The organism is Psychromonas sp. (genome assembly GCF_047632995.1).
Classification (GTDB): Bacteria; Pseudomonadota; Gammaproteobacteria; order Enterobacterales; family Psychromonadaceae; genus Psychromonas.
In genome coordinates this window covers 1-57671 of sequence record NZ_JBLIEK010000007.1, presented here as the reverse complement: position 1 = coordinate 57671, position 57671 = coordinate 1, and the positions used below count along the sequence as shown (strand labels likewise).

Sequence of the window (57671 nt, the reverse complement as noted above, 5' to 3'; positions counted from 1 at the left end):
ATGAAAATAAAATTCGCTATGTAGTGAAGTTTTACCGCCCGCAGCGTTGGAGTGAAGCACAGTTACTCGAAGAGCATCAATTTACCCTGTCATTACACAAACAGGGGTGCCATGTCGCGCCGCCAATTGAAATCAACAAGCAGACTCTATTTAAATTTAACGGTTACTATTTTGCACTGTTCCACAGTTTATCGGCACGTACACTGCAGCTTGATAATATTGACCAGCTATTTGAAATAGGCAGCGCCTTGGGCAAGCTGCACCGCATTGGCGCCCAGAGTGCATTTAAACATAGAGAGCAACTGGATATAGAGACGATGCTGTCTAACCCAATACAAACATTACAAAGCAGCAAACGGATCCCCAAACTTATTCGCGAACCCTTGTTTGCAACATTAAGGAGTATTGAACAGCAAGTGAGCCAAGAATTAAGCAAACACAAGTATAAAGTAATACGTTTACATGGTGATTGCCATGCGAGTAATATCTTAATTAACGCTGATATGCCCTCTTTTGTAGATTTTGATGATTGCAAAATGGGTCCCGCTATCCAAGATTTATGGATGCTGCTAAATGGCTCCCGACAAGAAAAACAACTGCAACTATCCATGCTATTGGAAGGTTATGAAGAAGAATACAGTTTTGACTCACAAGAATTGAGCTTAATTGAACCACTTCGCAGCATGCGCATGGTAAATTACGTGCACTGGCTTAATAAACGCTGGACAGATCCGGCATTTCCCATGAACTTTCCATGGTTTACAACTGACCAATACTGGAAAGAGTTGTTACAATCGCTGCAGCAGCAGATAACAGCAATGAAGGAACAACCTCTTTCTTTGCAGCCTAATTATTAATTAGGTTGATTATAAAAAATAACGATATACTGGCAAAAACATAATAAATTTAATAAGGGAACATACAATGAAAAAAGTCTTAGCACTTTTCGCCGCTTTAATACTACTTCCACTGGCAAGCAATGCAGCCCAGTTCGAGGAAGGAACTCACTATCAAACCGTTAAGCAAACAGCAACCGAATCCCCTGAAATAATGGAGTTTTTCTCTTTCTACTGCGGACATTGTTTTAAATTCGAACCACTAATGACCACACTCAAAGCAAGCTTGCCTGATGATGTAAAAATCAAAAAAAACCACGTAAATTTTTTAGGTAAAACGATGGGCCCTGAGCTGACCAATGCGTATGCAGCCGCCGAGATACTGCAAGTTGAAGATAAAGTAGCAAACATTATTTTTGACAAAATTCATACTCAGCGCAAAGCGATTAATGGTGAAAAAGATATTCTGGAAATATTTGTACAAGCAGGCGTATCTGAAAAAGAGGCCAAAAGTGCATTAGTAAGTTTTCCGGTAAAAGGGTTAGCCTCACAAATGAAACGTGATACGGAAACATTTCAAATCACTGGCGTGCCTACGATCATAGTTAATGGTAAATACAAGGTAAATACCGGATCGGTAAGCAGTACAGACGAGTTTATTGCATTAGTTGATTTCCTCACTAAAAAGAATAATTAGATAACAATAACGAATTACTTTTGTTTTTATAGCATCTTCAAGTAGTTTGGGTAGAGAGGTCACCGAGGTGGCCATTTTTTGTACCTAATTCTTTTTATGAGATAAGAGCAACCATATAAATTAAGGAGTGTTATCGTTGAAAACAGTGTTTAACAATGCAGCACAAATAAAATCTGTTTTACGTGATCTGCACAATAAAAAAGAATCTAGAAAAGCATTGATCGTTGCAATTAGCGGCATTGAAGGTGGAGGAAAACGAGCGCTAACTGAAAAAGTTGCTTCAGCATTAACCCTTGAAGGACTCTCTGTTGCAGTTGTCCATGCAGATGATTGGGAAGCATCTGAAAGTGTCCGGTTTAACGTAATGAGCAGCCCTGAAGAGTATTATCTGAATGCTTATCGTTTTGATGAAATGTTTGAGGAGCTAATTTTACCTCTAAAATTGTTTGGCAGCATCAAAACATCGGTCACGCTTGATGATGTGATGAACCCGCGTACCGTTGAATATGATTTTAGTGATATAGATATCATTCTTATTGAAGGGGTGTACCTACTGCAGGAAGCCTATTTAGATCTTTATGATTACACTTGCTGGATAGATAGTGATTTTGATGCGGCTTTAGCGCGCCTGGCAAAGCAGTCAAATATCGAACAATCCCAAGAAGCGCTGCTAAAAACCTTTGAACTATTAATAAAACCTGCGGGTCAATATCATATCTATACAGATGATCCTCAAGGACATGCTAATTCGATGTATATTGAACAAGAAAAAAATGACAACTAAAATAAAACAACCCAGTAATCAGCAAAATATTCATAGTGCGTATATGCACTTTGAGCGCCTGCAATGGGCTAATCTACGAGATAATGTTGAACTTACTCTCTCGGAAGAACATCTAAAACAATTACAAGGGATCAACGAATCACTTTCGACTCAGGAGGTGATTGATATTTACTTGCCACTTTCCCGTTTACTCAATTTATACGTTAAAGCACAGCAATATAGACATACTGTACGCGATAAATTCTTAAACAGTAAAAATGACTCTGTACCTTACATCATTGGCATTGCAGGCAGTGTGGCTGTCGGTAAAAGTACCACAGCACGTATTTTACAAGCCTTATTATCGCATTGGCCTGAGCATCCGAAGGTCGCTCTCGTTACAACCGATGGTTTTTTACGCTCTAACCAAGATTTAGTTACACGCAATCTGATGCATAAGAAGGGCTTCCCAGAGAGTTTCGACATTAAAGCCTTAGTAGACTTTGTTGCAGCCATAAAATCGGGTGAGGAGCATGTTTCGGCTCCTATATACTCTCATCTTACCTATGATATTTTACCAGATCAGTCAATCTGTGTAGAAAAACCCGATATAGTTATTTTAGAGGGGTTAAATGTACTGCAAACAGCCATTAACTATCCGAATCTCCCAGATCGTGTTTTTGTATCGGATTTTGTCGATTTTTCTATCTTCGTTGACGCTGAGGCTCACTTATTAAAACAGTGGTATATCCAACGTTTTTTGAAATTCAGAAAGGGAGCATTTACCGATCCCAATGCTTATTTTCACAGCTACTCAAAAATGAGTGAAGATCAAGCGACGGCTATCGCAGGAAAGATTTGGGATGAAATTAACGGCGTAAATTTAGAAGAGAACATTCGCCCAACGCGCAATCGCGCCAACTTGATACTTAGAAAAGCAACCAATCACCAGATATCAAGCGTTCAGTTACGTAAATAAGAAGAGATAAAAAAGGCGCAGAAAGCGCCTTTTTTATTAACGGTTAGAAATTAAAAGATAATTTCTTTTAATTTTGGATCTTTACGATCCAGATAATGTGTTGAATGAATACGGCGTACTGTGCGTGATTTACCACGCACCAATAAGGTTTCAGTTGTTGCAAAACGACCATCTACCGCAACACCATCCAGCAAATCTCCCTTAGTAATGCCTGTCGCAGAAAAGATAACATTGTCATTTTTCACTAAATCTTCAAGTTTTAAGACTTTATTAACTTCAATACCCGCCGCTTCACAGCGTGCAACTTCATCCTTACCGATACGAATATTCTCTTCTGTTGGACCTTTAACCATTGGACGGGGAATTAATCGTGCCTGCATATTGCCGTCTAATGCGCGTACCACAGCGGCTGAAATAACACCTTCAGGTGCACCGCCAATACAGTAAAGTACATCTACTTGGCTGTTAGGCATACAGGCAAGTACAGAGATAGCCACATCACCATCTGGAATAGCGAAAACACGTACCCCCAGACCTTGCATATCTTTGATAACACGGTCATGGCGCGGTTTGGCAAGTGTTGCAACGGTTAATTCAGACAACGACTTACCTAATGCAACTGCAATTGCTTTTAAGTTCTGCTCTAAAGAGCGCTCCAAATCAATTGCATCTTTTGCATTAGGGCCCACGATCAATTTTTCCATATACATATCAGGAGCGCGTAAAAAACTGCCTTTTTCGCCAACAGCAAGTACAGCTAAGGCATTGGATTGGCCCATCGCCGTCATGCGCGTACCTTCAATGGGATCGACCGCGATATCTACCGCACCTCCCTTGCCCGTACCAACATGCTCACCGATATACAACATCGGCGCTTCATCTATTTCACCTTCACCGATAACGATTTCACCGTCAATATCAATCTGATTAAAAATCAATCGCATCGCTTCTACCGCGGCGCCATCGGCGGTGTTTTTATCGCCTCTTCCTAACCATTTATAACCCGCTAATGCAGCGGCTTCTGTTACTCGAGAAAATTCAATTGCTAATTCGCGTCTCATTTTTGAGCTCCCAATTCTAAATACTATTTTATAGCAAGCCTTATGATATGCAGAGGGCTTGGCTATATATTAAAATTCTGTGCTAACTTTACGCCTCTATTTATAGAAGCCATAAACTAACCATTATTTGTTTTTTATAACATTATTCTGACTTTAGCGTTACCGCTTTAACGGCCTCTCTAAATTTTACCATTGCTTGTTGTATCTGTTTGTTATGAATGTTTAATGCCGGAGCAAAACGAATAACATTTGCCCCCGCAATTAACACTAATAAACCTTGTTCTGCACTTGCCAATAAAAATTCTTTGGCGCGGCCTTGATACTGCTCATTTAACGCAGCACCTAATAACAGCCCTGCTCCACGTATCTCACTGAAAACTGAAAATTCGTTGTTAATTTCAGTTAATAGCGCTCGGAATAAGGCTTCCTTCTCTTTTACTCCCTGTAACATCGCAGGGGCATTGATCAGATCAAATGCTTTATTGGCGACCGCACAACCTAGAGGGTTTCCTCCGAACGTAGTGCCATGCGTACCAGCTGTAAGACTGCTGGCAAACTTTGTCAACGTTAGCATTGCGGCAATAGGAAAGCCTGCACCTAATGATTTTGCAGATGTTAACACATCTGGGGTTACACCTAAGCCCATATAAGCAAATAACTCACCTGTACGCCCCATCCCTGTTTGCACTTCATCAAAGATCATCAGTGCATTGTGTTTGTCACACAAAGCACGCACGCCTTGCGCAAATTCTTTATCTATAAGCAGCACACCACCCTCACCTTGTAATGGCTCTAAAATAACCGCACAGGTTTTATCCGAAATGGCTTTTTCTAATGCATCTAAATTATTATATTCAAGGTGTGTAATATCAGAAGGTTTGGGTCCAAAACCATCTGAATAGCTTGCTTGCCCGCCCACGGTCACGGTAAAAAATGTGCGACCATGAAAGCCCTGATAAAATGCAATAATTTCACTTTTATCTTTTGAATAATTATCAAAAGCAAAACGACGCGCAAGTTTTAATGCGGCTTCATTGGCTTCAGCCCCCGAGTTGGCAAAAAACACTTTTTCGGCAAAGGTGTTGTCCACTAACTTTTGCGCTAATATTAACGCGGGTTCATTGGTGAAGATATTACTGATATGCCATAGTTTTTTTGCTTGTTCAGTTAATACTTCAACCAGTTCGGGATGCGCATGCCCGAGCGCATTTACCGCAATTCCACCGGTTAAATCTATATATTCGTTATTTTCCTGATCCCAAACACGCGATCCTTCACCGCGCACAGGGATCATATTTAAAGGCGCATAGTTTGGCACCATTACCTGATCAAAAAGCGGACGAGTTATCTGTGTGTTTGACATAAGGTAATCCTTTAACGCTGTTAAATACAAATAGGCAGATTAGAAATCTGAAGCCACTAATATACGCACTTATTTTTCGAAGCCAAGACCTTGCACAAGAAAATTACGCAGCAATTGCAAACCTTGTTCAGACATTATGCTTTCGGGATGAAATTGCACCCCTTCAACGGCCATTGTTTTGTGGCGAATAGCCATTATCTCATTACGGTTAATGACGGTTGCCGAAACAGTAAGGCACTCTGGTAAGCTTGTAGGTTCAAGCACTAAGCTGTGGTAGCGGGTAATATCTAATGGATTATTTAAACCTCTGAAAACCCCCTTACCGTCATGTTCGATCAGTGAATTTTTACCATGCATCACTTTATTTGCACGCACCACTTGTGCGCCAAAGACTTGGCCTATACTTTGATGTCCTAAACAAACGCCCAGCAGAGGAATTTGCCCTGCAAAACGCTCTATTGCCGCCAAAGAAATGCCTGCTTCATTGGGGGTACATGGACCGGGAGAAATAACCAGATAGTCGGGATTTAAATCAGCAATCTCCTGCAAACTGATTTGATCATTTCGTTTTACAATAACCTCTTGTTTTAATTCACCAAAATATTGGACTAAGTTATATGTAAAGGAATCGTAATTATCGATCATCAAAAGCATGAATGGTCTAACCTATCTATTAAGTCGTAAACAATCATTTTAACATCCGTAAACAGCTAACGTAATTTTTTTTAGGAGTTCATATGAACAAGGTAAAAATACTAATAACGGGCTCTTCCGGTCTAATTGGCAGTGCACTCGTGCCGTTTTTACAGGCGCAAGGTTTTATGGTTGGGCGCTTGCTACGCAGACCTCATGATACAGAGCCATTTTGGAATATTAATGATAACTCATTAGTTTTAAAGGAATTTAAAAATCCAGATGTGATCATAAACTTAGCAGGTGAAAGTATCGCAAGCGGCCGCTGGACAGAGCAAAAAAAACAACAGCTTATAGACAGCCGAATTTTATCCACGCGATTACTGGTGAAGCACTTTCAAAAAGCGCCCCCAAAGCTGCTTATTAACGCCTCCGCCATCGGTTTTTATGGTAACAGAGGTCAACAGAAGTTAGATGAAGACGATAGTGCAGGTGATGATTTTGTTAGCCGATTAGCCGTGCAATGGGAAAAAAGTAGCCAGTCAATTAAAGCGTTGGGTACGCGACTGGTTAATCTGCGTACGGGTATAGTGATCAGCCAAAAGGGTGGCGCGCTGGCAAAAATGTTACCCGTTTTTAAATTCGGCTTAGGAGGAAAAATTGGATCGGGTAATCAGATAATGAGTTGGATTGATATTAATGATCTGCTTACGGCTATTCTATTTATTATCAAGAACCAGTATGTAGAAGGTCCCGTCAATATGGTTTCACCTAACTCGGTCTCAAATCAACAATTTACTCGCTTACTGGCAAAACAATTACAGCGCCCTACTTTACTGCCTTTGCCGGCATTTGTGATTAAATTATTGTTTGCCGAAATGGGTGAAGAATTATTGCTTGCCAGCACCAATGTTTTTCCGAAAAAGTTAATTGATGCGGGATTTCAGTTTGAATATGCAACACTAGAAAAGAGTTTATTGAAGCAGTTAGATTGACCATTGCTGGGTTATTAAAAGCAGAAAAAGGAAAGGGCAGCCGAAGCTGCCCTAAGTTTAGTCACTCTATCTAAATCCGTGATAGTTGATGCTCCCTGCTGTACATCCTTTTGACTAATGCCCACCTAGGCGCCCACTTCCCATTCCTTTGGGTACATCCCTTTTACATCCATATCAGATAAACATCCTGCTTATCAATCATCTCCCTTTCCTTAGGAGGTGTCCATATTTCGTCATCCTGACTTAATAATAACAAATCCGGTTATTATTAACCTTCAATCCGAGAAGGTGTTCCTTAACTACATCCTGTAGTTTGTTCCTTTATCATCCTGATATATAAAGCAATCCTGCTCTATAAGCTCTTATCCCAAGAGTGTCCTTACATCTTCCTGATTAGATAAACAATCCTAGCTTATCTTTCACAACATCCTGTTGCTGTCCTGCATCAATCACTGATTGTTTTACTTCCTGTAAAACTTTCCGTCCTTGCGAAAGAGATAATACGCGTTTAAAAAATAAAGAGGAAAAAAACTACGGTAACTTTCTACTGCTAGAACACAAAAACAAACAAAACCACTTTAAATCAATAGCTTATAAATAAACCTCATTGTAAAAACAATAAACTCACGGGTTAATAACAACAATCTCCCCTGGCTGCAATGGTCGATCTCTTACAAGCAGAATTTGAAACAAGAAAATCCCAGCAATTAGCTGGGGTTTTCTTTTTAAATCAGAGAGTAAAGTGCACTCTAGAAGTCGTAACGCGCCGCAAAAGTAAGTGCGTCTTCGTTGCCTTCAACTTGGTCGGCAACATACTCGCTGACAATGCGGAAGTTTTTATTAAATTTGTAAGCACCGCCAAAAGTAAATTGCTCAACAGCGTAATCAGCTTCGCCATCAATATCCTGCATTAGGTAACGGCCAACAACAGAGAATTTACCAAATTTGTATGCCAGTGAACTTTCCACAGCAAAGCTATCTTCGCTATTATCTTTAGATGTCATATCTGCAACAATAGCCGCTGTTAATGCATTACGCTTATATTGAGCTCCGAGTAAAACAGTATCTGTATCAACATCATCTTTTGTTTCAATGCCGTAAGTTGCGCCTAAATCTAAACCAAAATCAAAGGCATAAACAACGCCTGCACCAAAACCAGATTTATCCGTTCCATCTTGGTCACTTTCTAGCTGCGCATGCGCACCCACCGTTAATGCTTTAATATAGGTTCCTTCAAATTTTAATACATTTGATTCACGACCAAATGCATTGATAGCATCATTACCTGGAACGTTTGAAACTGCTGAATCTGTCCAGTCTGCTACTAACTCATCAGTTACATATTGACGACCAAAAGTGATTGTTCCCCAGTCCGCTTGCGTACCAGCATAAGCTAAACGTGTTTTAGTTGTATTTTGCTTTCCGCCATCATCGATAGCCCATTGCATTTCCAGTTGAGAGATAGCTTTTAGGGTTTCCGTTAATTGTGATTTTGTTTTAAAACCCAAACGGAAATAAGCATCTGAACTGCCGTTGCTTGTATCAGAATCATTATTCTCTTGGTTTACATAACCAGCGTAAACACGCCCTTTAAGATCGACCTGGTTAGTATCGTCTTTAAATACAGTTACGCCAGCTTGCGCGCCAGAAACAAAGCTTGTTAGTACTGCTGCTGCTAATAATGTCTTTTTCATAATTCTTCCATATTTAATGAGTTAAAGTATTTAGTTTTTCAGCTCTGTGGCTGTTCACGAGATAAAGCTTAACTTTTCACTGTGACATAATTGTGACAAACAAAAAGTAATATAGAAAAAAATGGAAAAGTTCAATTTTAGACAGAAAAAATATAACGAGTGTTATTTATTCCTAGCCAAATAGGCAGTAAAAAGCCGCAAATAATCGGCTTTATTGTTTAAAGTGGAGGCCGTTATTTTCTATTTTCCAATACAGAAACTGGAAAATATCCGCCCCAACAGATCATCTGAGCTGAATTCTCCGGTTATTTCACTGAGATGCTGCTGCGTTAAGCGCAACTCTTCGGCTAACAGTTCACCCGCTTTAAACTCTTCAAGCTGAATTTTACCTTCAAGAAGATGCCTTTGTGCGTTATCAATAGCTTCTAAATGACGACGACGCGCCATAAATCCACCTTCGGTATTGCTTTTGTAACCCATAATATCTTTCAGATGTTCTTTTAAAGCATCAACACCTAAGCCTGTTTTAGCTGATATAGGGTATACAGGATGGGAATTTTCTGCACTTACAGACAAGGTTTCACCGGTTAAGTCCGCTTTATTACGAACAACCGTCAAGCCAATGTTATCAGGTAACCGATCAATAAAATCAGGCCATATTTCACGGGGATCTTGCGCGTCTGTAGTGGTGGCATCAAGCATAAAGAGCACTCGATCTGCACTGTTTATTTCAGCCCAAGCGCGTTCAATACCTATTTTTTCAACTTCGTCAGCACTCTCCCGCAATCCCGCAGTATCGATAATATGCAGCGGCATACCATCAATATGAATATGCTCACGCATGACATCGCGCGTCGTCCCGGCAATATCGGTAACAATGGCGCGATCGATACCAACCAGGTTATTTAATAAGCTCGATTTACCCGCATTTGGACGACCGGCAATCACCACTTTCATCCCTTCACGTAAAATAGCACCTTGCTTCGCTTGTTTTTGTACCGCATCTAAATTATCAATAATCTGATATAAATCATTGGCTATTTTGCCATCACTTAAGAAGTCGACCTCCTCTTCGGGGAAATCGATGGATGCTTCAACATAAATACGTAAATGGATCAGGCTTTCAACCAGTTGGTAAATTTTATCAGAGAACTCACCTTGCAGTGAGTGCAGTGCACTTTTCGCTGCCTGCTCTGAAGTCGCTTCAATAAGATCGGCAATCGCTTCTGCTTGTGCTAAATCGAGTTTATCATTCATAAATGCGCGTTCAGAGAACTCACCCGGATTGGCGCTGCGGATATTGTTGATGGTCAAGATTGCTTTGATAAGCATATCCATTACCACCGGACCACCGTGACCTTGAAGTTCCAGAACATCTTCACCGGTAAAAGAGTTAGGCGCCTTAAACAGCAGTGCAATGCCCTGATCGAGGACCTCGTTATTTTGATCCTTAAAAGGTAAATATTCGGCATAACGAACTTTCGGCAGTTTGCCTAAAATCACTTTTGCTACCGCTTCTACATCTGGCCCTGAAACACGAATAATACCGACTCCGCCACGACCCGGTGCAGTCGCTTGAGCAACAATTGTATCGCTAGCTTTGATCATGATCTGTTCCCATTTATTAAATATTTAACCTATAAAAAAGGCGACTTAAATAAGTCGCCTTTTATTTTAACTGTGCATTATCGACAAAGCTATTTCTTATCGCTTAAACCTTTCTTTTCAAAGCTGCGGTAGATTAGCGTTTGCTGAATCAAGGTAACGATATTACTCATTAACCAATATAAAACCAAACCAGCAGGGAACATAACAAAGAAAGCGGTAAAGATGATTGGCATAAATTTCATCACTTTCTGCTGCATCGGATCCTGCACCGTGGTTGGAGACATTTTCTGAATAAAGAACATGCTCACACCCATTAGAATTGGCATGATAAACAGAGGATCTTTTACCGATAAATCAGTAATCCAGAATATAAAGGGTGCATGACGCAGTTCAACCGCCTCCATCAATGACCAGTACAATGCAATAAAGATAGGCATCTGCAGCAAGATAGGGAAACAGCCACCAAGTGGGTTAACTTTCTCTTTTTTGTACAACTCCATCATCGCTTTTGATACTTTCTGACGATCTTCACCGAAACGGTCACGTAACTCTTTAATCTTAGGCTGTAGCAAACGCATTTTAGCCATTGATGTGTACTGAGCTTTAGTAAGCGGGTAAAGTGCACCTTTGACCGTAAAAGTAATAAGGATAATAGCCAGTCCCCAGTTGCCAACGATACCTTGGAAGAACAGTAGTAACTTGAACATAGGCTGAGCAATAAACCATAACCAGCCGTAATCAACAGTCAGATCCAGATGGGCTGCATTTTCAGCCATTTCACTTTGTAATTTAGGACCAACCCAAAGGTTTGTTTGTATTTCAGCAACACTATTTGCATCAATCACTTTAGCAGGGGCTTTAAAGCCGATATTAGCTTCTTTACCATTTGCCGAGATAGAACTGTAAAGTTCATTTTCCTCTGTCGCTGATGGAATCCACGCAGAAACAAAGTAGTGTTGCAACATGGCAACCCAACCACCGACAGTGGTTTTTTTCAATGGCGTATCTTGCATATCATCAAAACTATATTTGCTGTAGCGTGTTTCTGAACTTGAGAAGGCACCACCACGATATACTGGCATAATCATGTTTGAACTTGATTCTTGAATGCTTTCTTTTAACTGAGCATATAGCTGCACATTTAATGGGCTGTCACTGTTGTTTTCAATCTGGTAAGAAACATTAACCACATATTCGCCACGTTTAAGGGTAAAGGTTTTAATAAACAGATTACCTTTTTCATCGGTAAAGGTTAATGATGTAGAAACTGCGGTTTGGCCATTAGTTAATACTGATTCATTGCTCTTTGCCGTATAAACTGGGCGGCCTTTTTTACTGGAATCCGGACCATCTCCAATCAAACCGCTTTGGGCGATATAAGTGAATTTTTTACTGCTATCTAGCAAACGAAAGGGTATTTCTGAATTAAGTTCCTTGTCGTGTTCTAATAAATCAGCCGATATAACATCACCACCGGTCAAAGAGATAGCCAAACGTAATAGGTCATTTTTTAAAATAACAGATTGACCAGCAGTCTTGTCAGCAGGAACCTCACTGATAGTCGCTGTTTCTGATGAAACAGGCACATCTGCACTAAAGTTACTGCTTGACGATACCGTAGAGGCCACATTTTGCGTCTCTTCTGTAGTTTGCGCTTGCACAACTGGTTCAGGATTGTGATCAACAATCCATGCTTGATAAAGCAAATAGCTAACAAACATTAGTGCGAGTAAAAGTAAATTGCGTTGGGATTCCATAGCGTTTTTTAGTCTCTTTTATTTAGGTTTATTTTTATTAGCGCAACAAGCAGGCACAGGATCGTAACCACCTTCACTTAAAGGCTGGCATTTTATAAGACGCGAGCCCGCTAGCCAAGATCCTTTTACTATTCCATGTGATTTTATCGCTTGGATCGCATATTGAGAACAAGTTGGCGTAAAACGACAACGAGGACCAATCATTGGGCTAATGAATATCTGGTAACCCCGAATTAATTTAATTATTAACCATTGCAGCGTTGCACTAATTTTCGCCATAATTTATCCAAAATTTTATTAATTTCTTGGTTTGATAAATCAGCAATACCCGCTTTAGCAATAACAACAATATCAATTGCAGGGAGTTGGTGTTGTTGAAGACGGAATTGTTCTCTTACAATGCGACGAATACGATTACGCCCAACAGCACGTTTAATATGCTTTTTAGGAATAGCCATTCCTATACGGGGGTGATCTAAGTTATTTTTTCGAGCAAGAAGTGTAAGGTGCGGTGAAACTGCTGGAACAGCATTTTTAAATACGGGTTGAAAATCATCGGGAGTTAACAGACGTAACTCCCGAGAAAACGAATAATTCACCACGTCTGGTAGATTATGCGCTTAAGCTTGCGCGGCCTTTGGCACGACGACGAGCTAGTACGTTACGACCATTTTTAGTCGCCATACGAGTTCGGAAACCGTGTGAACGCTTACGCTTAATGTTGCTAGGTTGAAAAGTACGTTTCATGCTCTTTTCCACTTATAGTTAAGTACTGTACAGTAGCTAATGTTTTTAGCTCATTATTGGTAAATCACTCACTGAGTAAATCACAAATAATAAAGAAAAAGAGTTAGCCGATTAAAAAGAGAGCGAATTCTATGTATTGATCGACCAAAAGTCAATCAGAGATGCTTCTTTCGGCAGATTAAATTATTATATTAAAAAATATGAACTTGAAATAATGCAAATTTAAACTGCGATCCAGACTCAAAAGCCAGGGTGAGTGGGATTATATAGAAGCGCTATTAATAAGCAAGGATCTATCGGCGATCTTTCTCTATTTGTTTACAATTAAACAGGGCCATAGCGATAGCCCAAGCGCCGTCATTTAATGACTTTAGCCTAAGTGGCTAAAATCAAGTCAGCACTGCACCTAATAACAACAAATACAAGGATCTTTTTTATTTATTTATTAACAGATCTTCTAGCGAAATGTGGATCTTATCGGTAGAATTATTGGTCCTAAATTAATAACTGGAGTTAGTCATGTCCCTCGCAATTTGGCAAGAGTGCTTAGCACAATTAAAAGATGAACTGTCAGTGGGAGACTTCAGCACTTGGTTACGCCCTTTACAAGCGGACTTTAATGACTCAACGCTTTCTCTTTACTCACCAAACAAATATACGAGTGAGTGGGTTCGTAACAAATATATGGATAATATTGAAAGCAAAATCCAACAAATTTCCAATCACGAAAGCCCGAATCAATCAATTAAAATTAGATTATTGGTCGGTAATGCCAGCTCAGCAGAAAAAAAACCAGTAAATAATAAACAGGCAGCACCAGTAAAAAATGTAAATCAGCCTTGGGAAGGTGAAAGTAAAGCTAATAGTGTGGCGCATAAAAGTAACTTAATACAAAAATATACTTTTGATAATTTTGTTGAGGGTAAATCAAATAATTTTGCGATTGCAACCACTCAACAGATAGCAGAAAATCCGGGTGATGTTTATAACCCACTTTTCTTATACGCTCACCCGGGGTTAGGAAAGACTCACTTACTGCATGCAGTTGGTAACGCTATTATTGCCGCCAATCCAAGCAGTAAAGTGGTGTATATTCGTTCTGAACGTTTTGTTCAGGATATGATCAATTCAATTCGTAATAATACCATCGAGCAATTTAAAGAATATTATGCGTCACTTGATGCACTGCTTATTGATGATATCCACTTCTTTGCGGGTAAAGATCGCTCCCAGGAAGTGCTTTTTCAAACATTTAACTCCATGTTGGATGCGCATCAGCAAGTCATTTTAACCAGTGATCGCTTTCCAAAAGAGATTGAAGGTATTGATGAACGTTTACGCACACGCTTTGGTTGGGGATTATCAATACCAATTGATCCGCCTGAGCTGGAAACTCGTGTTGCTATTTTAATTACCAAAGCGGAAGAACGGGGCTTAGAGCTGCCTGATGATGTTGCCTTTTTTATCGCAAAACGGCTGACGATTACCGATGTACGCGTTTTAGAAGGGGCAATTGCTAATATCTCAGCGAAAGCACAGTTTACAGGACAGGATATTACCATCTCGTTAGTGCAAGATGCGCTGCGCGATATGCTCGCGGTTCATACCAAACAAACCACCATAGACAATATTCAAAAAGTGGTCGCGGAACATTACCGCATCAAAACCTCTGATATGTCCTCAAAACGTCGCACACGAACGATTGCTCGTCCTCGGCAAATAGCGATGGCATTAGCTAAAGAGCTCACTCAGCACAGCTTGCCGGAGATTGGAGAGGCATTTGGAGGGCGAGATCACACCACAGTTTTACATGCTTGCCGTAAAGTGGCTGAATTACGTCGTGAAAATAACGATATTCAAGAAGATTATAAAATCCTAATTCGTACACTTTCAATGTAATTGTTACAAGGTTATTTATATTATGCAGTTTTCAATTTCTCGGGAAGCATTTCTTCGCCCATTACAGCTCGTTGTCAGTGCCGTTGCAGGTGGTCGCCCGGCATTACCCATTATGGGCAATATTTTAATTGAAGTTAAAGATAATTTATTAAGCCTTACCGGCACGGATCTTGAAGTTGAATTAATTACCCAAATAAACTTAACGCAACCATCCCAAGATGGCCAAATTACAGTCCCGGCACGCAAACTTTTGGATATTTGCCGCGGTTTATCTGAACCCTGCGAAATCACTTTTGAAGTGAAGAATGATCGCGTAACAGTACGCTCTGGCAGAAGTCGTTACATACTCTCATCATTACCTGCCGTTGATTTCCCGAATATAGAATCCTGGCAAAGTCTGGTTGAATTTAATGTCGCGCAGAAAGAGTTCAAAAAACTGATCGAATTTACGCAATTTGCCATGGCCAGCCAAGATGTGCGTTATTACTTAAATGGGATGTACTTTGAAGCTTCCGGACAAACACTGCGCAGCGTCGCAACAGATGGTCATCGTCTTGCCTCATGTGCGATTGCTTTAACACAAACAATCGAAGAACAATCGGTTATCGTGCCCAGAAAGGGAGTTATCGAATTAGTAAAACTGCTTGATAACGATCAGGCTAATGTCACGATTCAAATAGGGCAGAACAACTTGCGCGCTATTATTGATGGCTTTATTTTCACCACCAAACTGGTTGACGGCCGCTTTCCTGATTACCGCAGAGTTATCCCGCGCAACGGTGATAAAGAGTTAGTTTCAGACAGAGAGGGGCTTAAGCAGGCATTTTCTCGTGCCGCAATTCTATCTAATGAGAAATTTCGCGGTGTGCGTTTAACACTTTCAGAAAACTTATTACAAATCACAGCAAACAATCCAGAACGCGAAGAAGCAGAAGAGTATATTGATGTGAATTACCAATCTGCTAATCTGGAAATTGGTTTTAACGTAAGTTACGTTTTGGATGTATTAAATACACTCAAGAGCGATCAAGTTAAAATAACATTTAGCAGTTCAGATCACAGTGCTTTAATTGAGTCTATTGATAGCGATGACTCACTTTATGTTTTAATGCCGATGCGTTTGTAGCCTAGTTGAAGCCCTTAAAATATACAGATCCAAATTTAAGGTTTTTCAGACAATGTCTTTGACAAGATTGGTCATTCATCAATTGCGTAATATTAGCTCTGCTGATCTGACCTTTAACCCCAAAATAAATATGATTGTCGGTGCTAACGGGAGCGGTAAAACATCAATCCTTGAGGCGATCTATTTTTTAGGATTGGGACGCTCATTTCGCTCTCACTTAACCAACCGGGTGATTAGCTATGACCACAAAGCATTCACGCTTTACGCTGAAATTAACAAGCGCAATATTAATATCCCGATCGGATTACAAAAATCCCAAAATGGCGAGACCTTACTTAAAATAAATGGCTCACACGCCAATAAGTTAGCCGTGTTGACACAACATTTACCCTTACAGTTACTCACTCCGGAAAGTTACACATTAGTGTCAGGAGCACCTAAAAATAGGCGCGCTTTTCTTGATTGGGGGGTTTTTTATCATGACCCGCTCTTTTATCACAACTGGACCCGTATAAAACGACTATTAAAGCAACGTAATGCCGCTTTAAAGCAATGTAAAACTTACAATGAGCTTCAAGTATGGGATAATGAACTGTGTCTTTTAAGTGATGAAATCAGCGCACAACGGCAAGCTTATTTTGATCTGTTAATACCCTTGATAAATATAACGATTGCCGATTTTTTGCCTGAGTTTTCAATCACTAGCAAATTCTTTTGTGGCTGGGATAAAAAAAACAAATCACTGCAAGATTACTTGACAGATAATTTCTATCGGGATAAACAACTTGGTTATACAAGCGCCGGCCCTCAGAAAGCTGATGTTCGCTTCAAAATCAATGGGTTGCCTGTTGCAGATGTATTATCTAGAGGGCAGTTAAAGCTCTTTGTTTATGCCTTACGGCTAGCACAGGGGTTATTTTTAAACTCTTTTAATAATAAACAGTGTGTTTTCTTAATTGATGATTTTAGCTCTGAGTTAGATCAGGTCAAACAACAGTTATTAGCAAAACACATTTTAAAATCCGATGCTCAAGTGTTTATCACTGTTATTGAAAAAGACAGTATCGAAACATTATTTGGGCAGGAACGCACTGTGTTTCACGTGGAACACGGCAAGATCACAGTAGAATAGGTGAAAGTTTTATGGCTGAAAATAGTTATGATTCGTCAAATATCAAAGTACTAAAAGGGCTAGATGCTGTACGTAAGCGCCCGGGTATGTATATCGGCGATACCGATGACGGCACAGGTCTGCACCACATGGTGTTTGAGATCCTCGACAACTCAATCGATGAAGCATTAGCAGGTCACTGTAGTGATATTGTAACCACTATCCATACCGACGGCAGCGTTTCCGTACGCGATAATGGCCGCGGCATCCCTGTTGATATCCATGAAGAAGAGGGGGTTTCAGCAGCTGAAGTTATCATGACCGTTTTACATGCAGGCGGTAAGTTCGATGATAACTCTTATAAAGTATCCGGCGGACTTCACGGAGTAGGTGTTTCTGTTGTAAACGCACTTTCTCATAAGTTACGCTTAACGGTTAAACGTAACGGTAAAATATATCAGCAGATTTACATTCACGGTGTACCTGAAGCGCCGATCGCTGTCGTTGGCGAATCCGAAAACACAGGAACAGAAATTCGTTTCTGGCCAAGTAAAGAAACCTTTACTGATACATTATTCCATTATGATATTTTAGCCAAACGGTTACGTGAACTGTCATTCTTAAACTCGGGTGTTTCAATCAAACTGATTGATAAACGAGAAGAAGATAAATCTGATCACTTTTGTTATGAGGGTGGCATTCAATCATTTGTTGAATATTTAAACCAGAATAAAACACCGGTTCATCAGAAAGTATTTCATTTTGTAGTTGATAATGCGGATGGCACAAGTGTTGAAGTGGCAATGCAGTGGAATGATGGTTTCCAAGAAAACATCTACTGCTTCACTAACAATATTCCACAACGTGATGGTGGCTCACACTTAACAGGTTTTCGTGGTGCATTGACTCGTACGTTAAACACCTACATCGAAAAAGAGTTTGCCAAAGTTAAAAACAACAAGAACAAAGCATCGACTGAAGGTGGTGATGCCCGTGAAGGTTTAACCGCCGTTATTTCGGTTAAAATCCCCGATCCAAAATTTTCATCGCAAACTAAAGACCGATTGGTTTCATCTGAAGTTCGTCCTATTGTAGAAAGTGCAATGGGGGAAAATCTTCAGTATTTCTTATTAGAAAACCCATCAGAAGCAAAAATCATCACATCAAAAATTATTGATGCTGCACGCGCACGTGACGCTGCACGTAAAGCACGTGATATGACACGCCGTAAAGGTGTTTTAGATTTAGCAGGTTTGCCAGGTAAATTAGCTGATTGCCAAGAAAAAGATCCCGCACTTTCTGAACTCTATATTGTGGAAGGGGACTCTGCTGGCGGTAGTGCTAAGCAGGGCCGTAATCGTAAAAATCAGGCAATATTACCGCTTAAAGGTAAAATTCTAAATGTTGAAAAAGCACGTTTTGATAAAATGCTTTCTTCACAAGAAGTTGCCACACTAATAACCGCATTAGGTTGTGGTATTGGCCGAGACGAATACAATCCGGAAAAAACCCGTTATCACCGCATCATCATAATGACCGATGCCGATGTCGATGGTTCACATATCCGAACTTTATTACTAACTTTCTTCTATCGCCAAATGCCCGAGTTGATTGAGAATGGTTATATCTATATCGCACAGCCGCCTCTATACAAAATAAAAAAAGGCAAACAAGAAACCTATGTTAAAGATGAGCCTGGATTGCAGGCCTATCTAACAAGCTTAGCAATGGAAAATTCATCGTTACATGTAAACCCAGAAGCACCCGGTATTTCCGGTATCGCACTGGAAGGGTTAATTCAACGTTACCGCGCAGTACAAGAGACAATTAATCGTTTAAAACGTCGCTTTCCACCTGCAATTTTAGATAAACTTATCTACAAACCGGAATTAACAGTTGAAGCACTTACCGATAAATCGGTAGCAGCAGATTGGGCAGTTGATGTGGCCGACACATTAAACAGAGAAGATCTGCACGCTACAATTTACACCACTGAAGTGGTTAAATCTGAGGATGAATTAAGCCATAAAGTTATCTTTACCGTGCGTAAACATGGTGTAAACAGTGACTTTGTACTCGATGAAGAGTTCTTCGGATCAGAGGGATACAAGTCACTTGTTTCTATCGGTTCTGAGATTAATGATATTTTGGAAGAGGGTGCATATGTTAAACGCGGAGAGCGCTTTAAAGAGGTAACCAACTTTATTGATGCTATCGAATGGTTAATGCATGAATCAAAACGAGGCCTTTACATACAGCGTTATAAAGGACTTGGAGAGATGAACCCGGATCAACTATGTGATACTACAATGGATCCAGAGAGTCGCCATATGCTTCAAGTAACAGTTGAAGATGCTGTTGGTGCCGATCTCTTGTTCACCACATTAATGGGTGACCATGTTGAACCACGCCGTAAGTTTATTGAAGAAAATGCATTACGTGTTGAAAACTTAGATATCTAATTATTCTAACGTTACTTCATCTGAATAAAAAGCCAGCTTTCAAAGCTGGCTTTTTTGTATCTATAGATCTTAGATATGATTTCCTCGCAGCTGTAGCTGTGTGGCTTAACTTTTATCGTTAGTATTCCAGTTTTGATGACTCGTGAAGGATATTAAACGCAATTTCGCATGGTAATGTTGATGCCGTTTGTGAGTGCTTTGTATATCTTTCATTGCTGGTCTTACGCCTTTGACGGCGTGTCACTTTTTTTGAATGGTTAATATTCAATTCATTAACCTACATCGCCCCTAGCCCTTTTTTAATATTGCACTGCCCAACCACTTTTTTACGAAGCACCTCAGACATTACGTCCCTGTACTGACTGAGATTAGAAAAATATAGGCCTAGCGTTTGTAATGTACCTTGCAGAGTCGCACTACGCATTGCCCCTTCATTATCATTGTGCAACACACGCTCCACTTGTGACGACAGCCTTTTCTATTGCTACCGCTTGCTTGTGAGTATTGAGGCGTTATCTGCGCTCTCCGACAACAAGACTTCTGCTAATACTATTTTTATGCTGTATAAATCAAGAGTAATAAAAGCGGAAAAGCGGGGACATGCAAACTTATTTGGATAAATCAAACCAATGCGGATACAGAAATTTAGGTTTACGTTTTCTTTTTTGCTCGATGACTTTAGCAAAATAAATCATGGGGCGAATTAAACGACCGTTTAGGTTCACGAGAAGAGTCTACACGCCGTCAAGGGCGGAACTCCAACAATGAAAGTTACAGCAATAACTCACAAGCAAGGCTTACACAGAACCAACACGCCTGCGAGAATATCCTTCTATTTATCTTCTGCTGAGCGAACGCTTTAACAAGTTAAATTTGTTCCACGTGAAACAAAATAGAGAAAACAGTTACTATCCGGAACTAAACAGATCCCATTACTAGCCAGCCAGTACTGAAGACTGATAGAGGAACATATACAGCCCCGTGCCAGCCATAATACTGAGCAGAGCATTACCACGCCAGAGATGCAAAGCGACTACCAAGAGAAGCGCCATAAGCTCTGCAGGGCCATCGTTAAAACTGCCAAAACGCAGATCTCGAAAACAGTAAATCAGCAATAATACCATCATGACCGGCGGCAGGTAGCGCCCCAAGTAGATAAGCATCGGATGGTCGCTTACCTTGTAGAGGAGAATAAACGGCAGTACTCGGGTTATAAAAGTGGCAACTGCCATCACAGCGATAAACAGCAACAGATAGTGTGTCTCTTGCATCTATACCGACTCCTGTTGGCTAGCTTCGGTCGGCTTTTGTTTTAGGCGCAAAAACAGCAAGGCGATAATGGATAATAGAATAGACATCAGCAGCATATTGTCGCGGCTGAATACCCAAATAGAGAGGAAAGCCACAACGCTAGCCATCACAAACGGCCAGGACTCACGCACCGATTTATACTGTTCAATAGCCAGTACCGTAAATAGTGCAGGAAGGGTAAAACCGAGCCCTGTGGTATTAAAGCTCATATTTGCACCGAGAATGGCACCTAAGGTAGAGCCAATCACCCAATAGCTATGATTCAATGCGGTGATCAGCAGATAGAAATCGGTCTGCTCTTTATCTTCGGGCGCAATGGTCCCGGTCAGCAATGAATAAGTCTCATCGGTCAATCCAAAGATCAGGTAAAATTTGCGCAACCAGTGGCTCTTGAACTTATTGATCAGGGAGATACCATAAAACAGATGGCGTGAATTCAATAGCAAGGTGGTGATTGCCACTTCCATAAAACCGGCGTGATTCGCTAGCAGGCCGACAGCCATAAACTGCCCAGCCCCCGCGTAGATAACCGTCGACATCAGTGTGGCGTAGAGCCAATGAAAGCCAAGCTCGTTGAATAGAATGCCAAAGGCCATTCCCATGGGAATATAGCCAAACAGCACGGGGGCGGTCGTTTTGAAAGCGCTAAGAAAAAGTGACTTATTCATTAAAATTAATATCTTCTATACTTTATCGGCCATAAGACCATACGCAAAAACGGTCGTTACAATGGTTGACGTTAAACCATTTCCGCTGCACTGCTGGTAAAAAACAGTAACTTGTTTGTTCCACGTGAAACATAATTAACTATTAAGCGTACAATTCGTTAATAGTATCAGCCAAAATAGTAATACCGCGCTCCACGACAAGATCATCTTGTGCGTAATTAAGGCGAATACATTCCTGAGTATGCTGCCACTCCTGATCTAAACCCGGGAAAAAATAGTGGCCAGAGACAATTAGCAATCCTTTTTTCTTCAGTAATTTATATAACTCATTTGATGATATCGGTAACTCTTTAAACCATAACCAGAGAAACAGCGCACCTTCCGATTTATGTATTTTAAAGTTTGGTGTACTGATCTTAGCTTGTAATAAGGCAATCGCTTTTTCTGATTTTCCTTGGTAAAAGGGCTTGATCACCTCGTCACTGAGTTTAATAATTTCTTTTGTTTTAACTAAAGGCAGGGCGATCTCAGGACCAATCCCCCCGGGAGAGAGCGCCATAATACCGGACAGATTGGACATCGCTTTGATAATATCTGGATTAGCGATAACAATACCGCAGCGCGCGCCGGGTAATCCAAGTTTGGATAAACTTAAACACAATATAGTGTTTTCGTTCCAAAATGGCGTAGCCTCTGCAAAGATCATATTTGGAAAAGGTGTGCCATAAGCATTATCGATAATCAGCGGTATATTATTTTCTCTCGCTAATCTGTCAAGATGGGCTATCTCCTGATCCGTTAAAACGTTACCGGTTGGATTGGTTGGCCGAGAGACACAGATAGCGCCAATATTTTGATCAACTTTTAAGGCATCAAAATCGATATTATATTTAAAAAAGCCATTTTCTAGCTCTGTTATTTTCGGGCGAACAGCAACAAATGCGTCTTCAGAAACACTCGCATCTGCATAACCTATATACTCAGGTGCAAGAGGGAAGAGAATTTTTTTCTTTTTATCATCACTGAAATTACCACCCAGCAGGTTAAACAGGTAGAAGAATGCATTCTGACTGCCATTGGTTAACATGATATTTTCAGACGTTAACTGCCAATCATAGATATCATTAAAGAGATCAACTAAGGCTTCGATAAAACTGTTTTTACCCTGCGGGCCATCGTAATTTGCTAATGTATCTATTAACTTTCCTTCATTTAATAGCGCTTGCATCAGCTGTGTCAGTCGCGTCTGAATTTGTGGAATTGCAGCCGGATTTCCTCCACCCAACATTAAAATATCATCCCCGCCCTTAACGCCTTCATTAAGATCATCCATTAATTCATTAATACCTGAATGTTGGGTAAATTTATTTCCGAATATTGAGTAAGGCATCTGATTTCCTATCCTAGGTTTTTTAGAGGAGTGTTTCACATGAAACATCTGAAACTATAATTTGTTTAAGAAGTGCTTTGCAAGTTAATAACAATAAAGAGAAGCTTTCATCTGCAACAAAAAAGCTCAGTTTATACTGAGCTTTTTTAATAGATAATTAACTTAGCTACACAACGAAGGGGATCTTTTATAAAACAGAAACATCCGCAATTTGCAAAAACAGATTACGTAAACGGTTTAATATGGCTAAACGGTTCTGTTTTACGGCTTCATTTTCGGCCATAACCATTACATTATCAAAGAAAGCGTCTACAGGCGTCTGTAAGCTCGCAAGCTCGAACAGTGCAGCTTCATACTCACCAGCAGCAAATAAAGGGCTTAGCTTGCTTTCTAGGCTGGCTAGAATTTCAGCCAATGCCTTTTCTGCCTCTTCTTCAAGCAATAATTGGTCAACATCTGCATTAATGTCGCCTTTTACTTTCGCTAAAATATTGCTGATACGTTTATTTGCAGCAGCAATAGGTGCAGCTTCCGGTAATGCCTGAAACTTAGCAACTGCTTGAATACGTTTTTCAAAATCAACGGGCTTAGTTGGACGACGATCAAGTACAGATTGAATAAGCTCAACCGAGAAACCGTTCGCCTGGTAAGTTGCGCGGAAACGTGCAAATAGGAAATCTACCACATCACTAACCACATTTTTATTGGTTAATTTCTCACCGTATTGTACTTTAGCAATTTCAACTAATTCAACAATATCCAGATCTAAGTTTTTATCCGTAATAATACGTAACAGACCAATCGCGGCACGACGCAGAGCAAAGGGGTCTTTATCACCCTTCGGCGCTTGACCGATACCAAAGATGCCCACTAATGTATCTAATTTATCCGCCAAAGAGACAGCACAAGCAACGAGAGAGGTAGGTAATTTATCCCCTGCAAAACGCGGTAAATACTGCTCATTTAGGGCAATGGCTACTTCATTATCTTCGCCATCATGTTGCGCATAATACATTCCCATCACGCCTTGAACATCAGGAAACTCCATCACCATATCCGTCATTAAATCGGTTTTTGATAATAGACCCGCTCGTTGCGCATGTTTTGTGTCGGCTTTAATTTGCAGTGCAATATCTTCAGCAATGTTTGCAATACGCTCAGATTTTTCTTTAAGTGTGCCAAGCTTTTGTTGGAATAAAACACTCGATAAAGACTCTAAACGGCTTGCCAAGGTTTTCTTTTTATCCGTTTCAAAGAAAAATTCCGCATCCGCTAAACGGGGACGTACCACTTTTTCATTACCGCTAATCACCTGAGCAGGATCACGACTGACAATATTGGAAACAAAGATAAAGCGTGGTAATAGGTTGCCGTCCTGATCTAAGACCGGAAAGTATTTCTGATTATCTTTCATCGTAGAGATAAGTGCTTCAGAAGGAACCGCCAGGAATTTTTCATCAAATGAACCCACCAGCGTAACCGGCCATTCAACCAATGAGGTCACTTCCTCAAGTAAGGCATCATCGATTGCAGCAACACCATTTTCACGCGCAGCAATGGCTTCAACTTGATCACGTATAATCGCTTTACGGCGTTCATAATCAACGATAACTTTACCGCTATCATCTAATAATTGTTCATATTGATCGGCATGATTTAGCGTTAATTGTGCTTCACCTAAGAAACGATGGCCGCGAATAATGCGATCCGATTGCACGCCTAATAGTTCACCTTGGATTAATTGCTCACCAAATAAGATACAAACAGTATGAACAGGGCGAATAAACTGCGTGCTTTCAGAGCCCCAGCGCATTGGTTTAGCAATAGGTAATTTAGCAAGCGCAGTGGCGGCAATAGAGGGAATTAACTGCTCAACTGCTTGCCCTTTAACTTCAGACTTAAACAGTAACCACTCGCCTTTATCTGTAACAAGACGTTCAGCTTCTTCTACTGTGATACCGTTTGAACGCGCCCAACCTTGCGCCGCTTTAGTTGCTTGACCTTGCGCATCAAAGGCAACATTCACAGCAGGACCACGTTTTTCAACAATTTTATCCGCTTGCGCATGGGTTAGATTAGAAACAACCACCGCCAAACGGCGTGGGGATGCTAACCAACGAACGCAGTCAAATGCTAATTCCGCTCTGTTTAATTCCGCTTCAACGTTACTTGCAAAAGATTCAGCAAGTTTACGTAATGATTTTGGTGGTAACTCTTCGGTTCCCAGTTCAATCAGTAAATTTTCTTGTGACATGAAACTTGCCTCTATTTATCTTGTAGTTTGCAAAGTGGAAAACCAAGTGTTTCACGCGCTGCATAATATGCTTCTGCAACCGCTTTTGATAATGCGCGCACACGTAAAATGTAACGTTGGCGCTCTGTTACTGAAATCGCATGGCGGGCATCCAGCAAGTTAAAGGCGTGCGATGCTTTCATCACCTGCTCGTAAGCGGGCAGCGGTAAACCCGCTTCAATCAATTTTTGACTGTCTTTTTCACACTGATCAAACTGCGCAAACAGGGCAGTAACATCTGCGTGTTCAAAATTATAGCTTGATTGTTCAACTTCGTTTTGATGGAAAATATCACCGTAAGTAATGCGTCCCATCGGACCATCAGTCCAAACAAGATCATAAATACTTTCAACGCCTTGTACATACATTGCAATACGTTCAAGACCGTAAGTTATCTCACCTGTTACCGGTGAGCATTCTAGGCCACCCACTTGCTGGAAATAGGTAAACTGCGTTACTTCCATACCGTTTAACCAGATTTCCCAGCCTAATCCCCAGGCGCCTAGCGTCGGTGATTCCCAGTTATCCTCTACAAAACGGATATCATGAATAGAAGTATCAATACCAATCTCTTCAAGCGACTTTAAGTAAAGCTCCTGAATATTTTTTGGTGACGGCTTTAAAACCACTTGGAATTGATAATACTGCTGCAGACGGTTTGGATTTTCGCCATAGCGGCCATCGGTCGGACGGCGGCATGGTTGAACATAAGCACTGCTCATCGGCTCAGGACCGATGGAGCGTAAGAATGTTTGCGGATGAAAAGTACCAGCACCCACTTCCATATCGAGCGGTTGAACAATGGCACAACCTTGACGAGCCCAGAAATCTTGCAGTGCAAGAATCAGCCCTTGGAATGTTTTCGTATCGAATTTTTGCATGATTTCGGCTTCGAGTTGGTTATAAAAAATGGGGGCCATTATACCTACTCGATAGCGATTATACCAATGGGAATCAAGGACAAGAGTTGATTTTACAGTGTTCAGAAGGGGGGAAGTACCAAGATTATTGATTAATATTAAAACAATAAAAGTTTTACCCCTTAAAGAGCCGATATTCGCGAAACGGAATACTTACAATAGAGTTATTTTATTGGATACATTGCTGCGTCACATAACCCATGTAACTGCGTCACAGCTGCTTTATCACTTTTTATTGAGCAACAACTTTAGTTATCCGCGCTAACTCAGTATTATCTGTATTTATACCCCTTTATTAATGAATAAATGATGGCTGAAAAACTACAAGAGAGTGATCTCTATCTACCGATAAAATCCTTTCTCAATAACTTAGGTTATGAGGTAAAAGGGGAGATTAAAGAGTGCGATATTGTTGCTGTAAAAGATGATTCAGTCGTGATTATCGAGCTTAAGTTAAATCTCAATATCACACTTCTGCTGCAGGCGGTTGAGCGTTTCAGCTTGACTGATAACGTCTATATCGCGATTCCCAAGCAATGTTCCATGTTCAAAAAACAGGCTAAACAGATAAAAAAACTGATCGCCCGTTTAGGCATTGGTTTGATTGTTGTTGATATGCAAGAAGAGCAACAATATGTCGAACTGATAAATGACCCAAAAGACTACAAACCGCGGAAAAATAGAGCCAAACAAAGGGGGCTGTTAAAAGAGTTTACCGAGCGATTAGGTGACACACAAAAAGGCGGCTCTACACGTAAAAAAGCGGGCTTAACTGCCTATCGGCAACGCTGTATCCGTGTTGCACAATATCTTAGCAGGCAACCTCATGCAAAAGGCGCCGAAATAAAAAAATCGCTTAGTGAACCGCAGGCGACACAGTTTTTACGTGATGATTATTACGCTTGGTTTAATAAAATAGAGCGAGGCGTTTATGAATTATCAGAGAATGGGCGCAACGAACTGCCACAATGGTTAAAAAAAATGGAGCAGATCACTTTGCAAAAGTGACCTACTCATACATTAATCAGCCATACGTTTAAATATTAATGAGGTATTAATGCCGCCAAAGGCAAAGTTATTACTCATAATATAATCACAACTGATTTCACGACCGCTACCGGTAATATAATCAAGATCGCCACATAGGGGATCAATATTATTTAAGTTAATGGTTGGATTAAACCAACCTCGGTTCATCATCTCAATCGAAGCCCAAGCTTCAACAGCACCACAGGCACCTAAAGTATGTCCGAAATAACTCTTTAAGGAGCTGAACGGTATTTTATTGCCAAACAGATTGGCTGTGGCGTTAGTTTCAGCAATATCACCCCGCTCAGTGGCGGTGCCATGCGCTGAGATAAAACCTATTTGATCCGCTCTTAAGTTGGCATTTTCAAGCGCCATCTCCATACAGATCTGCATCGTTTCTTGCTGTGGTTGGGTGACATGCGTTGCATCGCAGTTACTAGCAAATCCCACTAATTCTGCATAAATTTTTGCGCCGCGTGCTTTAGCGTGGTCATACTCTTCTAATACTAAGGTGCCAGCGCCTTCTCCAATCACTAAGCCATCCCTCTCTTTATCATAAGGGCTGGGTGTTGATTTAGGATTTTCATTTTTAAGGCTAGTCGCAAACAGGGTATCAAATACCGCCGATTCGGTCGGACATAACTCTTCTGCGCCGCCTGCTACCATCACTGTTTGATAGCCGTGCTTAATCGCTTCATAGGAATAACCGATCGCTTGACTACCCGATGTACAGGCACTACTGGTTGGAATAATACGGCCTTTAAGACCAAAAAAGAGTCCAACATTAACCGCACAGGTATGTGGCATCATCTGTACATAAGTGGTCGCGGTGATTGCTTTAGTGCTTTTTTCATTAAGCATTACTCCGAAAGCACCTACCGCATCAGTGCTTCCTGTTGAGGAACCATAAGCCACACCAGTTTGTCCGTTGGTCAGAATTTCATTACCCAATAAACCGCTTTGCAGCAGTGCATTTTCAGATGCCAGTGTTGCCAGTTTAGCAACACGGCCCATGCCGCGCGTTTTTTTACGGGTATAGTGTTTGGGCAGTTCAAAACCAATAATAGGCGCCGCCAATTTGGTGTTTAACCCCTCGTATTGCTCATAACTGGGCATATATTGCACCGCGTTTTCACAACTGCGCAGCTTAGGCTCAACACTTTCCCAGTCATTACCAAATGCAGTAACACCTGACATGCCTGTTACTACAACTCGACAAATACTCATTACACCATTCCTCCATTAATACTAATAACCTGACGGGTAACATAAGCGGCCAGATCAGACATTAAATAACTGACCAAACCTGCCACCTCTTGTGGCTGCCCCATACGGCGTAGCGGCACAAGCGGCAGGGCATGCTCTTTAACTAACTCAGTGACCATCCCGGTATCAACCAACCCAGGTGCCACACAATTTACGGTAATTTTACGTTTAGCAACTTCTAAAGCAAGTGCTTTGGTTGCCCCTATAATGCCCGCTTTAGCAGCGCTATAGTTAGTTTGGCCACGATTACCCACCAAACCGGAAACCGATGCCAACGTAACAATACGTCCACCTTGACGAAGTTGTACCATGGGCATCACACAGGGGTGCAGTACATTATAAAAGCTGTCTAAATTGGTATGTACGACACTGTCCCACTCTTCACCCGTCATAGCAGGAAAAACTGTATCATTGCTAACACCTGCGTTACTGACGACACCGTAATAAGCGCCATATTCGCAGATATCCTTATCTAAAATAACGCGGCACTGCTCTCTGTCGCTAATATCAAACTGCAGAATGCGGCCGCTGCCGCCTGATTTATTAATATCAGAAAGCGTTTCTAATGCACCGCTTTTATCACTCATATAATGAACGGCGATAGTGAAACCGTCCTGGGCCAATTGCAGTGCGATAGCCCGACCTATCCCTTTACTTGCACCTGTCACTAAAACTTGTCTAGTCATTACTTTTCCCTTTTAACATCTTATCTAATTTATCTTGTGAGGGTACAAATGCATTTAACTGCGCTGTAGCCAGCTCTTTTCCTGCACATTCTATACGGCAGAGAAAGGCGGTCATTCCCTCACTTTCCATTAACTGCTGCGCGTAAATATCAAGCAGCGCACCTTGAGTGTAAACTTCGCATTCTGTTGTATAACGGCGACTGCCTAATAAAAAACCGATCGGTGCAGGCATATCCTGCAGCCAGGCATGATAACCAGACCAAGCTGCGACAGTTTGCGCCATAAATTCGATTCCCACCCAGGCAGGCACGCCATTTATCTGTTTATCAAAAAACAGTCCCTCTGCGCCGATATTAACCTGGCAATGAATAGTTAACTCATCCACAGCAATTAGTTTGTCAATTAACAGCATCGGCGCCTGATGCGGCACAAGTGATGCGATATCAGGAAAATTATTCATCTGCACCGCCAAATATAAGTGATATATTGTTGCCACCAAAAGCAAATGAGTTGCTTAAAATAGCGTTTTTTTGTAGTTTTTGTTTGCCTTGCACAAAACTCAGTGGTGGCAGTGCAGGATCATAGCAGCCATCGTTAATCTGCACCGGTAAATCCAACTTTTGCTCAAGCAGTAAAAAACAGATGCACGCCTCTAACATACTGGCCGTCCCTAATGCATGCCCGGTTAACGGCTTGGTTGAACTAACAGGAACTGTATCGCCAAAGAGTGCATAAATAGCTTTTGCTTCCATCAGATCATTGAGCTTTGTAGCAGTGCCGTGCGCATTAATATAACCTATTTGCGCAGCTTGCAGGTGCGCATCATTTAATGCTTTTTGCATCGCTGCAATCGCCCCTTTCCCTTCTGGTTGGGGCGCCGATATATGGTGTGCATCTGAGCTGTCACCGGCACCAAGTAACGCCAGACCTGTATCGTTTTTTTGCAGAGATAAGAGCATAAAAGCAGCAGCTTCGCCGATATTGATCCCTTTTCGGTTTTCACTAAAAGGAGCACACAGTTGATCAGATAAGGCTTCCAAACCATTAAACCCATTGATAGTCAGTTTGCATAAAGAATCCGCGCCACCAACCAATACAGCATCGACGATTCCCGCTTTTAATAGCCTTTTGGCCGATAAGAATACCCGGCCGCTTGACGAGCAGGCGGTGGAAATAGTGTAGACAGGGCCGCTGAGCTGAAAATAGTCGCTAACAAACTCGCCTAAATCACCCAACTCCTGCTGCTGATAATGATAATCATCAGGAAACTGACCGGTTTGCTGTTTTACAGACAGTGCTGTTTCACCATCGGCAATACCCGATGTGCTGGTGCCGACAATAACGGCAATACGATCTGCGCCATATTGCTTTATCGCCTGCGCTATCTGAGGTTCTATCTGCAAAAGCGCGGATAACGCCAAACGATTATTGCGCGTATTTTTATATTCAAGCGCAGGGTCAATCTCAGGTAACTGACTTTTCACCTTACCCACAAGGCTAACGCCATCACTTAACCAGCCCGACTGCAGACACATATCGGGTGAAAAACCTAAGGCCAAACGCTCGGCGCTCTCCTGCAGGCCGTTGCCTAATGCCGAGTTCATTGCGCAGGCATGAATATAAACGGGGACGGTATGATGATTATTTTCTTTAGTATCCATTTTATTCTCTATCAATCTGCATCTGATTTTTGGGTTTCAATAGTGATGCTGTAATCAAGCATATGATGTTTAAACACTATGGTTCCGTCAATATAAGGTTTTCTTTGATAAGTCACAGTGGCAATGATCTGCCCCTTTTGATCTATTAATAAGCGCTGTAAGCCGGTCTCTTTAAGTTGCCAACCTATCTCTGCCAGCGGTTTTTGCCATGCATTAACAGGCCAGATTGAAATCATAACATTAAATAGCACCTGCTCGGGTTTGGGCAGCGAGTCAGCCAGGCCGCTTAGCAGATAGGTTTGGATTTCATCGCCAGAGTAAGTCAGGCTTAAAATTCTCACGCCCCAGGCAGAAAAACCAGCGAGCACGACACTTTGCTTATCCACCTGCAACTGCACCAGTAATTTTTGTTCTTTAGCATCCCCCCATTGCGCCGTAATAAGCTGGCTGACATTGAGTGTTTGCCCCAACTGAGCAGGCTTTGGCAAGGTAACAAAAACGCCTTGATCGACTTCCACCTGCACGGGATGAGTTTGCGGCAGCATAGTTTGTGGCAACATAGTACAGGCGCTGACCATCATCAATATCGGAAAACAAAACCACTTTAGTTGCATATTATTACCTTTTTACCTGCTGGTTTATCATTGCTAAAGGGGCAAGCAGCCATGCAACTATAATACCCGTTAGCACTGTAATACCAAACCCGTGAATTGCCTGGGTTTCACTGAGCGCCAATAAACCAAAGGATAATACCGTGGTTAACGCAGAAAGCGTTATAGCAAGCAGGGTGTTTTTCGCTTTAAGCATCTCCTGTTGCTCGGCAAAAAACAGCGTGTAATCTATGCCAATTCCCAAAATAAGAATTAGCGCCAGCAAGTTGAAAATAGTAATAGGGATCCCCACCACACTGGTCACTGCCAGACCCACACAGGCGGCAATTACAGGAGGGGTTATCACCAAAAAGCCGAGTTTTAAGCCATAGCGCCAGATTAATAGAAAAGTAATAAGCAGGTATGCGGCAATTAATATCTTGGCGATATAAACACGGTAAGTGGCAAAAAGATGGGAAATCTCATCAGCCTTATTGAGATAGGTTAAATCCTCATGCTCTGCGATAAATAACTGCACGGCCTGGCTATTATTGATTTCATTAAGCAGGATAACCGCTGAGCTTTGTCCCTCTATTTTATCTAACCATAAAAAACCTAATGGCTCAGAAACAGTTGAGGCTAAATAATCATCCACCAATAAAGGGGTAAATTGCTGTTTGAAAATTAATGGCTCTGAAAAGTTTAATTTGGCCGCTAAGCTACCCGCTTGAGACTGATATAAGGCATTAACTAATGCAAAGTTCTCTTTTTGCTCTTTAATAGAGGGGACGTACTGAGCAATGCTTTGATAATTAAGCAGCACCCCCTGTTTTTTCCAAGCCTTGAGCTGTTTTCCGACCTCGCTTAAGCGGATTAATAGCGCTTCATCGCTTAAAGCTTTTACCAATAAAAGCTGCTGACTTTGACCCACACCCGTAACGGTTTTTATCTGCCTGTCTTGCGCTTTTAATCCGCTGGGCAGCGCTTGGAGCTGGCGAATATCATCATCAAAATGGACGTAATTAAATCCGATAGATGAAAACAGCAATAATGCACAGGGAAACGCTAAGCGTAACCTTGGCTTTTGCCATAATGTTAACCATAAACTAATAAAACGTAACTTAGGAATGGCCGTTTTGCTTGCAGATTTTGCCAGCAGAGGATACCAGCAGACAACACTCAGGTAAGCGCCAAAAAGCCCCACTACAGAAAATAGAGAGAGCTGCTGTAAACCGGGGAACGGTGCAATCAACATGCCTAAATAACCGATCAAACTGGTCACTAAACCCAATGTAATGGCATTAAAAATATGGCTTAATGCCTGTTGCGGCTGCCAGTTGTCTTTAACCACTAAACGCTCAGTAAGATAATGAAAAGCGTAATCAATCGACACGCCAATCAAACTTGCACCAAACACCAAACTGAACAGATGAACTTTGCCGAAGACCGCCACTGTGATAACAAAAGCCATCAGCAAACCACAACTTATCGACAGTAGGGCGAGCGTTAAGGGTAACGCGCTGCGATAAACCAGCAGCAGTAAAACAATCACACCAATCAGCGAGCCGACACCTATGGTGCTAATTTCACTTTTGGCGCTCTGCGTTCCGTAGGCGGCAAAAAAAATAGTGCCGGTATGCAGAAGTTTCACGTGAAACATTCTTTCGGTACTCTCTTCAAGTTCCCTTAAAAGCGGTAATCTATTTTGTAAATCACTGTTATAGGGGGAGCCCGCGAGATCGGCGCGAATAATAATATAGTGTTTATCCTGATACTCGGTAGTTAAATAACCTTGATATAAACTAAAGGTTGAGGATGAGCTGTTTTGCGCAGCGATATAATCGCGGAACAGCAGAAATGGATCGTTTTCTAACTCCCCACCCGTTACACCGGAGAAAGGGTTGTAAACCTGCTGCAACACTTTTGTTACCTGCTTTTCTGGCGCTTGTTGCAGGCGTTCTTTTTGCTGCTCATTAAGCAGTTGCGCGCGATAGGGAAAATACAGTTTAGCCCAAGCCTTTTGCGACTCAGTTGTCAGTTGTGCGCTAACACCAGAGAAAAGGTTAGTGGTTAATAACTTACCTGAGAAACCAGAGGCAGCAGCAACCAGCTCTTCTTTATCACTGCTTGAAAGTAAAAAAACCACTTTTTTGCTGAGATTATTACTGACCTGTTCAAAAGCCTGCTGGGCAAAAGGGTCCTGCTGATTTTCAGGCAATAGCGCCAATATATTGGTTTCAATGGGTAACTCTGGCTGCAGAACCGTTTGCTTAACGAACGCTGCCACTGCCAGTAATATAATCAACAGCCATAAAGCAGCCGCTTTAGAACTGGAAAGCATTTTGCTCTTCTTCACTTAGGGTATTAGGGCTAATCTGCTGCTGCGAGAACTTTATTTCAGAAATATCTCCGCTTAATTCATGTAGAACAAGCAGATCGACAAACTCATCCCCTGCAATTGAGATGCTGGCAAATACTTTGTTCAGTGGTGCCGATTTAGGGGTTAGCAACAATAACCAGTGCTCATCCTTAGCACTGAGTTTCATCTCAAATTGCCCGCTTAAACCATCCAGATCACCTTTGAACAGTGATAAAAACAGATGACTAAAGTAAAACACCATAGGGTTATCTTTAGCAATAATCACCTCTGCTGGTTGATCACCAAACTGCTGACTGAGTTTCTCTTTGACCAAAACCATTGATACAGGAAAAGGTTCCGCTTGTCGCCAAAGTAACCCTTGGTTTTGCTCCAGCAAAAAAGTTCCTCGTGATAGCAGCGGCTGATTAAACATCTGCATGGTTTTTGTCTGTGTGAAGTCACCACGCAGCAAAGTGTGTGCGGTTAGCTTTTGCTGTAGATCACTCAATGTCAGCGCCTGCGCGGCAATGCTAAACAAAAAAAACAATGCAACAAAGAGTGTCTTTTTAATCAACAAAATAGGGCTCCAGCTTATCAGTAAATACTTTAGGTGAAGCAAAACACATCTCCTGATTCGCAAGATCAACAGCAACCTGTCTTGTATAGCCTTTAGTCATACGTTGCCCGGTTTGCGCATCATAAATAACATAATCAACACGCAAATAATTTTCCCATTCGCTTAAAGTGGCAGTCACTCTAATTTGATGGTTAAACGGAACCGCTTTGACATATTTAACATAGCTATCAATAACCGGCCAGCTATAACCAGATGCATGCATATCGCGATAGTTATAATCGATTTTTTGCATCAGAATACGCCGTACTTCCTCGAAATAGCGGAAATAGTTACCATGATAGATAACACCCATAGGATCAGCATCCTGAAACGAAGTTATTAAGGTAATTTCAGCACTTAAGTCAATTTTTCGATCTATCATTGATAACCCTCACTCATAAGATCAGCATCCTGAAACGAAGTTATTAAGGTGATTTCAGCACTTAAGTCAATTTTTCGATCTATCATTGATAACCCTCACTCATAAGATCAGCATCCTGAAACGAGGTAATTAAGGTGATTTCAGCATTTAAGTCAATTTTTCGATCTATCATTGATAACCCTCTCTCATAAGATCAGCATCCTGAAACGAAGTTATTAAGGTGATTTCAGCAGTTAGCTCAATATTTCTGTCCATCATTGATAACACTCACTCATAAAATCTGCATCCTGATATAAGGTCAACAAGGTAATTTCAGCACTTAAGTCAATCTTTCTGTCGATCATTAATACCTCCGAAACTTAATACAGCGGCCAATGCTGCGTTTGAATTAATTTCATAAAGTGACGTAAATCAGCTTCTAACGGGCGATCTTCATCAACGGGCGTAAACTCACTTAATACCGCCTCTGTCATTATTTTCAGACCTTCACTGAAATGCGTTTCATCCAACTCGTTATCGCGTTTACGGATAACTAACGCCTGTGTTGCAGCCAATAATGAGGCGGAAGCAACTTGTTCAGTAAGCACTAACACACGCAAACAGTCACGCGAGGCAATGGTGCCCATACTCACTTTATCTTGGTTATGGCACTCTGTTGAGCGTGAGAACACACTGGCCGGCATAGTGTGTTTTAATGCTTCAGCCGTCCATGCAGAAACACCAATCTGCACCGCTTTAAAACCGTGATTAATAGGTTTTCGCGCCCCTTGCGCACCCGTTAAATTAAATGGCAGACCGTTATTAAACTTGTAATCCATCAACTGCGCCATCTGCCTGTCCAGCAGATCGGCAAGGTTAGCAACAGCCACCTTCAGAGTATCCATTGCCATCGCAATATGACCGCCGTAGAAATGACCGCCATGTAATACGCGTTCATTATCACCATCAATAATAGGATTATCATTGGCGCTGTTAAGTTCATTTTCAATCATAGAGCGCAGCCACGGCAAGGTGTCCTGCAGCACACCTATAACATGCGGTGCACAGCGCAGCGAATAACGATCTTGTAAACGGTCACTATTGCGTGGCGGACGGGCGGCTTGTAAATCGGCGCGCAACCAGGCTGCAATCTGCTGCTGTCCTGCATGAGGTTTTACCGCAAACAGCGCTTCATCAAAATGGAAATCATTACCGTGCATGGCAACTGAAACCATAGCGGTAATCTTTGTCGTGAGTTTGGCCAGATACTCCGCGCGTTTAAACGCTAGGCAGGCAAGGGCGGTCATTACAGCAGTACCGTTCATTAATGCCAGCCCCTCTTTGGGCTGAAGTACTATAGGTTTGATATTGAGCTCGGCAAAAACATCTGCAGTTGGACGAATCTGACCTTTATAGATAACTTCACGCTCACCAATTAACACAGCTGCAAGATAAGACAAGGGAGTTAAATCGCCGCTTGCACCAACCGATCCCTCTTCCGGAATACGCGGGGAAATATCATTATTAATCAGCATTATTATTTGCTTGAGCAGATCGTGCGTTACACCGGAAACACCTTGTGACAAAGAGCACAAGCGGGTGGCTAACACTGCTTTAGATTGTTTCTCGGTTAAGTTATCACCCAGACCGCAACCATGAAAACGGGTTAGATGCAGCGGCAGTTCAGAAACCAAATCTGCTGGTATCGCAACGGTACAAGAGTCGCCGTAACCTGTTGTTACGCCGTAAATAACACCATCTTCTTTTAACAGGCGCTCTAAAAATGCTACCCCTCGGTCAATCTTCGCGGTAAATTCAGGGCTGCTATTCATCTGCGCGCCAGCACCATCGGAAATATTGACAATATCTTCAATGGTTAAACGTCCATTACCAAAGGTTATCTTTTGTTGTTTATTATTCATCTGTTTTCCATTTAACCCAAAATTAAAAAATCACGTCTTTTTACTGTTTCCACTTAACTTCAAGAAATCAAAAAGTTATACCACTTTTATTGAATAGAGGGCTTTTATCTAATCCCTGACATACTTCATATAACGGACATATGAGCAAAACAAAAGAGCACTTACTTTAAGTGAAATTTATTTATCATCATGTTTTTTGCTTAACTGCCAAAAATTATAAAGTTATACCACTTTTATTGAATAGAGGGCTTTTATCTAATCCCTGACATACTTCATATAACGGACATATGAGCAAAAAGAGCACTTACTTTTAAGTAAAGTTTACTTATCATCATGTTTTTTGCTTAACTGCCAAAAATTATAAAGTTATACCACTTTTATTGAATAGAGGGCTTTTATCTGATCCCTGACATACTTCATATAACGGATATATGAGAAAAAAGAGCACTTACTTTTAAGTAAAGTTTACTTATCATCATGTTTTTTGCTTAACTGCCAAAATTAAAAAGTTATACCACTTTTATTGAATAGAGGGCTTTTATCTAACCCTGACATACTTCATATAACGGATATATGAGAAAAAAGAGCACTTACTTTTAAGTAAAGTTTACTTATCATCATGTTTTTTGCTTAACTGCCAAAAATTAAAAAAGTTATACCACTGCAACGGGGCTTTCATTGTGTAAAACGCTAACCGTTTTGCATATGCTTCAACCACAGCTTGTAAAGCCAACTCTCGCCTGCCTCTTGGCAATAGTATCTGTTCACTAAAAGGTTCAAAATAAACATCAAAATGGGGCTCTTTTTTACCTTCATCACGCAGACCAAAAAGCAGATAGACAGGCGCTTTTAAAATAGACGCCAATAAAAATGGGCCTTGCGGGAAGGGTGCCGGGTGGCCAAGAAAGTCAACCCAAATAGCGCGCTGCTCAACGCTTGCAGAGGTCCTGTCGCCCACAATCACCACCCACTCGCCTTGCTCAATTTTCTGATCGAGCATTATGGCTGTTTCCGGGCCGAGTTTATTTACCTGAATAATATTGAGATCTGATTTAGGGTTGACCGCTTTCATTAACGCATTAAAGCGGGCTGCATGTTCGGTAAAAACTAAGGCATTGATTTTCAAATCAACATATTTATCGCTTAGCGCACGGCACAGTTCTAAATTACCGAGATGTGAACCGATAATAACAATACCTCGCTGAGATTTAATCAATGGTTCAACATATTCAATACCGTGAACTGTTAGGTTATCTGTTGAAAAATCACCTTTCCAGGCAGCCAACTTATCCAGCATGGTTTGCCCGAAAGAGTTGAGATGCTCATAAACAGTTAGCTTTTCAGGCAGACTTTGCCCTCTTTTATCAGCATATTGCTTCACCTTCTGTAAATATTCTGACGAAGCGTAACGGATCTCTTTCGCCGCGACTAGGTAATAAAGCATAACGATTTTTAACAGCACGCTAAATACTCTTCGCCCAAACAACGAATAGATACTCAGCAGAATTTTCATTCCGTAATAACTGCCCTGTTCTTGCCGCTTTGACCAGTGTTTATTCTTTAATGACATACGCTTAGAGCGGGTTAATAATTTGGGTACGCGCATTAACATGCCGAAAGAAAGACGGCTGTGCATCTTGCTTATTTTTACGTTATCCCAAAGAGCATCAAAATGGGAAACACCGTCATCTGGGTAGTTCACGCGCGTTTCTATAAAACGCACCTCACAATCATCCCAGTAGAGTTTAACCATTATTTCGATATCAAAATCCATTCGCAAACCAATTTTTTGTTGTTCGACAATATCCAGAGTGGCTTTAATCGGATAGCAGCGGAAACCGCACATGCTGTCTTTCACTGAAAAAGAGAGGGTTTCGACCCACACCCAGAAATGAGTAATATAACGGCCGTATAAACGCCCTTTAGGCACGCTTTCATCATAAATAGGACGACCGGATATTAATGCACTTGGATGTGTTTGCGATTCTTTTATTAACTTAGGCAGCGCAGAGAGATCATGCTGACCGTCGGCATCTATCTGCACAGCATGAGTGAATCCGAGCTTGAATGCGGCTTTAATACCGGCGATAACCGCGCCGCCTTTGCCCTGATTTTCGCTTAGGGTAACCACTGTCGCTAGGTCGTTAAGTCGACCAACCACTTCTTTAGTAACAAGATCACTGCCGTCATCAACAATGATCACAGGATAATCATAATCAGCAGATAATGACTTAACAACAGCCGTTAACGCCTGCCCATGGTTATAACAGGGGATTAAAAAGCAGGGGTTGAAATTATTCATAATGGCATCTGCTTATTTACAAATAATTTAATGCGTCCGGAAGCGTGCTGACCCGTTTGTGAACTGTAGGAAAAATGCAGTTTTTGTTTCTCTACATCCCAAGTCAGGGTGAGCAAAATAACACTCTTTGGTAAAATGGGCTCTTGGAATTTAATCGCTTCCATTCCCGCAAAATGTCCGCCTGCATTGAGCAGTTTTTTACCATAAAAAATAGCCCAATCTATTTGTGTCACGCCAGGAAGCAGGGGGTAGTGCGGAAAATGACCTTCAAAATAGATAAGTTCAGGATCAACTTGTAAGGTTAAAATAGCCTTGTTGGCGGATAACTTCTGCTCAAGAATAGTGGCTTTACGTTGTGACATTATCTGCTCCGCTTTTTTTACTTACTTTTTGTTTTTTAAACAATTGTGCTATTTCACTGTGTAAAAGTTTGCCCTGCGTATTTACAGGGAGTTCAGAGACAACGCGATAGTGCCTGGGAATGCCAACAGGCTCAAGCCACAAACGCAGGGCCTGACGAAGTTTTATCCAAAACTTGCCTTTACCAACCGCTTGCATGCTCTTTTTACCTTGTTCGCTAAGTGTGATAACGGCGCCCAAAGTGAGGCGGTGAGTCTCATCAAATAACAATACTGCACTTTCATCTATCCATTCAAGCTGATTGAGCCGTTGCTCAACTTCAACTAAGGAGATCCGCTTTTCTTCGATTTTAACTATCCTGTCAACGCGTCCCTTTAAAATAAATTGATTGTTTTCTAATAGATCACATTGATCGCTAGTTTGATACCAGGATTTTTCATCTATCCAAGGAGAGCGCAGGCTTAAACAGTTATCTTCGGCAAGTTGTGAAAATATCCCCGAAAAAAAGGTCCAGGGCATTGCCGCATGCGATTGTTGACGGTAGCCAATACCACCCGTTTCTGTGCTGCCAAAAACTTCAAATGGGTAATGGTTAAATAAGGTATTACACTGCTTCGCACTCGCTCTATTTAACGGACCGCCAGATGAAAAAACTGCCGCATAGGAAGCACCATGACTATCTTCGGGCAGACGCTTTAGTAAAGCCGGGCTACTGATTAAGGTGCAGCTATTATTAGCACTGGTAAGAATCTGCTCAGGATAAACTAAATCATTACGAGCAAAAGATCTCCCTGCACATAACGGCCACAACACACGAAACAAAAGTCCGTAGATATGTTGATGAGAGACGGTACTGACAATATTTGAGTCGCCAAGCAGATCACCCCATAGTGCCTCAAGTTGAACAATTTCAGTATCGAGCATAAGCAGTGATTTATTGATAGCTTTAGGTAAACCACTTGAGCCGGAAGTGAATAGTGTGATCTCAATTTTCGCTAAATCTAACTCACAAAACTTAAAATCAGTTAGCTGCTGTTTGTCTGTCAAAGGAAGTATTAGCTGCTCTTTTGTAAAGTCATCAGCAACCAGCCCATCATGAATAATAGCGTCAAAATGGTCAGATAAAGAGAGCAACATTGCCGGTTGGTAATTACCGGGTAAAACAATCTTTTTATCGGCATAAACAGCCGCAAAAAAGGCCACGCAGAAGAGGTAACTGTCATCACAGCAGATAGCCAAACGAGGTTTATGAAAGTCGTTAAGCTTAATAGTTAATGCTTTTATATCCGCTAAAAATTGCGACCAGCAAAGCGTTTTTTCATGCGAAAAAGAAACCGTTTTTTGAGCAGAGCGTTCGCTAAGCAAAACATTTTTTAGAGAGCTAAAGATCATTGCTATTTTCTTTTAAATTTTGTTTTTTAACATAGATACGCACCATAAACTCACAAGCAAACAGGCAACCCGCCAACAGGTAGCTGAGTAATCCATTATATAAAGTCCAAATAGCAATCGGCATAAAACAGGTTATCAGGGATAGTGTGCCGTTAGCGACAAAAAACACGCACCATACTTTCGTAACCGTGCGCGTATAGCCAATGGCATAATCAGGTAACTCAGGATCTTGCAGGCGGGCAAAGCGCTCAACCATAGTCTCTTTTTGATACAAACTAGATGCAAACAGTGTCAACATCAACAGATTGATAATCACCGGGTAGTAGGTAAACCAACGGGTATCTTTAAAAAACAGTGCAAGTAACGTCAACACAATCCCCATTGCACCACTAATCCAGGCGATATATTTTAATTCACGTAAACGGGTTTTATTACCGCCGATTATACGCAAAACAAATAATACGCCGATCACCCCAGCAACCGTTCCAACTCCCCACTGATTTAAGCCATAATAGACAGCAAATGGGTAAGCTAATAAAACAATTGCCGACAACAGTGTCAGCAATTTCATCGTCTATTTTTCCTGCAACAATTGGGCAACCGAGTTAATCACATCATCAACACTGCGCACCATTTTAAACTCTTCCGGTTTTATTTTTTTGCCTGTCAGTTTTTGTAAATGAACAACTAAATCAACCGCATCTAAACTATCTAAATCAAGCTCCTGATAAAGTTGTGTTTCAGGCTGAATATCAGCAGCATCAAGCTCAAACAACTCAACCAATGCATCTTGGACCTGTTTGAAAATATCATCTCTATTTAATTCAGTCATATTATGAAACCTTACTTGCTGAAATATATTTTGCTAAGTTTGCAACCGATGCAAAATGGTCGCGCGTTTGTGTATCATCAGCATCAATAACAACATTGTATTTTTTTTTAATCGCTAAACCTAATTCTAAAGCATCAATTGAATCCAAACCTAACCCCTCTCCAAAAAGTGGTGCATCTGCTTCAATATCATCAACGCTTATATCTTCAAGATAAAGTGCGTCAATAATTAATTTTTTTAATTCTGTGTGTAACTGTTCCATGAATACCTGCTTAATGATTTAAGGTTGTAGTGATTATTGTGATGATAAGAGCACCTTGGATAAGTGCTTATTTAATTTTCTAACCGCAATTGAGGCCGATCTGTTTTTATCCATAAAGGGCTCTACTGCAATTTTTTCTTTCACCTCTATATGGAAAAAAGGCAAACTATCCGGCACTTGATACCATTTTTTCTCTTTTGTTAAAAATGAGGGCGTTACTGTAATATGCACCACACGGAGATCGGTTTCTGTTTTAATCGCAATTTGCGCAGCGCCTCTCTGTAAAGATGATTTTTTGCCCGGTGTTGTTCGGGTTCCTTCCGGAAATATAAGTAATACATTCCCGCTATCTAGCCGGGATGAACACTCTTCGAGCAAAGATTCAGGATCTTTATTAGGGATATATCCGGCAGACTTTACCACTCCTCTCATAAAAGGGTTGTGCCATATGGCCTCTTTTACCAGACAATCGCACTGCCCTAAGCGAGAGGTAATTAACACATAATCAATCAGACTGGGGTGGTTGGCTACGATTAAACAATTTTTATCCTTTTTTAATTTTTCAGCACCCACAAATTTATAATCGATAACCCCAGTAATGCGCATTGTTTCGCAAAACAGATAAAAAGAGCGCTGAATTATTTTTTGAACCTTTGTTTCACGGCTTTTATCGTTTTTTAAGGAAAAAGTTAACAGCGGAAAGACAATAAAAGTTAAAGCCAGCCCGCCAATTCCAAAAAGAAGAAAACAAAAACCAGTCGCAAATATTCGCCATTTCTTATTTATTTTCTGCTTGATATTCACCTGTTTTTTTCCCATATCCAGCGGCTTTTTTTACTGCTAATAGAAACGGATTTATTGTCACTGAGCAGATAATCGATACAACTAAAAGCCTGGGGAACGGTGTTTTCGCTTAATTGCCCCTGCTGTATTGATTTTAGTTGCAATTGGTCACCAGAGGTCAGTAACAAACCCAGCGCAAAACCTTGATACGCTTGCTGTTCAAATTCCTGGTAAGGTTCCGGTAGGGGTTCATCAAAATTAACCAGCAACACTTTATCTGCGGGGTTCTCCTGCAAATAACAACTTGCTTCGATAAGTGCGCTATGTAAACTATTTTCACCGGCAGCCAAAGAGCAGACTGGCACGGCTTGCTTAGTCGCTATAGTAAATAAACCCGCGGCTGTATTATGCACGGATTGCGAGAAAATAATGGGTGACGCGCCGTTGCCGCCAAGAATATCTTCGATCAGTTTAACTGTTCTGCTTAACTCGCCATGGCGGCTGGCAAAAACAATATAATCGATATCAGTTCCCGCAGATAAACGGATCGCCGTCTGCACTGCAAGTTTACTTAAATAACTCATGCGACGGCGCATCATAGGTGGAATAAGATCAACAGGGGATTCATTGAGCACACCTAAACATAAAGGGTGTTTTTCGGCCAATACAGTCCATCCTTTTTGATCTGCAATAGCAGGACAAAGTGCAAACCATTTTACGATGTTGAAATTAACAAAATCCATTTAATATCTTATTTTTATATCTTTTTTACAAGCAGATAACACTATTGTGATTCTCTATTTACCCTGATTCAGAGGAGCTATTTTAACAGTCTCAGCGGATACTGTTTACTTATTTTGATAGCAATCTATTGATTATTGTTATCTATCAAACAAACAGATTTATTATTTCTATTATCGCTTTATTTTCATTATTAAGATGTTAGTCTTGCCGACTTAAATATGGATCTTATTTTCAATCGGTATCGTCCATGTTCCTCTACGGCAATAAAACTTTAATAACAACATTCACACATCAACAGCAATAATGATTATATTTTTAGATAAAACAGGATGTCTTGTTATGCATAAAGGACAGATCATCTATCGAACGCTATATCACCATTTGCCATATTACATTATACAGGTTACTCAATGACTGATTATACAAATGACCCGTTTACGGCTCTTGAAGCAAAAACTGAAGCGCAAAAACTGGCTTTTGCACCTATCACATTTCATACCGCACGCACTTTACGTGATTTAGATATTTTAGCAGTATTAGATGCAGCTGGAGATAAGGGTCTCAATGCAACACAGATTAGTGAACGCTCAGGTATCTCTGAATATGGCGTTAAAGTATTATTAGATATGGCATTAAGTGCACATATTGTTACCTGGATAAGCCCAAATTATATTATCGCCAAGTTAGGTTATTTTTTATTACATGACGGTATGACGCGCGCTAACTTAGATTTTACTGCTGATGTTTGTTACGCAGCTATGATGCATCTAACAGAAGCAATTAAAGAGGGCACACCCGCGGGTTTAAAAGAGCTAGGCGATTGGCCAACTATTTATGAAGGACTCTCTCGTTTACCAGCAAAAGCCAAAGAGAGCTGGTTTAACTTTGATCATTTCTATTCAGATCGCTCATTTCCTGTTTTATTAGAAAAAGTATTTGCCCATAAACCCAAACATATTTTTGATATAGGCGGTAATACGGGTAAATGGTCACTGCAATGCTGTCATTACGACAAAGATGTTGAGATGACGATTATCGATCTTCCTCAGCAGATTGAAATGGCAATGAAAAATGCTAAAGAGCAAGGGTTTGCCGAGCGTATTAAAGGTTATCCAACCAATATGCTAGATAAATCATTGCCTTTACCAACAGGCGCAGATGCTTGGTGGATGAGCCAATTCCTGGATTGTTTTTCGCCAATGGAAATACTGAGTATTTTACAACGCGTGCGCAAGGCGATGGATATTAATGCCCGCGTTTATATTCTTGAACTTTTTTGGGATGCACAACGTTACGATGCTGCAACATTAAGTCTTAACGCAACCTCTTTGTACTTCACCTGTTTAGCCAATGGTAATAGCCGTTTTTACCGCAGTGAAGACTTTTTAGAGATTGTTGAAGCTGCAGGTTTTGATGTGGCTAAACGTACCGATGATATTGGTCTTGGCCATACCCTGCTTGAGTTAAAAGTAAAATAAAAAAGGCGACCAATAGGTCGCCTTTTTTAACAGAAGGTTAAAATATCACTTACGAGTTAACTTAATAACGCGCAGTTGTGCTATCGCTTGTGCCAGTTGAGCAGTAACAAGAGCATAATCAATATCCTTACTCGGATTAGACATTTTATCTTCAGCTGCACGCTTAGCTTCTTCCGCTTTCGCTTTATCAAGATCGACACCTCGAATAGCTGTATCAGCAAGCACGGTTACACCACCTGGTTGGACTTCAATAAATCCCCCAGAGATATAAATAACTTCTTCATCACCATGCTGTTTTATCCAACGAACCATACCTGGTTTAATTGGAGTTAAGAGCGGTGTATGTCCAGGCATAATGCCCAGCTCACCCTCTTGACCTGATACCTGTAAATGAGAAACGCGCCCAGAAAAAAGACACTTTTCAGCACTTACAACATCCAAATGTGTAGTCATAGCTTTAGTCATAGTAACCTCCGGTTATTATAAGCCTTTCGCTTTTTCTACCGCTTCTTCTATAGCGCCAACATAAAGGAACGCCTGTTCAGGAATATCATCATAATCACCGTTTAACAGACCACTAAAGCCAGCTAATGTGTCTTTAAGTGATACATAAACACCTTTCATGCCAGTGAACACTTCCGCAACTTGGAAAGGCTGAGTTAAAAAGCGCTCAACTTTACGTGCACGAGACACCACTAACTTATCTTCTTCAGAAAGCTCATCCATACCTAAAATGGCAATGATATCTTTAAGTTCTTTGTAACGTTGCAACATACCTTGCACGCCACGGGCAATATCATAATGCTCTTGACCAACAATTAACGGATCAAGTTGGCGAGAAGTAGAATCAAGTGGATCTACCGCTGGGTATAGACCTAGCGATGCGATATTACGAGATAATACAATCGTTGCATCTAAGTGAGCAAAGGTTGTCGCAGGAGCCGGATCTGTTAAGTCATCGGCAGGTACGTATACCGCTTGGACTGACGTAATAGAACCCGTCTTAGTTGACGTGATACGCTCTTGAAGCAGTCCCATCTCTTCAGCAAGTGTTGGTTGGTAACCAACAGCTGAAGGCATACGCCCTAGTAGAGCTGATACTTCAGTTCCTGCTAGTGTGTAGCGGTAGATGTTATCGATAAAGAGTAAAACGTCTTTACCTTCATCACGGAAACGCTCAGCCATAGTCAAACCGGTAAGCGCTACACGCAAACGGTTTCCTGGTGGCTCATTCATTTGACCGTAAACCATCGCTACTTTTGATAATTCAGGTTTTTCGATGTTAACAACACCCGCTTCCTGCATTTCAAAGTAGAAATCGTTACCTTCACGAGTACGCTCACCAACACCCGCAAAAACAGACAAACCTGAATGTTTTAATGCGATATTATTGATAAGTTCCATCATGTTTACTGTTTTACCAACACCAGCTCCGCCGAATAGGCCGATTTTACCACCTTTAGAGAATGGGCATATTAAGTCTATAACTTTAATACCAACCTCTAATGGCGCGAAAGATGCTGATTGCTCTTCATAAGAAGGGGCGGTGCGGTGAATACCGTAATGCTCTGTTGCACCGATTTCGCCACACTCATCAATAGGCTCACCCAATACATTCATGATACGGCCTAATGTAGCCGTACCAACAGGTACTGTAATTGGATTGCCCGTATCAGTAACTTCTAAACCACGACTTAAACCATCAGAAGCACCCATGGCGATACAACGAACAACGCCGCCACCAATTTGTTGCTGTACTTCCATTGTTAGATTCTTTGCAGTCACGATCAATGCACTGTATATACTCGGTACAGTTTCTTGTGGGAATTCAACATCCACAACAGCACCGATAATCTGAACGATTTTACCTGTACTCATCTCTGATCCTTTAAATTCTTAAATTTATTAATCTGCTTATACCGCAGAAGCACCCGCACAAATCTCAGAAAGTTCCTGAGTAATTGCTGTTTGCCGTGCTTTATTGGCAACAAGTTGTAAGTCATCAATCAAGTCATTGGCATTATCTGTTGCAGCTTTCATTGCAACCATTCGAGAAACTTGTTCACACGCTAAGTTCTCAACAACACCTTGATACACTTGAGATTCCACATAACGAATTAATAATGCATCCAAAATATCTTTTGGTTCACCTTCGTAGATGTAATCCCAGCGATCAGAAGCAACTTCTTTATCACTTTTTGGTTTAGGCAAAGGTAATAATTGACTGATTCTTGGCTCTTGCACCATGGTATTAATGAATTTATTGTTTACTATATACAAACGATCCAGCTTACCTTCATCATACGCATCTAACATAATTTTCACTGAACCAATTAAATCATTAACTGATGGTGAATCACCCAAACCAGAGGTTTGCGCAATTACGTTAGCACCTAATCCGTTGAAGAATGTGGTCGCTTTAGAACCTATTACCGCGAAATCAACCCCAACACCTGTTTCAGAGTGTTGTTTCATTGCTGCAATAACGGGTTTAAACAAGTTAACATTTAAACCACCACATAAACCACGATCACTTGAAATAACAATATAACCAACACGACTTATCTCTCTTTCTTCAAGATAAGCATGATGATATTCCAAATTACCAACTGCGATATGACCAATCACTTTGCGCATAGTTTGAGCATAACCAAGACTGCTGGACATACGCTGTTGCGCACGACGCATTTTTGATGCTGCAACCATTTCCATGGCACCAGTAATTTTTTGAGTGTTTTTAACACTCGCGATCTTATTTCTAATTTCTTTATCGCCGGCCATTCTTTAGCTCCTAATTAATGATTAATCAACCACCTAAGTAGTTAACTAATTACCAGGTTTGCGTCGCTTTGAAAGTTTCCAATATTGACTTGAATTGACCTTCAATTTCTTTGCTGTAATCACCGGTTTCATTAATTTGAGCACAGAACTCAGCATGCTCAGTTTTAGCATAAGAGATTAGCGATGATTCAAAGCTTAATACTTTATCAACATCAATATCAGTTAGATAACCTTTCTCTGCTGAAAACAGTGACAGCGCCTGTTCAACAACTGACATTGGAGCATATTGTTTTTGCTTCATTAATTCAGTTACTTTTTTACCATGATCAAGTTGTTTGCGCGTTGCTTCATCAAGATCTGAAGCAAACTGTGCAAAGGCAGCTAATTCACGGTATTGAGCGAGTGCCGTACGGATACCGCCAGCTAGCTTTTTAATCACTTTAGACTGCGCAGCACCACCAACACGAGATACAGAAACACCCGGATCTACCGCTGGACGAACGCCGTTGTTAAACAGTTCAGTGGTTAAGAAAATCTGACCATCTGTAATAGAAATTACGTTAGTAGGAACGAATGCTGATACATCGCCCGCTTGTGTTTCAATGATAGGTAACGCAGTTAATGAACCCGTTTTACCTTTCACAGCACCTTTAGTGAATTTCTCAACGTAGTTTGCACTTACACGAGATGCACGTTCCAGAAGACGTGAATGAAGATAAAAAACGTCACCAGGGTAGGCTTCACGACCAGGTGGACGCTTAAGCAGCAGTGATATTTGACGGTAAGCTACCGCTTGTTTAGACAGATCATCATAAACAATCAGCGCATCTTCACCGCGGTCACGGAAATATTCACCCATTGAACACCCAGCATATGGAGCAAGGTATTGCAGCGCAGCAGTTTCAGAAGCAGATGCAACAACAACAATAGTGTTCTTAAGCGCACCATGTTCTTCAAGTTTACTTACCACGTTTGCAATTGTTGATGCCTTTTGGCCAATCGCAACGTAGATTGAGTATAAACCCGTTTCTTTCTGGTTAATGATTGCATCGATTGCAATAGCAGTTTTACCTACTTGACGGTCACCGATGATTAATTCACGCTGACCACGACCGATTGGAACCATTGAATCGATTGATTTCCAGCCAGTTTGCACTGCTTGATCAACTGATTTACGCTCGATTACGCCGGGTGCGATTACTTCAATTGGAGAAAAACCGTCATTTTCAATCGGTCCTTTTCCATCAATAGGTTCACCCATAGTATCTACAACACGACCTAACAGACCTTTACCAACTGGCACTTCAAGAATACGTCCGGTTGATTTAACCTTTTGACCTTCTTTAAGATCACTGTAAGGCCCCATAACAACAGCACCTACAGAGTCACGCTCAAGGTTAAGTGCCATCGCAAAACTACCATTTGGTAATTCAATCATCTCACCCTGCATACATTCAGCAAGGCCATTAATACGAAGAATACCATCGCTAACAGAAACGATTGTACCTTCGTTACGCGCTTCACTTACCGCTTCAAATTTTCCAATTCGTTGCTTGATAAGGTCGCTAATTTCAGTGGAATTCAGTTGCATGCCAATTTCCCATTAAGATTGTAAAGCATTAGATAAACGAACTAGTTGACCTTTAGCTGTGCTATCGATCACTAATTCACCCGCAGTAATTACCATTCCGGTAATCAGGGCTTTATCAATACTACAATTTAGATTTACTTTTCGTGCGAGACGTTTTTCTAACGATTTGCACAATTCATCTTTTTGCTTTTTAGAGAGCGCATAAGCAGAAACGACAGTAATGTCTATCTGTTTTTTATGCTCATCTTCTAATTCAGCGAAAAGTTGTGCAACGCGAGGTAAAACACTCAAACGTCCATTTTCAGCCATTATTTTAATCAAGTTCTGACCATTCTCATCGAGTTGGCTTTCACAAACATTAATAAATAGTTTGGCTAGCTCTTGTGCAGCTTTATCACTTGTTAATATTTTTACCATTGTCGGATTTTTAACAACTTCAGCGGTAAAAAACAACATTTCAGACCAAGCATCAATCTTGTTATTATCAACAGCAAATTCAAAAGCAGCTCTCGCATAAGGACGAGCTACGGTAGTCAATTCAGACATAAGCTCGCTCCTTATAATTCAGCAACCAATTTATCAATAATATCGCTGTTCGCTTCTTTATCGATAGAACGCTTAATAATTTTTTCAGCACCTGCAATAGCAAGGGCAGATACTTGTTGGCGTAACTCTTCACGAGCACGATTGCGTTCGGCTTCAACTTCAGTTTCACCTTGAGCTATGATTTTCTCACGCTCAACTTGACCTTCAGTTTTTGCTTTTTCAACAATTTGAGCTCGGCGTTTGTTAGCCTGTTCAATAATCTCAGCTGCTTGTACTTTAGCTTCTTTCAACTTTTCAGTTGCTTTCGCTTTTGCTAACTCAAGATCTTTTCCTGCACGTTCCGCTTGTGTTAAACCATCAGAAATTTTCTTTTGACGCTCTTCGATAGCGCCAAGAAGAGGTGGCCACACATACTTCATGCAGAACCAAACAAATACCGCAAAAGCGATAGCTTGGCCTAGTAAGGTTGCGTTTATATTCATAACAGCTCCTCAATAATTCAGTTAATTAGGATCCGTTATTAGCCCGCAAGTTGACTTAGGAATGGGTTTGCAAAAGTGAAGAATAATGCAATACCAACACCAATCATTGCAATTGCATCGATAAGACCAGCAACGATAAACATTTTAACTTGTAGCATAGGTGCCATTTCAGGTTGACGAGCAGCACCCTCTAGGAATTTACCACCTAAGATACCAAAACCTATTGCAGTACCAGCTGCGCCAAGACCAATCAAAATTGCAACAGCGATTGCAGTAAAACCTAATACTGTTTCCATGAAATTCTCCAAATAAAATATAGTGTTTTAAATTTTTAAAAGTAACTGCTTATAAAAGCAAAAATAACGTTATACCTAATTAATTAATGATCTTCATGTGCCATGCTGAGATAAACAATTGTCAGCATCATAAAAATAAAGGCTTGAAGAACAATAATTAAAATATGGAATATGGCCCATACAAAATGTAATGGTAATTGCCACATGCCCAATAAAGCGATCAAAATAAAGATTAATTCGCCTGCATACAAATTTCCGAACAAACGTAATCCAAGTGAAACAGGTTTAGCTAAAAGCGTCACCAATTCAAGGACTAAGTTAACGGGAATAAAAACAGGGTGGTTAAATGGTTGCATCGTTAATTCTTTAACGAATCCACCGACACCTTTAACTTTGATGCTATAAAAAATAATTAAAGCGAAGACACTAAGCGACATACCCAGTGTTACGTTTAAATCAGTTGTAGGTACAACTTTAAGATAAGGTATTCCAACTGCCTGTGCAGCGTGAGGCAAAAGATCAACTGGTAATAAATCCATCAGATTCATTAAGAAAACCCACACAAAAATAGTTAATGCTAAAGGTGCTATCATGGCATTTTTGCCATGAAAAGTATCTTTTACATTTTGATCAACAAAATCGACCACTATTTCTATAAAGCATTGTAGTTTTCCAGGTACACCTGTTGTTGCATTTTTAGCGACACTACGGAACAGCCATAGGAAGAGCACACCGAGCCCTATTGAAAAGAATAGGGAATCGACGTGAAAAGTCCAAAAACCAGCATCGTGTACATTCCAGCCACCATCAACACTCCAGGTAAGGTTTGTTAAATGATGTTGAATATACTCAGATGATGTTTGAGCTCCACTATGATCAGCCATGTTTCATCCTACTGTTGTAGTTAAAAAAGAAAGGCGCTAACCACTGAGAAATCACTAATAGTGAAAAAGAAATATAAAATGCAGTTAATGACAATGCGCCATATTTCAAAAACACAGTAAAGAGAATTACAGTAAGAATGAGCTTTATCGCCTCTCCAGCGAAAAACCCCCTAACTACCAGTTTTGATTTACTAGCACCAGCATGAGCAAAAGCCATTAAAACAAAAATAAAATTAGGAAGCACAAAAGTCACTCCTCCGGCCAAAGCTGAATAACCAAGCTTAGCAGAAAAAACAACTGATAAAATCAGTGCAAGTAGAAGCACCAGCAAAAATTGAAAGCGTACTAAATTTAGCCCTGCTCTCTGACTTTTAACTGCTAGTTTATCGACCATTATGATTTCCTTTTATTTTTCGGTCTGTAGCAAATAAGATGTTTTTTATTAACAACTTCTATGACACAGATTAAAAATATTGCGCAAAGTATACCGACAAAGCCAATCAATGCAATATAGAGCACTCGCAATGAGTGGATAAGTTAGCATAATAATAACAAAACAACGTTTTTACGAAAGATTAATTTGTTATTAGACAATCTTGAAAACAAATTACACCTCGCGTAATAAAAGCACAAGAAAAGTAGGGATTATTATTGATCTAGGTTAATTAATACAATAAAACCCACTCAAACCACCAAAAGAATGTAATTTATTTCCAGCTTTGCAGGTTGTTTTTCAAGCCATTTATCAACATATAAAACCAACTATATTGCAAATTTATTATCTATTATCGCTGATAAAAGATAGCTTATTTTGCGGGTTAACAGTTTAATTATTTTATCTGATATTTGAAAGCAAGGATCTCTGCAGAGACAGATACAATTCTGCAGAGACAGATACAATAAAGAAGTTTATGTATTAACTACCACAAAAAATGTGAGCTAGAACAATATAAAAATAATTACAGGCAGTAGCAAAAAAACTGTTAACAATATCTGTTGTTTACTTATCAGTGCAGACAGCTATACCCAAACCACTTAAAGATTCAGATCTTCACCCGGATTATAGAACAATGCATAATATGCTGACCTTTCGAGCGATTAACAGTGTTAATCCTCTCTCGGTAGATGTTAAATGCTTGCATTTAACATCTTGAAGTAGCTTGGGTATATAGAGGAAATATTTAAACTTCCCCTTAAAACAACCACTTTATCTATTGTTAAATAACAGCGTTTTGAGGGGAGTCAGAAAGTTTAAATTTACACTTTTTAAAAACGCTCAGATTTCTTCAATCATCGAAATTAAGAGATCAAAATCAGCGAGTGTTTTGTAATCAATAATCAGTTTACCTGCACCTTTCTTACCTGTTTTAGCCATTACCGCTAATCCAAATTTATCCTTCAGGGTATTAATTATCTGTTCCTCTTTAGCACAAGGAGGGGGAGTTTCTTTGACTGGCTTGGGGTTTACTGCTTTTTTTACTAGACGTTCTGTTTCACGAACCGTTAATGCTTTTGCAACCACTACTTTGGCAAGATCTGATTGCACACTTTCATTACAACTTAGCAGTGCGCGTGCATGGCCCATTTCAATATCACCGTGCTCTAATAACAGTTTAACATCATCATTTAAATTATTTAAACGTAATAGATTACTCACAGTGGTGCGTGATTTACCAACCGCTTTCGCGACTTCGCTGTGGGTCAGATTAAACTCTTCTAAAAGACGTTTAAATGCAATAGCTTCTTCCATTGCATTTAAATTTTCACGTTGAATATTTTCAATGAGTGCAATTGCAATAGCAGCATCATCTTCAACATTTTTAATCAAACAAGGAACACTTGCTAAGCCTACAATTTTAGCTGCACGCCAGCGTCTTTCACCGGCAATAATTTCATATTTTTGATGACCGGTTTCCCGAACAACTATCGGTTGAATAATACCTTGCGCATGAATTGAGCTAGCTAATTCATCCAAAGCTTCTGATGACATATCCCGCCTAGGTTGATATTTACCTCCATGCAAACACTCAATATCAATGTCCATCAAAGCACCTTTAGCTTCATCAACTAGCTGTTGGGTTCTTTCCGCGTTAAAATCATGTGACACCTGCTTATTACGGTTCACAGTGCTACTGCTTAGTAAGGAATCCAGTCCTTTACCCAAACCTCTTTTTTTACCTAACATGAAAATTCCTATTTAAACGGTTTCTAGGCTGGTTTCTTGGCGTTGCTCTTCTCGACGTAGCATCTCACCCGCTAGTGCTAAATATGCTTTAGCCCCGGTAGATGTTTTATCGTAGTAGATAACGGGAGTGCCGAAGCTTGGTGCTTCTGCGAGACGGATATTACGCGGAATAATAGTCCTATATATTTTTTCACCAAAATGTTTTTTAAGTTGATCTGATACATCGGTAGAGAGGCGATTGCGCGGATCGTACATAGTACGCAGAATACCTTCGATCTTAAGATCTGAATTAATAACAGAAGCTAATTTACTGATGGTATCAATCAAGGCGGTTAATCCTTCCAATGCATAATATTCACACTGCATAGGTACTAAAACAGAATCAGCCGCTGTCATCGCATTGATAGTTAACATATTTAATGAAGGAGGGCAGTCTATAAATATGTAATCATATTTATCTTTGTGATCTTTTAATGCGCTGCGTAAACGCGTTTCGCGCGAGAAAAGCGTCATTAATTTAACTTCAGCAGCGGTCACATCACTATTAGCGGCAACAATATCATAACCAGCTGAGGTTGCTGTTTCGACAACTTTATCTAACGGTAATTCTTCAATCAATAGATCGTAGGATGTATGAGCAACTTCATACTTATCAATACCACTGCCCATGGTTGCATTACCTTGTGGATCTAAATCAATCACCAATACCTTGCGTTTTGTTGCTGCCATAGAAGCTGCTAAGTTCACGCATGTAGTTGTCTTACCCACTCCACCTTTCTGGTTTGCGATTGCTATTATTTTACCCACAAAAACCTACTTATAAATTAAGTTATTAATACCAATAGTTAAATACGCTTCACTTTCACCAGACAACGTTCACCTTCAAGGCATGGAACGTTTAAAGGAATAGACTCAATAAATTTAAAATCTTTGTCTAAATTAACAATTTCCTGTTTAGGTAACTGACCTTTAAGTGCTAAAAAATGACCGTGTTCGTTTGGTAAATGTTTACACCAAAACAGCATATCCTGAAGCGAAGCAAAAGCACGACTCAGAACAACATCAAATTTATGCTCTGGCTGATACTCTTCTACTCGGCTCTGCACTGCGGTTACGTTTTTTAATCCCAACTCCAAAATAGCTTGGCGGATAAATCGTAGACGTTTCCCTAAACTGTCTAATAATACAAACTGCTTATCAGGGTTCAATATTGCTAAGGGTAATCCAGGTAGTCCGGGCCCCGTTCCAACATCAATAAAACGCTCACCTTGAAGATGCGGGGAGACAACTATACTGTCCATTATATGTTTGACAAGCATTTGCTTCGGATCTCTTACTGAAGTGAGATTGTAAGCTTTATTCCACTTGTTCAGTAACTCAACTAACTGTACTAACTGTTTTTTTTGAGGAGCAGAAATTTCAAGTTCCGTTTTATCAATCATTATTTGTAATTGTTCTAACAAATCCATTTTATAAAACCTTACGTCTTAAACCACTTTTCTTCAAATGAACTAATAAAATAGAGATAGCAGCCGGCGTTATGCCTGAAATTCGAGAGGCTTGCCCTATATTTTCAGGCTTTGTATCATTTAATTTAGCGACTACTTCATTTGATAAACCTTTAATGGCTGAATAATCAATATTATTAGCTAACAAAGTATTTTCATGGCGTTTTAATTTTTCAATTTCATCTAATTGACGATCAATATAACCTTGATATTTTATGGTTATTTCAACTTGATCTGCGGCCTGAATATTTTCTATTGCAGGTCCTAAACCATCAACAGACATTAACCCGCCATATGTCACTTCTGGACGGCGGATCATAGCTTCAAGCGTACTTTCTTTCTGCATTGGATTTTTTAACAAAGAATTAATTTGATCCGCATTAATCGATGTTGGATTAACCCATTTACTTTTTAAACGTTGCAGTTCAATTTCAATCGATTCCTGTTTTTCACTAAATGCTTTCCAACGGATATCATCAACAAGACCGAGTTCTCTACCTTTTTCAGTTAGACGCGAATCGGCATTATCTTCACGTAATAATAAGCGGTATTCAGCACGGCTGGTAAACATGCGGTACGGCTCTTTTGTACCCAGCGTGGTGAGATCATCAACCAGAACACCTAAATAAGCTTGATCTCGTCTAGGGCACCAGCCCTCTTTATCCTGAACCATCAAAGCTGCATTTATTCCGGCTAATAAACCTTGTGCAGCAGCTTCTTCATAACCCGTTGTGCCGTTGATTTGTCCTGCAAAAAACAACCCGTCTATATATTTACTTTCTAAGGTGGATTTTAGATCGCGTGGATCAAAATAATCATATTCAATTGCGTAACCAGGACGGGTTACAAAGGCATTTTCAAAACCTTTCATAGAACGAATAAAATCTATTTGAACGTCAAAAGGCAAGCTTGTTGATATACCGTTCGGATAAACTTCGTTAGTTGTTAAACCTTCCGGTTCAACAAATATCTGATGTGAGTTTTTATCAGCGAAACGCATTATTTTATCTTCAATAGAAGGGCAGTAACGCGGGCCAACACCATCTATTAATCCCGTATACATAGGACTTCTATCTAAATTTTTACGAATAATATCGTGGGTTTTTTCATTGGTATGAGTTATATAACAAGGGATCTGTCTAGGATGTTCGCTACGGTTACCCAAAAACGAAAACAGGGGGGTCGGATTATCCCCGTGTTGCATTTCTAATACAGAAAAATCAATGCTGCGCGCATCAATGCGGGCAGGCGTACCCGTTTTTAATCTGCCCATACGTAACGGAAGGGCTTTTAAACGCTCAGCTAAACCAATTGAAGCCGGATCTCCTGCTCTACCGCCGCTGTAATTTTTTAAACCAATATGAATTAAACCATTTAAAAAAGTACCAACCGTTAGCACAACTGTTTTAGCTGTAAACTTAACGCCCATTTTAGTTACAGCTCCTGTAACTCTATCATTTGTAACGATAAGATCTTCAACTTCCTGCTGAAATATCTTTAAATTTTCCTGATTTTCTAGTTTTTCTCTGATTGCAGCTTTGTATAAAATTCGATCTGCTTGTGCCCGTGTAGCTCTAACGGCCGGACCTTTACTCGAGTTAAGCGTTCTAAATTGAATACCAGCCTTATCAATTGCATCGGCCATTAAACCGCCCAAAGCATCAATTTCTTTAACTAAGTGACCCTTACCAATCCCCCCAATTGCAGGGTTACATGACATTTGACCTAATGTTTCAATATTATGGGTAAGTAAAAGTGTGTTCATTCCCATACGAGCAGAAGCTGCAGCTGCTTCTGTACCAGCGTGACCACCGCCAATAACAATGACATCAAAATGTTCGTGGTAATTCATCAATATTCCAAAACTAGAAGTTAAAAAAGACAGGGGGATTTTACTCTTTTCTGAGTTAAAGGAAAGACTGAACACTAAGATAAGATCAAATCAATAGTATTAGTATTATATATAGATCTTTAAAGATCTTTTATTACTATACTTATTAAGCAAACGACTTTCTGTGTAAAACCATGGTTAAAATATAAAGATCAGGATCTTATAACGGATCTTAGTGTGTGTGTAATAATGGATCTTTCTGCTGTTATCTTTGGGATAGATTGGCCACTTATACACAAGCAGAATTAACCACAGGTTTACCCAATGGTTAAACATATCTAACAACATACTTATAAATGATCTATTAACAGTGGGCTGTGGGTAACTTTTAAATTATTCTTCTGTAAATTCGTTGAGATCTTCAATCCAACGAGGGATCCACTCTAAAACATAGTCCTCAGGAATAGGATGTTTTGTAATATCTATTTCTAAACGATCTCCTAAACGAATAGCCCCCATATCTTCTAAAATAAAATCAATATTTTTCGCTGCTTCACAATATGTGTCGTAATTTGAATCACCCAGACCAATTATGCCGTAGCGAACACCAG

Annotated in this window: 57 protein-coding genes (1 of these 57 running past the window's edge); 11 read left to right on the top strand and 46 right to left on the bottom strand. The window is 40.5% G+C overall.

Annotation, left to right across the window (positions count from 1 at the left end; translation table 11 throughout):
• From ACJAT7_RS02705 to coaA, 4 genes are all read left to right on the top strand, one after another.
• Positions 1-857, top strand: partial view of a serine/threonine protein kinase gene (locus ACJAT7_RS02705; RefSeq protein WP_415225256.1) — the 3' portion only. It extends 136 nt beyond the left edge of the window; only the last 857 of its 993 coding nucleotides appear in the window; its start codon lies beyond the left edge, outside the window; it ends in the stop codon at positions 855-857.
• Positions 858-924: 67 nt separating this feature from the next.
• On the top strand, positions 925-1533 hold the full coding sequence (locus tag ACJAT7_RS02700; protein ID WP_415225255.1) for a thiol:disulfide interchange protein DsbA/DsbL: 609 nt from the start codon (positions 925-927) through the stop codon (positions 1531-1533).
• Positions 1534-1660: 127 nt separating this feature from the next.
• Positions 1661-2317, top strand: coding sequence for a uridine kinase family protein (locus ACJAT7_RS02695; protein WP_415225254.1), 657 nt, complete (start codon positions 1661-1663; stop codon positions 2315-2317).
• Positions 2307-3275, top strand: coding sequence for a type I pantothenate kinase (coaA, locus tag ACJAT7_RS02690; protein ID WP_415225253.1), 969 nt, complete (start codon positions 2307-2309; stop codon positions 3273-3275). Before ACJAT7_RS02695 ends, coaA begins: the two co-directional genes overlap by 11 nt.
• 50 nt (positions 3276-3325) lie before the next feature.
• Here coaA and glpX read toward each other — a convergent pair whose 3' ends face one another.
• From glpX to ACJAT7_RS02675, 3 genes are all read right to left on the bottom strand, one after another.
• Positions 3326-4336 carry a class II fructose-bisphosphatase gene (glpX, locus tag ACJAT7_RS02685; protein ID WP_415225252.1) on the bottom strand — a complete coding sequence of 337 codons (1011 nt, stop codon included), beginning with the start codon at positions 4334-4336 and terminating at the stop codon, positions 3326-3328.
• A gap of 142 nt (positions 4337-4478) precedes the next feature.
• A complete protein-coding gene (locus tag ACJAT7_RS02680) occupies positions 4479-5699 on the bottom strand; it encodes an aspartate aminotransferase family protein (protein WP_415225251.1) in 1221 nt (406 codons plus the stop codon).
• A 69-nt stretch (positions 5700-5768) separates the two neighbouring features.
• Positions 5769-6353 (bottom strand): anthranilate synthase component II, encoded by a 585-nt coding sequence (locus ACJAT7_RS02675; protein ID WP_415225250.1) that lies wholly within the window; start codon positions 6351-6353, stop codon positions 5769-5771.
• A gap of 83 nt (positions 6354-6436) precedes the next feature.
• On the opposite strand from ACJAT7_RS02675, the gene ACJAT7_RS02670 reads away from it, so the two are divergent.
• On the top strand, positions 6437-7327 hold the full coding sequence (locus ACJAT7_RS02670) for a TIGR01777 family oxidoreductase (protein ID WP_415225249.1): 891 nt from the start codon (positions 6437-6439) through the stop codon (positions 7325-7327).
• Between the two features lie 749 nt (positions 7328-8076).
• On the opposite strand, the gene ACJAT7_RS02665 is transcribed toward ACJAT7_RS02670, so the two are convergent.
• From ACJAT7_RS02665 to rpmH, 6 genes are all read right to left on the bottom strand, one after another.
• Positions 8077-9021: a porin gene (locus ACJAT7_RS02665; protein WP_415225248.1), complete on the bottom strand. Its 945-nt coding sequence runs from the start codon at positions 9019-9021 to the stop codon at positions 8077-8079.
• A 240-nt stretch (positions 9022-9261) separates the two neighbouring features.
• Positions 9262-10629 (bottom strand): tRNA uridine-5-carboxymethylaminomethyl(34) synthesis GTPase MnmE, encoded by a 1368-nt coding sequence (gene mnmE, locus ACJAT7_RS02660; RefSeq protein WP_415225247.1) that lies wholly within the window; start codon positions 10627-10629, stop codon positions 9262-9264.
• Positions 10630-10718: 89 nt separating this feature from the next.
• Positions 10719-12386 (bottom strand): membrane protein insertase YidC, encoded by a 1668-nt coding sequence (gene yidC / locus ACJAT7_RS02655; RefSeq protein WP_415225246.1) that lies wholly within the window; start codon positions 12384-12386, stop codon positions 10719-10721.
• Between the two features lie 18 nt (positions 12387-12404).
• On the bottom strand, positions 12405-12665 hold the full coding sequence (gene yidD, locus ACJAT7_RS02650; RefSeq protein ID WP_415225245.1) for a membrane protein insertion efficiency factor YidD: 261 nt from the start codon (positions 12663-12665) through the stop codon (positions 12405-12407).
• Positions 12632-12988 (bottom strand): ribonuclease P protein component, encoded by a 357-nt coding sequence (rnpA, locus tag ACJAT7_RS02645; protein ID WP_415225244.1) that lies wholly within the window; start codon positions 12986-12988, stop codon positions 12632-12634. The genes yidD and rnpA overlap by 34 nt, the downstream gene beginning before the upstream one ends.
• A gap of 10 nt (positions 12989-12998) precedes the next feature.
• Positions 12999-13133: a 50S ribosomal protein L34 gene (gene rpmH, locus ACJAT7_RS02640; protein ID WP_015466401.1), complete on the bottom strand. Its 135-nt coding sequence runs from the start codon at positions 13131-13133 to the stop codon at positions 12999-13001.
• A 519-nt stretch (positions 13134-13652) separates the two neighbouring features.
• Between rpmH and dnaA the strand changes: the two genes are divergently transcribed.
• From dnaA to gyrB, 4 genes are read left to right on the top strand one after another with little or no spacing between them, the layout of a single operon-like run.
• On the top strand, positions 13653-15032 hold the full coding sequence (gene dnaA, locus ACJAT7_RS02635) for a chromosomal replication initiator protein DnaA (protein WP_415225243.1): 1380 nt from the start codon (positions 13653-13655) through the stop codon (positions 15030-15032).
• Between the two features lie 22 nt (positions 15033-15054).
• Complete coding sequence (dnaN, locus tag ACJAT7_RS02630) at positions 15055-16158, top strand: DNA polymerase III subunit beta (protein WP_415225242.1); 1104 nt, start codon at positions 15055-15057, stop codon at positions 16156-16158.
• 52 nt (positions 16159-16210) lie between these two features.
• Positions 16211-17290: a DNA replication/repair protein RecF gene (gene recF, locus ACJAT7_RS02625; RefSeq protein WP_415225241.1), complete on the top strand. Its 1080-nt coding sequence runs from the start codon at positions 16211-16213 to the stop codon at positions 17288-17290.
• An 11-nt stretch (positions 17291-17301) separates the two neighbouring features.
• Complete coding sequence (gene gyrB, locus ACJAT7_RS02620; protein ID WP_415225240.1) at positions 17302-19731, top strand: DNA topoisomerase (ATP-hydrolyzing) subunit B; 2430 nt, start codon at positions 17302-17304, stop codon at positions 19729-19731.
• A gap of 277 nt (positions 19732-20008) precedes the next feature.
• Here gyrB and ACJAT7_RS02615 read toward each other — a convergent pair whose 3' ends face one another.
• From ACJAT7_RS02615 to glyQ, 6 genes are all read right to left on the bottom strand, one after another.
• Positions 20009-20179, bottom strand: a complete 171-nt coding sequence (locus ACJAT7_RS02615; protein WP_415225239.1) for a hypothetical protein — start codon at positions 20177-20179, stop codon at positions 20009-20011.
• A 487-nt stretch (positions 20180-20666) separates the two neighbouring features.
• Positions 20667-21002, bottom strand: coding sequence for a branched-chain amino acid transporter permease (locus tag ACJAT7_RS02610; RefSeq protein ID WP_415225238.1), 336 nt, complete (start codon positions 21000-21002; stop codon positions 20667-20669).
• Positions 21003-21710, bottom strand: a complete 708-nt coding sequence (locus ACJAT7_RS02605; RefSeq protein ID WP_415225237.1) for an AzlC family ABC transporter permease — start codon at positions 21708-21710, stop codon at positions 21003-21005. It abuts the gene before it with no gap.
• Positions 21711-21852: 142 nt separating this feature from the next.
• The gene (locus tag ACJAT7_RS02600) at positions 21853-23100 is read right to left on the bottom strand and encodes a valine--pyruvate transaminase (RefSeq protein ID WP_415225236.1); all 1248 of its coding nucleotides are present in this window, start codon (positions 23098-23100) and stop codon (positions 21853-21855) included.
• Positions 23101-23287: 187 nt separating this feature from the next.
• Positions 23288-25354, bottom strand: a complete 2067-nt coding sequence (glyS, locus tag ACJAT7_RS02595; RefSeq protein WP_415225235.1) for a glycine--tRNA ligase subunit beta — start codon at positions 25352-25354, stop codon at positions 23288-23290.
• 11 nt (positions 25355-25365) lie between these two features.
• Complete coding sequence (gene glyQ / locus ACJAT7_RS02590) at positions 25366-26274, bottom strand: glycine--tRNA ligase subunit alpha (RefSeq protein WP_415225271.1); 909 nt, start codon at positions 26272-26274, stop codon at positions 25366-25368.
• Positions 26275-26622: 348 nt separating this feature from the next.
• On the opposite strand from glyQ, the gene ACJAT7_RS02585 reads away from it, so the two are divergent.
• Entirely contained in the window at positions 26623-27321 is a 699-nt protein-coding gene (locus tag ACJAT7_RS02585; RefSeq protein ID WP_415225234.1) for a DUF2161 domain-containing phosphodiesterase, read from the top strand.
• 12 nt (positions 27322-27333) lie between these two features.
• Here ACJAT7_RS02585 and ACJAT7_RS02580 read toward each other — a convergent pair whose 3' ends face one another.
• The 17 genes from ACJAT7_RS02580 to ACJAT7_RS02500 all read right to left on the bottom strand — a co-directional run bounded on the left by ACJAT7_RS02580 (position 27334) and on the right by ACJAT7_RS02500 (position 43477).
• Positions 27334-28569, bottom strand: a complete 1236-nt coding sequence (locus ACJAT7_RS02580) for a beta-ketoacyl-ACP synthase (RefSeq protein ID WP_415225233.1) — start codon at positions 28567-28569, stop codon at positions 27334-27336.
• Positions 28569-29294 carry a 3-ketoacyl-ACP reductase FabG2 gene (locus ACJAT7_RS02575; RefSeq protein WP_415225232.1) on the bottom strand — a complete coding sequence of 242 codons (726 nt, stop codon included), beginning with the start codon at positions 29292-29294 and terminating at the stop codon, positions 28569-28571. The genes ACJAT7_RS02580 and ACJAT7_RS02575 overlap by 1 nt, the downstream gene beginning before the upstream one ends.
• Entirely contained in the window at positions 29287-29754 is a 468-nt protein-coding gene (locus tag ACJAT7_RS02570; RefSeq protein ID WP_415225231.1) for a hotdog family protein, read from the bottom strand. The genes ACJAT7_RS02575 and ACJAT7_RS02570 overlap by 8 nt, the downstream gene beginning before the upstream one ends.
• A complete protein-coding gene (locus ACJAT7_RS02565; RefSeq protein WP_415225230.1) occupies positions 29747-30955 on the bottom strand; it encodes a beta-ketoacyl-[acyl-carrier-protein] synthase family protein in 1209 nt (402 codons plus the stop codon). Before ACJAT7_RS02565 ends, ACJAT7_RS02570 begins: the two co-directional genes overlap by 8 nt.
• 11 nt (positions 30956-30966) lie before the next feature.
• Entirely contained in the window at positions 30967-31569 is a 603-nt protein-coding gene (locus ACJAT7_RS02560) for a DUF3261 domain-containing protein (protein WP_415225229.1), read from the bottom strand.
• Positions 31570-31573: 4 nt separating this feature from the next.
• Positions 31574-33886 carry an MMPL family transporter gene (locus ACJAT7_RS02555; protein ID WP_415225228.1) on the bottom strand — a complete coding sequence of 771 codons (2313 nt, stop codon included), beginning with the start codon at positions 33884-33886 and terminating at the stop codon, positions 31574-31576.
• Positions 33870-34481 (bottom strand): outer membrane lipoprotein carrier protein LolA, encoded by a 612-nt coding sequence (locus ACJAT7_RS02550; RefSeq protein WP_415225227.1) that lies wholly within the window; start codon positions 34479-34481, stop codon positions 33870-33872. Before ACJAT7_RS02550 ends, ACJAT7_RS02555 begins: the two co-directional genes overlap by 17 nt.
• A complete protein-coding gene (locus ACJAT7_RS02545; RefSeq protein WP_415225226.1) occupies positions 34471-34902 on the bottom strand; it encodes an acyl-CoA thioesterase in 432 nt (143 codons plus the stop codon). Before ACJAT7_RS02545 ends, ACJAT7_RS02550 begins: the two co-directional genes overlap by 11 nt.
• A 359-nt stretch (positions 34903-35261) precedes the next feature.
• On the bottom strand, positions 35262-36803 hold the full coding sequence (locus ACJAT7_RS02540) for an HAL/PAL/TAL family ammonia-lyase (RefSeq protein ID WP_415225225.1): 1542 nt from the start codon (positions 36801-36803) through the stop codon (positions 35262-35264).
• Positions 36804-37410: 607 nt separating this feature from the next.
• Positions 37411-39105 (bottom strand): glycosyltransferase family 2 protein, encoded by a 1695-nt coding sequence (locus tag ACJAT7_RS02535; protein WP_415225224.1) that lies wholly within the window; start codon positions 39103-39105, stop codon positions 37411-37413.
• Entirely contained in the window at positions 39102-39467 is a 366-nt protein-coding gene (locus ACJAT7_RS02530; RefSeq protein ID WP_415225223.1) for a 3-hydroxyacyl-ACP dehydratase, read from the bottom strand. The genes ACJAT7_RS02535 and ACJAT7_RS02530 overlap by 4 nt, the downstream gene beginning before the upstream one ends.
• Positions 39454-40857, bottom strand: coding sequence for an AMP-binding protein (locus tag ACJAT7_RS02525; RefSeq protein WP_415225222.1), 1404 nt, complete (start codon positions 40855-40857; stop codon positions 39454-39456). The genes ACJAT7_RS02530 and ACJAT7_RS02525 overlap by 14 nt, the downstream gene beginning before the upstream one ends.
• The gene (locus tag ACJAT7_RS02520) at positions 40847-41428 is read right to left on the bottom strand and encodes a septation protein IspZ (protein ID WP_415225221.1); all 582 of its coding nucleotides are present in this window, start codon (positions 41426-41428) and stop codon (positions 40847-40849) included. The genes ACJAT7_RS02525 and ACJAT7_RS02520 overlap by 11 nt, the downstream gene beginning before the upstream one ends.
• Positions 41429-41431: 3 nt before the next feature.
• Positions 41432-41689 (bottom strand): acyl carrier protein, encoded by a 258-nt coding sequence (locus ACJAT7_RS02515; RefSeq protein ID WP_415225220.1) that lies wholly within the window; start codon positions 41687-41689, stop codon positions 41432-41434.
• 1 nt (position 41690) lies between these two features.
• Positions 41691-41951 carry a phosphopantetheine-binding protein gene (locus tag ACJAT7_RS02510; protein ID WP_415225219.1) on the bottom strand — a complete coding sequence of 87 codons (261 nt, stop codon included), beginning with the start codon at positions 41949-41951 and terminating at the stop codon, positions 41691-41693.
• A gap of 33 nt (positions 41952-41984) precedes the next feature.
• Positions 41985-42770 (bottom strand): lysophospholipid acyltransferase family protein, encoded by a 786-nt coding sequence (locus ACJAT7_RS02505; protein ID WP_415225218.1) that lies wholly within the window; start codon positions 42768-42770, stop codon positions 41985-41987.
• On the bottom strand, positions 42752-43477 hold the full coding sequence (locus ACJAT7_RS02500; protein WP_415225217.1) for a beta-ketoacyl synthase chain length factor: 726 nt from the start codon (positions 43475-43477) through the stop codon (positions 42752-42754). The genes ACJAT7_RS02505 and ACJAT7_RS02500 overlap by 19 nt, the downstream gene beginning before the upstream one ends.
• 411 nt (positions 43478-43888) lie before the next feature.
• On the opposite strand from ACJAT7_RS02500, the gene ACJAT7_RS02495 reads away from it, so the two are divergent.
• Positions 43889-44956, top strand: a complete 1068-nt coding sequence (locus ACJAT7_RS02495) for a methyltransferase (RefSeq protein ID WP_415225216.1) — start codon at positions 43889-43891, stop codon at positions 44954-44956.
• 45 nt (positions 44957-45001) lie between these two features.
• Here ACJAT7_RS02495 and ACJAT7_RS02490 read toward each other — a convergent pair whose 3' ends face one another.
• The 14 genes from ACJAT7_RS02490 to ACJAT7_RS02425 form a co-directional block, all read right to left on the bottom strand.
• The gene (locus ACJAT7_RS02490; protein ID WP_415225215.1) at positions 45002-45421 is read right to left on the bottom strand and encodes a F0F1 ATP synthase subunit epsilon; all 420 of its coding nucleotides are present in this window, start codon (positions 45419-45421) and stop codon (positions 45002-45004) included.
• A gap of 15 nt (positions 45422-45436) precedes the next feature.
• Positions 45437-46834 carry a F0F1 ATP synthase subunit beta gene (gene atpD, locus ACJAT7_RS02485; protein ID WP_415225214.1) on the bottom strand — a complete coding sequence of 466 codons (1398 nt, stop codon included), beginning with the start codon at positions 46832-46834 and terminating at the stop codon, positions 45437-45439.
• A gap of 36 nt (positions 46835-46870) precedes the next feature.
• The gene (atpG, locus tag ACJAT7_RS02480) at positions 46871-47737 is read right to left on the bottom strand and encodes a F0F1 ATP synthase subunit gamma (protein WP_415225213.1); all 867 of its coding nucleotides are present in this window, start codon (positions 47735-47737) and stop codon (positions 46871-46873) included.
• A gap of 49 nt (positions 47738-47786) precedes the next feature.
• Positions 47787-49328, bottom strand: coding sequence for a F0F1 ATP synthase subunit alpha (gene atpA / locus ACJAT7_RS02475; RefSeq protein WP_415225212.1), 1542 nt, complete (start codon positions 49326-49328; stop codon positions 47787-47789).
• Positions 49329-49340: 12 nt separating this feature from the next.
• Positions 49341-49874 carry a F0F1 ATP synthase subunit delta gene (gene atpH / locus ACJAT7_RS02470; protein WP_415225211.1) on the bottom strand — a complete coding sequence of 178 codons (534 nt, stop codon included), beginning with the start codon at positions 49872-49874 and terminating at the stop codon, positions 49341-49343.
• An 11-nt stretch (positions 49875-49885) separates the two neighbouring features.
• On the bottom strand, positions 49886-50356 hold the full coding sequence (gene atpF / locus ACJAT7_RS02465; RefSeq protein ID WP_415225210.1) for a F0F1 ATP synthase subunit B: 471 nt from the start codon (positions 50354-50356) through the stop codon (positions 49886-49888).
• A gap of 38 nt (positions 50357-50394) precedes the next feature.
• On the bottom strand, positions 50395-50652 hold the full coding sequence (gene atpE, locus ACJAT7_RS02460; protein ID WP_415225209.1) for a F0F1 ATP synthase subunit C: 258 nt from the start codon (positions 50650-50652) through the stop codon (positions 50395-50397).
• Between the two features lie 83 nt (positions 50653-50735).
• Complete coding sequence (gene atpB / locus ACJAT7_RS02455) at positions 50736-51536, bottom strand: F0F1 ATP synthase subunit A (protein WP_415225208.1); 801 nt, start codon at positions 51534-51536, stop codon at positions 50736-50738.
• Complete coding sequence (locus tag ACJAT7_RS02450; protein WP_415225207.1) at positions 51529-51930, bottom strand: ATP synthase subunit I; 402 nt, start codon at positions 51928-51930, stop codon at positions 51529-51531. Before ACJAT7_RS02450 ends, atpB begins: the two co-directional genes overlap by 8 nt.
• An 882-nt stretch (positions 51931-52812) precedes the next feature.
• Complete coding sequence (locus tag ACJAT7_RS02445) at positions 52813-53721, bottom strand: ParB/RepB/Spo0J family partition protein (protein WP_415225206.1); 909 nt, start codon at positions 53719-53721, stop codon at positions 52813-52815.
• A gap of 12 nt (positions 53722-53733) precedes the next feature.
• Entirely contained in the window at positions 53734-54528 is a 795-nt protein-coding gene (locus tag ACJAT7_RS02440) for a ParA family protein (RefSeq protein ID WP_415225205.1), read from the bottom strand.
• Between the two features lie 38 nt (positions 54529-54566).
• Positions 54567-55190, bottom strand: coding sequence for a 16S rRNA (guanine(527)-N(7))-methyltransferase RsmG (gene rsmG / locus ACJAT7_RS02435; RefSeq protein WP_415225204.1), 624 nt, complete (start codon positions 55188-55190; stop codon positions 54567-54569).
• A 1-nt stretch (position 55191) separates the two neighbouring features.
• A complete protein-coding gene (gene mnmG, locus ACJAT7_RS02430; RefSeq protein ID WP_415225203.1) occupies positions 55192-57081 on the bottom strand; it encodes a tRNA uridine-5-carboxymethylaminomethyl(34) synthesis enzyme MnmG in 1890 nt (629 codons plus the stop codon).
• Between the two features lie 372 nt (positions 57082-57453).
• Positions 57454-57671: flavodoxin domain-containing protein (locus ACJAT7_RS02425; protein WP_415225202.1), on the bottom strand; the 218-nt coding region annotated here is incomplete at its 5' end.

Bases quoted from the DNA above. Each gene is read 5' to 3' on its own strand.
- ACJAT7_RS02565 (WP_415225230.1), bottom strand. From the start codon at position 30,955: ATGGATACTAAAGAAAATAATCATCATACCGTCCCCGTTTATATTCAT.
- rsmG (WP_415225204.1), bottom strand. From the start codon at position 55,190: ATGGATTTGTTAGAACAATTACAAATAATGATTGATAAAACGGAACTT.
- mnmG (WP_415225203.1), bottom strand. From the start codon at position 57,081: ATGAATTACCACGAACATTTTGATGTCATTGTTATTGGCGGTGGTCAC.
- atpE (WP_415225209.1), bottom strand. From the start codon at position 50,652: ATGGAAACAGTATTAGGTTTTACTGCAATCGCTGTTGCAATTTTGATT.
- coaA (WP_415225253.1), top strand. From the start codon at position 2,307: ATGACAACTAAAATAAAACAACCCAGTAATCAGCAAAATATTCATAGT.
- ACJAT7_RS02500 (WP_415225217.1), bottom strand. From the start codon at position 43,477: ATGGATTTTGTTAATTTCAACATCGTAAAATGGTTTGCACTTTGTCCT.
- ACJAT7_RS02495 (WP_415225216.1), top strand. From the start codon at position 43,889: ATGACTGATTATACAAATGACCCGTTTACGGCTCTTGAAGCAAAAACT.
- ACJAT7_RS02535 (WP_415225224.1), bottom strand. From the start codon at position 39,105: ATGAATAATTTCAACCCCTGCTTTTTAATCCCCTGTTATAACCATGGG.
- glyQ (WP_415225271.1), bottom strand. From the start codon at position 26,274: ATGCAAAAATTCGATACGAAAACATTCCAAGGGCTGATTCTTGCACTG.
- ACJAT7_RS02570 (WP_415225231.1), bottom strand. From the start codon at position 29,754: ATGAATAATTTTCCTGATATCGCATCACTTGTGCCGCATCAGGCGCCG.
- ACJAT7_RS02560 (WP_415225229.1), bottom strand. From the start codon at position 31,569: ATGCAACTAAAGTGGTTTTGTTTTCCGATATTGATGATGGTCAGCGCC.
- atpF (WP_415225210.1), bottom strand. From the start codon at position 50,356: ATGAATATAAACGCAACCTTACTAGGCCAAGCTATCGCTTTTGCGGTA.
- rpmH (WP_015466401.1), bottom strand. From the start codon at position 13,133: ATGAAACGTACTTTTCAACCTAGCAACATTAAGCGTAAGCGTTCACAC.
- yidD (WP_415225245.1), bottom strand. From the start codon at position 12,665: ATGGCGAAAATTAGTGCAACGCTGCAATGGTTAATAATTAAATTAATT.
- ACJAT7_RS02450 (WP_415225207.1), bottom strand. From the start codon at position 51,930: ATGGTCGATAAACTAGCAGTTAAAAGTCAGAGAGCAGGGCTAAATTTA.
- ACJAT7_RS02520 (WP_415225221.1), bottom strand. From the start codon at position 41,428: ATGAAATTGCTGACACTGTTGTCGGCAATTGTTTTATTAGCTTACCCA.
- ACJAT7_RS02680 (WP_415225251.1), bottom strand. From the start codon at position 5,699: ATGTCAAACACACAGATAACTCGTCCGCTTTTTGATCAGGTAATGGTG.
- dnaN (WP_415225242.1), top strand. From the start codon at position 15,055: ATGCAGTTTTCAATTTCTCGGGAAGCATTTCTTCGCCCATTACAGCTC.
- glpX (WP_415225252.1), bottom strand. From the start codon at position 4,336: ATGAGACGCGAATTAGCAATTGAATTTTCTCGAGTAACAGAAGCCGCT.
- dnaA (WP_415225243.1), top strand. From the start codon at position 13,653: ATGTCCCTCGCAATTTGGCAAGAGTGCTTAGCACAATTAAAAGATGAA.
- atpA (WP_415225212.1), bottom strand. From the start codon at position 49,328: ATGCAACTGAATTCCACTGAAATTAGCGACCTTATCAAGCAACGAATT.
- ACJAT7_RS02530 (WP_415225223.1), bottom strand. From the start codon at position 39,467: ATGTCACAACGTAAAGCCACTATTCTTGAGCAGAAGTTATCCGCCAAC.
- gyrB (WP_415225240.1), top strand. From the start codon at position 17,302: ATGGCTGAAAATAGTTATGATTCGTCAAATATCAAAGTACTAAAAGGG.
- ACJAT7_RS02610 (WP_415225238.1), bottom strand. From the start codon at position 21,002: ATGCAAGAGACACACTATCTGTTGCTGTTTATCGCTGTGATGGCAGTT.
- mnmE (WP_415225247.1), bottom strand. From the start codon at position 10,629: ATGATCAAAGCTAGCGATACAATTGTTGCTCAAGCGACTGCACCGGGT.
- ACJAT7_RS02605 (WP_415225237.1), bottom strand. From the start codon at position 21,710: ATGAATAAGTCACTTTTTCTTAGCGCTTTCAAAACGACCGCCCCCGTG.
- ACJAT7_RS02700 (WP_415225255.1), top strand. From the start codon at position 925: ATGAAAAAAGTCTTAGCACTTTTCGCCGCTTTAATACTACTTCCACTG.
- ACJAT7_RS02515 (WP_415225220.1), bottom strand. From the start codon at position 41,689: ATGACTGAATTAAATAGAGATGATATTTTCAAACAGGTCCAAGATGCA.
- ACJAT7_RS02510 (WP_415225219.1), bottom strand. From the start codon at position 41,951: ATGGAACAGTTACACACAGAATTAAAAAAATTAATTATTGACGCACTT.
- atpB (WP_415225208.1), bottom strand. From the start codon at position 51,536: ATGGCTGATCATAGTGGAGCTCAAACATCATCTGAGTATATTCAACAT.
- ACJAT7_RS02545 (WP_415225226.1), bottom strand. From the start codon at position 34,902: ATGATAGATCGAAAAATTGACTTAAGTGCTGAAATTACCTTAATAACT.
- ACJAT7_RS02575 (WP_415225232.1), bottom strand. From the start codon at position 29,294: ATGACTAGACAAGTTTTAGTGACAGGTGCAAGTAAAGGGATAGGTCGG.
- recF (WP_415225241.1), top strand. From the start codon at position 16,211: ATGTCTTTGACAAGATTGGTCATTCATCAATTGCGTAATATTAGCTCT.
- atpD (WP_415225214.1), bottom strand. From the start codon at position 46,834: ATGAGTACAGGTAAAATCGTTCAGATTATCGGTGCTGTTGTGGATGTT.
- ACJAT7_RS02585 (WP_415225234.1), top strand. From the start codon at position 26,623: ATGGCTGAAAAACTACAAGAGAGTGATCTCTATCTACCGATAAAATCC.
- atpH (WP_415225211.1), bottom strand. From the start codon at position 49,874: ATGTCTGAATTGACTACCGTAGCTCGTCCTTATGCGAGAGCTGCTTTT.
- ACJAT7_RS02600 (WP_415225236.1), bottom strand. From the start codon at position 23,100: ATGCCTTACTCAATATTCGGAAATAAATTTACCCAACATTCAGGTATT.
- ACJAT7_RS02490 (WP_415225215.1), bottom strand. From the start codon at position 45,421: ATGACTAAAGCTATGACTACACATTTGGATGTTGTAAGTGCTGAAAAG.
- ACJAT7_RS02540 (WP_415225225.1), bottom strand. From the start codon at position 36,803: ATGAATAATAAACAACAAAAGATAACCTTTGGTAATGGACGTTTAACC.
- ACJAT7_RS02505 (WP_415225218.1), bottom strand. From the start codon at position 42,770: ATGGGAAAAAAACAGGTGAATATCAAGCAGAAAATAAATAAGAAATGG.
- ACJAT7_RS02665 (WP_415225248.1), bottom strand. From the start codon at position 9,021: ATGAAAAAGACATTATTAGCAGCAGCAGTACTAACAAGCTTTGTTTCT.
- ACJAT7_RS02555 (WP_415225228.1), bottom strand. From the start codon at position 33,886: ATGCTTTCCAGTTCTAAAGCGGCTGCTTTATGGCTGTTGATTATATTA.
- ACJAT7_RS02525 (WP_415225222.1), bottom strand. From the start codon at position 40,857: ATGATCTTTAGCTCTCTAAAAAATGTTTTGCTTAGCGAACGCTCTGCT.
- atpG (WP_415225213.1), bottom strand. From the start codon at position 47,737: ATGGCCGGCGATAAAGAAATTAGAAATAAGATCGCGAGTGTTAAAAAC.
- yidC (WP_415225246.1), bottom strand. From the start codon at position 12,386: ATGGAATCCCAACGCAATTTACTTTTACTCGCACTAATGTTTGTTAGC.
- ACJAT7_RS02675 (WP_415225250.1), bottom strand. From the start codon at position 6,353: ATGCTTTTGATGATCGATAATTACGATTCCTTTACATATAACTTAGTC.
- ACJAT7_RS02670 (WP_415225249.1), top strand. From the start codon at position 6,437: ATGAACAAGGTAAAAATACTAATAACGGGCTCTTCCGGTCTAATTGGC.
- ACJAT7_RS02445 (WP_415225206.1), bottom strand. From the start codon at position 53,721: ATGTTAGGTAAAAAAAGAGGTTTGGGTAAAGGACTGGATTCCTTACTA.
- glyS (WP_415225235.1), bottom strand. From the start codon at position 25,354: ATGTCACAAGAAAATTTACTGATTGAACTGGGAACCGAAGAGTTACCA.
- ACJAT7_RS02580 (WP_415225233.1), bottom strand. From the start codon at position 28,569: ATGAGTATTTGTCGAGTTGTAGTAACAGGCATGTCAGGTGTTACTGCA.